Raw genomic sequence first — 55743 nt, 5'->3', positions numbered from 1 at the left:
CCGACGTGTTCGAACGGGTCGCCTCGACCTTGGCCAGGTTGGCGATCCAGTCGTTCTTCGCGACGAAGTCGAAGATCACCTTGGCATTGGCATCGGCCCGCGCCATCAGGCCGGTAAGGCCGCCGATCGACTTGGCCCAGAGCAGCGCGTCGATATAGTCCTCGACGCAGAGCATCGACGGGGTGTTGATGGTTTCGCCGGTGAAAATACCTTCGATCAGCTTGCCGCCCTTGGTCATGCGGAAGATCTTCGGCAGCGGCCAGGCCGGAACGTAGCTCTCCAGGCGCTCGACGGCGCGCGGGGAAAGGATCAGCATGCCATGGCCGCCCTCGCCGCCCAGCACTTTCTGCCAGGAGAAGGTGACGACGTCGAGCTTGGAAAAGTCCATGTCCTGCGCGAACGCCGCCGAGGTGGCGTCGCAGATCGTCAGGCCCTTGCGGTCCGCCGGGATGAAGTCGGCGTTGGGAACGCGGACTCCCGAGGTGGTGCCGTTCCAGGTGAAGACGACGTCACGGTCGAAATCGACCTGGGCCAGATCCGGAAGTTCGCCGTAAGGCGCTTCGAACTTGCGGACGTCCTTGAGCTTGAGCTGCTTGACGACGTCGGTGACCCAGCCGGCGCCGAAGCTTTCCCAGGCGAGCATGTCGATGCCGCGCTCGCCGAGCAGCGACCACATGGCCATTTCAACGGCGCCAGTGTCGGAAGCCGGAACGATGCCGATGCGGTAATCCGCCGGGACGTTCAGAATTTCGCGGGTGAGGTCGATGGCCTGCTTGAGCTTGGCCTTGCCAACCTTGGCGCGGTGCGAGCGACCGAGCGGGGCATCGGCAAGAGCGTCGAGCGACCAACCGGGGCGCTTCGAGCAAGGGCCAGAAGAAAAGTGAGCATTTGCCGGACGCGCGGCGGGGGCGACGATATCAGCCATATAGATACCCTTCCAGGTAATTAGCCTCTCGTTGGGGAGAGGTGTCCCGCCGCTGGAACTACGCCTGTCCAAATCCGCCGTCAAGAGAAATCAAATGTCGCTGGCAGAAAATCTTTTGACGCGCACGGAATTCCAAGCCCGCCGTGAAATACACCCATAACGCGAAAAAGCCGCCCGTTGATGGGGCGGCTTCCATTGCGATCCGGGACAGTATTATTTGTAGACGAGCGGCTGCGGCGGAGGCTCGTAAGCGGCGACCGGCTGGGCGCAACCGCCGAACAGGTAGCGTGCGCCGACATGGGCTTCGTGGCTGTAGAAGCCCTTGTCATAGCCCGGGCCGCCGTTCGAGTTGTAGCCGAACATGTCGCCGCCGAGCGTGTGGCGGAAGCGATAGCCGACGTCGGCCTTGACGTTGCAGGTCACGTCGATCGACGCACCGGCCATCAACTGATACGCGAAACGCCAGCTGCCGTCACCGCCGTGTTCGACGGTCGGGTCGCAACCGCTGCCGTCGTCGGCGCAGGAGGTGTTGCGCAGGTTGTCCCACTTTACGTACGAGCCGCCGATGCCGGCGCCGACATAAGGCGTGACCATGCCGTAGCTACCGATGTCGACATAAGCGTTCGCCATCAGGGTGTAGGCGCGCATGGCAGCAACGTCGGACGACGTACAAGCCGTGGAGACACCGCACGAACCGGAGGTCGAACCATCGAAATCCGACTTGAACATGTAGTCGAAGGTCAGGTCGGTGCGCAGGTAGTTGTTGACCTGGTAGCCGACACCGGCGCCGAGCGTGAAGCTGTTCTTCAGGTCAGCGTCGTCGAAGTCCACGAGGTCGGCATTGGAGCCCTGGAAGAACTCGGCGCCGCGCAGTTTGTTGAAGGAATAGCCAGCGTCGCCGCGCAGGTACCAGCCGGAGGCTTCTGCGACTTCGACTTCGGGCGCTTCGATCGGTGCGGGCTCAGGCTGGTACATGTCTGCAGAATAGGCTGCTGTGCCGGCGAGCAGGACGGCAGCCACGGCGATAAGGCTCGTCTTCATGGCAAGATACTCCAAAAATCCATCGTTGATGCACGGGCCGGACGCGGCCGATGTTCCTATCGGCATGGATAATGAAGGAGAAAGGTTAAGCCGCGCTTAACTACGTCTGTTTACCTTGTTTTGCGGGACGAATTCCACAAACGACGGACGAGTTGCTCACCCTGCGCGCGACGGTTCAGTCATCGCGGGAAATCTTACTTGCGTGGCCGATTCTCTGTATGACCATCGACCGACGAAAAGGGCCGGCGTGCAGTCCGCACGCCGGCCCTCGATCGACAATATGACCGCTTGAGGCGGTTGACGTCAGCCTGCGCGTCGCAAGTCGACCGCCCCCTGCCCTGCGGCGAAGGTCGCAGACGCGCCACCGAGCGAGAACTGGCCGAGGCGCTGGTCCATTTCGGTCGCCTCCTGGGCGAGACGATGGATCGCCGCCGTCGTCTCTTCCACCATGGCCGCGTTCTGCTGGGTCATCGCGTCGAGCTGGTTGACCGAACCGTTGATCTCGGAAAGCGTCTGGGCCTCGTCGCGGGTCGAGGTCATGATTTCGCTGATCCGACCGTTGATCGCCAGCACATGCGAGCCGATTCCCTGGAGGGCGGCACCAGCCTTTTCGACCAGCGTCACGCCATGTTCGACCTCGGTGGTCGATTTGGCGAGAAGACCGGCGATCTGCTTGGCGGCCGCTGCCGAACGCTGGGCGAGTTCGCGCACTTCCTGGGCGACCACGGCAAAGCCCTTGCCGCTTTCACCCGCACGGGCCGCTTCGACACCGGCATTGAGCGCCAGAAGATTGGTCTGGAAGGCGATCTCGTCGATCACGCCGATGATCTGGTTGATCTCCTGCGACGACCCCTGGATGGCTTCCATCGCGGCGATCGTCTCGCGCATGATGTGACCCGACTGTTCGGTGTCGTTCTTGGCATTGCGGGCGATCTTTTCGGCATCCTCGGCACGGGCGATCTGGGTCCGAACGCCGTCCGTGATGGCCTTGATCGCGCTGGCCGTCTCGGTGAGGGCTGCCGCCTGGCGCTCGGTCCGCTCGGCGAGCTGGTCGGCACCGGAACGCATTTCTTCCGCCCCTTCACGCACCGCGACGGAGTTGCCGCCGATACCCGACAGGGTATTGCCGAGCGTCAAAAGTGCCTTGTTGAAGTTCTGGCGCAGCGTTTCGAGTTCTGCCGGGAAAGGCTGGCGGATATTGAAAGCGAGATCCCCGCGGGCGAGCCGTTCGAGACCCTCGTCGAGTGCCGAGACCACCTGCTGCAGGCTCTGCGCCTCGGCCTCCCGCTCGGACATGCGCTGGCGACGCTCGACATCGGCGCGCTCGCGCTCGCTGCGCGTTTCGGCTTCGAGATCCTTCTGTTCGATCAGGCCGAGACGGAAGCGCTCCAGCGATTTCGCCATCGTCCCGATCTCGTCGCGGCGCTCCTGGTTGGCCACGGGCGTGTCCAGCTTGCCGTTGGCCACGTCGCCGGTCACAGTGGCAAGCCGTGCGAGCGGTGCAAAGAGACGCCCCGTCAGGTAGCCGGTCGCAATAGCCATGACCGTAAGCACGACCAGCGCCGTGATGGCAAGCGTCGAGGCGATATGCCATGAGCCGGCGCCCAGTTCGGCATGGGTCAGGCTCTCGACGACGAGATACTTCTCGCCCCCGTACGAAACCGGTCGCCCATAGGCCTTTGCGGTGCCGTCAGCGCGGTCGAAATCCGTCATGACCACATCCGTGCCATTAATGGCGTCCGCAGCAAAGCCGAAGGGAGCAGCCGAGATGTCCGTCAGCTTTCCGTCCGCAGAAAGGCTGATGCCGGAGCCGTCCTGTGAAAGGATTGCGACCTGCTCGCCGCTGCCCTTGGCGATGCCCTTCGACAGGATGTTGGCGACGGCACTGTCCTTGAGCTGGAACAGGAAGGCCCCCTTGAACGCACCGAACTTGACGACCGGCACGGCGAAGTAGATGTCGGGGGACGCGGGATCGCTGCCGGCGCGCAAGCCCGAGAAGCGCGTTGGAGCCACGTCTTCGACCGCCTTGCCCGCCTCTTCGACACTGCGGGCAAAGGCACGACCGAGACCGGTTTCGGCCAGCGGACCGGCCGCGACATTCTCACCGAAGGTCGCACCCTTCTTGTAGGAATAGATGACATTGCCGGTCTGATCGACGATCAGCAGATCGCGGAACTGCGTGTCCTTGAGGAAGCCGGCAACCTGCCCCTGAACGGTTTCATGGCTCGAATAGTAGAAGCCGCTCGGCCCTTCCGGCTTCAACAGCTTCTCAAGTTCGTTCGGGTTGGGGTTCTTGGTGATGAAGACGTCGCGCAGTTCCTTCCGAGCGTCGCCCGAATTCTTCACGATCGTGTTCCAGCCGCTCTTCATCGAGCTGATCGCCTGCTGCAGGCTCTCGATCTTGGCGATCGAGGTCGCCTGGTTCTCGAGCTGCGCGAGCTGTTCGTTCAGGATGTCGCCACGGAAGGTGAGCGTGGTGCTCATCGATTGATAGGCCTGATCCTCGAACACAGCGCTGGACGTCGAATAGGCGAGCACGTTGAGAAGCCCGACCGACAGGACCGTCAGCAGCAGGAAGATCCCGATAACCTTGGAGGACAGGGAGTTGAAACGACTATACATCATGGTTCCCGTTTTCCGCGCCCCACTTTGCGCGCTCTTGTCATTGGCAATGCGATAGAGGGCAGAGGAGTGCCCTCCTCGCCCATCACTACCTAAAGTCGGGATTCTTTTTTAAGCGGCAGTTAAGACGTGCGGCGATTTCTGATCACCACAGGTAAAAAACGCGAATACTGCGCCGTCATGCCATCTGCGCGCGCACCGCAGCAAAAATCTCGACGGACCGCAAACGCGCCTGGAGGTCGTGGATCGGCATCGAGACGATGAGTTCGTCGGCGCCTGTGACGCGCAGGAAATCGGAAAGCTGCTCCCCGATCTTCGCCGACGAACCAACCATCGCATATTGCAGCGTGTGTTCGACACCGTAGCGCTCGATCTCCGTCCAGATGCCGTCCATGCTGTCGACGGGGCGCGGAAACGGGCGCCGTACGTTCCGGCGCAAATTGACGAACTGCTGCTGCGATGAGGTGAAGAGATAGCGCGCCTCCGCATCCGTCTCTGCCGCCACGCCCATCACCCCTACCATGACATAGGGCTTGTCGAGCTCTGCGGAGGGCTGGAAACGTTCGCGATAGATGGAGATCGCCTCAAGGAGCGCATCCGGGGCAAAATGTGAAGCAAACGCGTAAGGCAGACCAAGTGCCGCCGCGAGATGGGCGCTGTAGAGACTGGAGCCGAGCAGCCAGATCGGCACATGGCTGCGCATGCCGGGAACCGCAAGCAGGGCCTGGTCCTCGCCGGGATCGCCAAGCAGGCGCTGCAGTTCGATGATGTCATGCGGAAAGCTCTCGGCCCCGGCCTCGAGATTGCGACGCAACGCGCGGGCCGTGCGCATGTCGGTACCCGGCGCACGGCCGAGGCCGAGATCCACCCGGCCCGGAAACAGCGCCTCCAGCGTGCCGAACTGTTCGGCGATCACCAGCGGCGAGTGGTTGGGTAGCATGATGCCGCCCGAACCGACGCGGATGCGGCTGGTCGCAGCCCCCACATGGCCGATCACCAGCGACGTCGCCGCGCTGGCGATGCCCGGCATTCCGTGATGCTCGGCGAGCCAGAAACGCTCGTATCCGCATTCCTCCGCCTTGATCGCCATCCGGCGGGACGCATCGAGGGCTTCGGAAACAGTGTGTCCCTCCGCGATGGGAGAAAGGTCGAGGATGGAAAAGGGTATCATCGCGGTGGTCCATGCTGCATCAAACGTCTTGTCCATATGTAGACAGCCGGCGTGCCGATACCAGACCGAAAATGACGATTTGGCCGGATCGTCACCACAAAGTTTTTGAACGGAGGTTTCGCGCTTCTTGATCTCATGTTTTTGTTTTGTTCACTTTTCGCTGGCAGACCGGGGGCATGTCCGGCTAGGGTGAGATCATGCGTGACACGATTCGAATTATCGGCATTGACCCGGGCCTGCGGCGCTGCGGCTGGGGCGTCATCGAGACGCTCGGCAACTCCCTGCGCTTCGTCGCCTCCGGCACGGTTACCTCCGACGGCGACATGGATCTTGCCTCCCGTCTGTGCCAGCTGCATGACGGCCTCGCCGAGGTGGTGCACGCCTACCAGCCGCACGAGGCCGCGGTCGAGCAGACCTTCGTCAACAAGGACGCTGTCGCCACGCTTAAGCTTGGTCAGGCGCGCGGCATCGCCATGCTGGTGCCGGCCCGCGCCGGCCTGCCGGTCGCCGAATACGCCCCGAACGCCGTGAAGAAATCGGTGATCGGCGTCGGCCACGGCGAGAAGCAGCAGATCCATATGATGCTGAAGATCCTGATGCCCAAGGCCGAGTTCAAGGGCAATGACGCCGCCGACGCGCTGGCGATCGCTATCTGCCACGCGCACAACCGCGGCGGCGACCGCCTGCGCAAGGTGCTGGCCTCCGCTTGATTTGTTCTTGACTTGTTCCCTCGGTAAGATATTTTCTTACTCAACGAAGGAGCAGGGCAATGCGCGTCACATCCAAGGGACAGGTCACCATCCCGCGCGATCTGCGGGAGCTTGTCGGCATCACCCCGAATAGCGAAGTCGTCTTCACGATCGAGGATGGCAGGCTGATCGTATCTCCTAAGAAGGAGGTACGTGAAAGTGTCGAACGCGAACGCCTGCAGGCCTTCCTGCACTCGCTCGACGCTCTGGAAGACACCGGTGACCAGGCAATCGACGCGGACGCCCTCATGGCCATGACCCGGGACCGCTGATCCATGACGACGCTCGTCGATACCAACGTGCTCGTGGATCTGGCCGTTCGCGATCCGGTCTGGCTTCAATGGTCTCGCAACACGCTGCTGCGCTTGGCCCAAACCCAGCCGCTCGTCATCAATCCGGTCATCTACGCCGAATTCTCGGTCCGCTATGATGATCTTGAAACGGTCGACAGACTGCTGCCGCGAGCGGATTTCCATCGGGAAAGCCTGCCATGGACGGCAGCCTTCGCAGCCGGGGTGGCGTTCAAGCGCTATCGCGCCGGCGGTGGAAAACGGGAGCGCGTCCTGCCCGACTTTCTGATCGGCGCCCATGCGGCAATTCGCGGCTACTCGATTCTCACCCGGGACACCAAAGGCTATGGCACCTATTTCCCGATGGTTCCACTCATCTCCCCCGAAACCCATCCCTGACGGACGCACCTCATGATCGGCAAGCTCAAAGGCACCATTGACGAAATCGGCGACGACTACGCGCTGATCGATGTGCATGGCGTGTGCTACGTCGCCTTCTGCTCCGCCCGCACGCTGTCGCGCCTCGGCTCGCCCGGCGAGGCCGCGGTCCTGTTCATCGAGACCTATGTCCGCGAGGACCAGCTGAAGCTCTTCGGCTTCATGACGGCGCTCGAGCGCGAGTGGTTCAACATTCTGCAGAGCGTGCAGGGCGTCGGCGCCAAGGTGGCGCTTGCCCTCCTCTCGACGCTCACGCCGTCCGAGCTCGCCAACGCGATCGCCCTGCAGGACAAGACGGCGGTTTCGCGCGCACCCGGTGTCGGCCCCAAGGTTGCGGTACGCATCATCACCGAACTGAAGAACAAGGCCCCGGCCTTTGCCGGAGAGGCAGGCGCCAATATCGGCCTCAAGCAGGAACTCGGCGAAGGCGTGGCGCCCGCCCCAGTCGCCGATGCCGTCTCCGCGCTCACCAATCTCGGCTATTCGCGCGAGCAGGCCGCCAATGCCATCGCCGCCGCCCTGAAGAACGGCGGCGAAGGCGCAGACAGCGCCAAGCTGATCCGTCTGGGGTTGAAGGAACTGTCGCGGTAGGAATTGGTGCGCAAACGAAATGCTGATATGCTTCTCGTAAGAATTCCTTGAGGAGGTAAGACATGGGTGCCTTTACCGTTATGACCTCCAAGGGTCAGATTACGATCCCGAGTGAAGTGCGTGAAGCGTTGAAACTCGAACCCGGAACACGCTTCTATGTGTCGGCGCGCAACGGTCAGGTCGTGGCAATCCCGAAGAACAGAAAGCTGTCGGAATTCGCCGGAATCCTGGGCAACCCGCCTGTCGGTATCAGCCTCACCGTCGAGGAAATGGACGAAGCTATAGCGCAACACGTGTCCGAGGATGACCAACGCATCAGGCGCGAATGGTCGGAGGCTGAGCGGTGATCGGCATCGACACCAATGTTCTGGTGCGGTTTCTCGTCGATGACGACCCCGCCCAGAACGCCTTGGCGCGCACGTTTCTTTCGGCGAGAACGGCCGAGGAACCGGCATATATCAGTGCGATCGTCATCGCAGAAACCGTCTGGATCCTGCACAACAGGCTGCAATACCCGATGTCCACCGTAGCAGAGCTTTTTCAGAATCTCCTGGCGGCGGACGGCCTCGTCATCGAATATACTGAAGAGCTCGACGCCCTGCTGAGCACCGGCCAGCCCCTGGCCGACCTAGCGGACCACCTGATCGCATGGGCTGCGAAGCGCCCAGGAGCTCCAACTACCCTGACCTTTGACAAACGCGCCGCCTCCCGCGTACCCGGCATGGAACTGCTCGCATGATTACTCCCAATCCCGTCCTGTCCCCTGAAAAGCGTGGCGAGGATCTCGACGCGACGCTCCGTCCGCAGTCGCTCGACGAATTCACCGGCCAGGCGGAAGCGCGCGCCAATCTGAAGATCTTCATCGAAGCGGCCAAGAACCGCGGCGATGCGCTCGACCACGTGCTGTTCGTCGGCCCGCCCGGCCTCGGCAAGACGACGCTCGCCCAGATCATGGCCAAGGAACTCGGGGTGAATTTCCGCTCCACGTCCGGACCGGTCATCGCCAAGGCCGGCGATCTCGCCGCCCTTCTGACAAATCTGGAAGAGCGCGACGTGCTCTTCATCGACGAAATCCACCGGCTCAACCCCGCGGTCGAGGAAATCCTCTATCCGGCGATGGAGGATTTCCAGCTCGACCTCATCATCGGCGAAGGCCCGGCCGCCCGCTCGGTCAAGATCGACCTCTCGAAGTTCACCCTGGTCGCCGCGACCACGCGTCTCGGCTTGCTGACCACGCCGTTGCGCGACCGTTTCGGCATTCCGGTGCGCCTCAACTTCTACACCGTCGAGGAACTCGAACTGATCGTGCGCCGCGGCGCCCGGCTGATGGGCCTCGGCATGACCGACGAAGGCGCCCGCGAAATCGCCCGCCGGGCGCGCGGCACGCCTCGCATCGCCGGCCGCCTCCTGCGTCGCGTCCGGGACTTCGCGGAAGTCGCCCGCGCCGAAGCCGTCACCCACGAGATCGCCGACGAGGCGCTGACCCGTCTCCTTGTCGACAACATGGGCCTCGACCAGCTCGACAAGCGCTACCTCAACATGATCGCCGTCAACTTCGGCGGCGGGCCGGTGGGCATCGAAACCATCGCCGCCGGCCTGTCCGAGCCGCGCGACGCGATCGAGGACATCATCGAGCCCTACATGATCCAGCAGGGTTTCATCCAGCGCACACCCCGTGGGCGGGTGCTGACGCAGACCGCCTGGAAGCATCTCGGCCTCCAGCCGCCCAAGGATCTGGAAGCCGCCCAGTTCCGGCTCACCCTCGAGGAGGACTGAATGATCGGCCGGCGCGGCTTCCTCAAGCTTCTCGCCGGCCTCTTTGCGGGTGGCCTCGGACCAAGCGCCTATGCCGTCGGGGTCGAGCCCATGTCGCTGCCCCGCGTCACGCGTTACGCACTCAAGCCGGCGGGGTGGCCGGAAGGCCTCCGGCTGAGGATCGTCGCGCTGGCCGATTTCCATGCCTGCGAACCCTGGATGCCGGCGAACCGCATCGCGGCGATCTGCGACCAGGCAAACGATCTCGGCGGCGACATCGTTGTCCTGCTCGGCGATTACATGACCAGCATGCGTTTCAAGACCCGCGATGTAGAGCCGGCGCGCTGGGCCGAGGCCCTGATGCGGCTGAAGGCACCGCTCGGCGTCCACGCGATCCTCGGCAATCACGACTGGCTGAACGACCCCGTGGCGCTGGCGGCGGGACACGGCCCGACGCTCGCGCACAAGGCGCTCGGCGATGTGGGCATCCCCGTCTACGACAATCTCGCCGTCCGCCTCGAAAAGGACGGGCAGCCCTTCTGGCTGGCCGGCCTCGCCGACCAGCTTCAGCCGGGACACCTCGCGCCGGACGGTTCGGGCTGGATCCCAGGGCTCGACGACCTGCCTGCCACCATCGCCCAGATCGACGATGACCACGCACCCGTCGTCCTGATGGCGCACGAACCCGATATTTTCGCCGAAGTACCCGACCGGGTGAGTCTCACGCTTTCGGGACATACCCATGGCGGACAGATCCGCATCTTCGGTTATTCGCCCCTCGTGCCGTCGCGTTTTGGCAACCGTTATGCCTATGGACACGTGGCCGAGAACAATCGTCATCTGATCGTGTCCGCCGGTTTCGGGCTGTCCAACCTGCCGGTGCGCCTGGGTGCTCCGCCCGAGATCGTCGTCGTGGAAATCGGCTAGAGCAATGCCGTCGGTCCACACCACACAGGCAGACCGGCCGGCGCAAGACGAAAGAAGGGATAGCCGATGACCGATGCTTACGACCCGACGCGCGTCTTCCGCAAACTCGCGCGCAACAATGCGCTCGCCAATCTGCGTCTGCACACCGCGGTGGCCCGCCTTCAGCCCGGCGAGTTCGAGGAAAGCCGGACGAGCTTCTTTCCCTCGATCAAGGCAACCCTCAACCACATCCTCATCGTCGACTGGTTCTATGTGGACGCCCTTGAAGGCGGCTCGCTCGGCCCCGCGGCCTGGCAAAACCCGGAACCCTATGGGGACGCGGCATCTCTCCATGCGGCGCAGGCGGCCGTCGATCGCCGGCTGCTCACCCTCTGCGAGGCGCTGAAGCCGGAAGAGCTTTCAAGCACCGTCGCCGTCCATCGCGGCAGCCGCATCCAGACGGACCGGCGCGATGACATCCTCAGCCACCTGTTCCAGCACCAGACCCATCATCGCGGCCAGGTTCACGCCATGCTTGCCGGCACGAGCGTGACACCGCCCCAGCTCGACGAGTTCATCGTCGGCGACGACGCGGCCGCCCGGGCAGCCGAGATGGCACGGTTCGGGTGGACGGAGGCGGAGTTGATGGGCTGAGTGACAAACGTCAGAGGCTGTCGGCCAGACAGTGAACGGTGCTTTCGAACAGGCTTTCGCCGCCCGGCTTCCATCCGAGGGCCCTGATCTTGTCGGTCGCCATCGCGCGAACCACCGCTTTGTCAGCGGGAGACGGCAAGGCGTGCGGACATCGGGTCGCAGCGCGCACCACATCGAGCAGATCATGACTGTCGATGACCATATCGGACACATTGAAGACTTCGCCGGACACCCGTGCAGTCTCCGTTTCGAGCATCAGCCGCGCGGCCTGGCCGACATCCCGACCATGGACCTCGGACCCCGCACGCGGCGCCACCGGAATGCCGGCGAGGTAATCCGCGACAAGGCGGTCCCACTTGTTGGGGCGCAGCGCCCCATAGACGCCCGTCAACCTGAGGCTCGCGCCGACAAATCCCGGCGCGGACATCTCGGAGAGCACCTGCTCGCCAAGCATCTTGATTTCGCCGTAGAGGCTGTCCGGACGCAAGGACGCCGTCTCGACAAGCGGCAACCCGTCGACAAGCCCGTCATAGACGGCACGACTCGACAGAAAAACTGTGCGACGGACGCCCGAACGTTTGGCAGTCTCCAAGAGGCGCGCGGTCCCGTCGAGATTGAGCCGGCGGAAGCGGGCCGGATCATCCCCCTCCCCGCCACGGTATCGGCCGGCCACATGATCGAAGGCCGCATGCACGAAGAAATAGGCGTCATCGAAGGCAGCGGTCTGGTCGAGATCAGGATCGAGAGAAAGGGGCCTGAACTCCACCGGTCGCGAGAACAGGCCCGCTTGCGGCGGATTGCGTCCGCCGACCACAACTGCGTATCCCGCTGTCAACAGATCCTCGACGACATACCGTCCGACCAGCCCGGTTCCGCCGGAGACCAGGACTTTCATGCGGCTTCCGCCCGGACCGGATTGGCGAGTGTGGCAAGGTCCGGGATGCCGTCTCCCGTGTGGAATGCGTGCCACAGGTCGATCAGCGGCCGTAGCTGCGCCGCCCGCGGATGGTCGGCTTCCCATGGCTTCTCATACTGGTAGTGCAGCACGCCGATCTGTTTCCAGTCCCAGAGCTCCGGCAGGTTGAACCAGACATATTGCAGCATGTTCATGAACACCGGCAGGCCCTGCCAGTCGGGAAAGAAGTGTTCGAGGAAGGTCTGGTCGGTCCGGCGCCAGAACACCTCCGGCTCGTCCAGCCGCTTTAGCATGGCCTGAAAGGTCGCAAGCGACGGCCTGGCGACGAAGACGCCGGAATTCAGCCGGTGGAAATCGGCAAGGCTCTCATAGACATTCGGCGCGGCCGAGAATTCCGGATAGTCGAACAGCTTGTCGACGTTCCGAAGCACCAGCGCATCAGCATCGATGAACACGCAACTGGAATAGTCGATGAGCTGCCAGAGCCGGAGCTTGCAGAAATTGTCGAGCGGCGAGTGAAAGGCGGGTTTGCGCCCCTTGGTGAAAGGCGCATTCGCATGCAGGTTGCCGCGGGCGTGGCGCTGGTTGAACCCCTCCGAGAGCGGCAGATGCTCGACCTCCACAAGGCGGCAGCCGAACGCCTTCAGCGGCGCGAGTGCATCGACGTCCACACCGCCCGTGAACAGCACCACGATATCCGCACTGCTGCCGGTCAACCGGATCGAACGGGCGAGCGCCGTTGCGCCCATGGCATAGTCGCCGTTGGTGACCAGGGTCACGAAGGCGTGGCGGGACGTCGCCGTCGTCAGGGGGGCGATCCCGCGAAGCATCTCGCTCCCCATCATCATGACACGGATTTCAGCTTCTTGCCTTCCGGGTCGCGATTGATCGTCCGGGCTATATCCTTGGTCCATGCCGAGACCGCCGGTACACGCGAACGATCGACGCGATAGGCGAACTTCTTCGCCACGTCGACGATTTCCTCGAGAAGACCGCCCTTCAGCGTCGTCGGCTCGAGCCCGAGGCCCAAGAACTTCTCGTTCTTGACGATCAGGTCGTTTTCCGGGGCTTCCTTGCGCGGATTGGGCAGCCAGGCGATCTCGGCGCCGGTCATCTTGGAGATCATTTCGGCCAGGTCACGCACCCGATGTGTCTCGGTCATCTGGTTGAAGATCTCGACCCGCGCGCCGCGCGCCGGCGGGTTGTTGAGCGCGATCTCGATGCAGCGCACCGAATCCTGGATATGGATGAAGGCACGGGTCTGCCCGCCTGTCCCATGAACCGTGAGCGGATAACCGATTGCCGCCTGGATCAGGAAGCGGTTGAGCACCGTGCCGTAGTCGCCGTCATAGTCGAAGCGGTTGACGAGCTGCGGATGCCGGCGCGTCTGTTCGGTATGCGTCCCCCAGACGATGCCCTGGTGCAGGTCGGTGATCCTGAGACCGTCGTTCTTGGCATAAAACTGGAACAGCAGCTGATCCAGGCACTTGGTCATGTGGTAGATCGAGCCGGGATTGGACGGATAGAGGATTTCCTGCGAGACGGTGTCGCCCGTGGTGGTCTCGATGCCGACCGGCAGGTATCCTTCGGGGATCGCCGCACCGACCGTCGAATAGCCATAGACGCCCATGGTGCCCAGATGCACGAGGTGCGAATCGAGATTGAGCTCGGTCAGCGCATTGAGCAGATTGTGCGTGGCGCTCACATTGTTGTTGACGGTGTAGTTCTTGTGCCGGTCGCTCTTCATCGAATAGGGCGCGGCACGCTGTTCGGCGAAATGGATGATGGCGTCGGGACGTTCTTCCGCCAGCCAGTTCTTGAGAAGCTCGTAGTCCCGTGCAAGGTCGATCAAATGGAAATGGATGCGCCTCCCGGTCTCGGCGTGCCAGATGCGGGTGCGCTCCTGGATCGAGTCCATCGGCGTCAGCGACTGGACGCCGAGTTCGGTGTCGATCCAGCGCCGCGACAGGTTGTCGAGAATATGAACGTCGTGACCGGCGTCCGAAAGATGGAGGGACGTCGGCCAGCCGACGAACCCGTCTCCGCCCATGACTGCAATCTTCATCAGAGAGTCTCCTGTGCCGGTTAGGTCGGAAATCTGATAATGCCAGTTTGTGACAGAACTACAATCGACACCGGAAACGCCGGCTCCGTCAAGATGCACAGCGTGTGCAGAACCAGGTAAGAGAATGAAAGAAATGAGAATTTCACTTTGTGGAGAACTCGGCGAACAGGGTCATCGGCTCACCCAGCGGGTCTATTATGAAGATACCGACTTCTCCGGCCTCGTCTATCATGCCCGCTATTTGCATTTCCTCGAGCGTGGCCGCACCGACTATCTGCGCTGTCTCGGCGTGGAACAGAGCGCACTCATAGGCATCGATGAGGAGGGCTTGGTTTTCGTCGTGCATCGCATGGAAATCGACTTCAAGGCACCGGCCCGTATGGATGACGTGCTCGAAATCAGCACGACGACGACCAAGGCCGGTGGTGCCAAGATGGTCCTGGAACAGGAGATCCGCCGCGACGATCAGCTCTTGATCGCCGCCAAGGTCGTGATCGCCGTGGTCAACCGGGTCGGCCGCCCCCGCCGGCTGCCCGAAGGTCTCGCCCAGCGCTTCCTCGGCTGAGGCGCCGGGGCAGTTTATCAAATGCTAACTCTCTTTTAACCATAATGATGCCTTACTGCCCCCGTGCAGATTTGTGCAACGCACGCCTTCGTTTGACCAAATTTCGGGGCAAGAAGGCAAACAGGGAGCTTGAAGCGGGATAAGGGCGTTCGGCTAGAGCACCGCACAATCCGGCAATAGAGCTATTTCACCGCCCGGTCATGCGCCGGGCGTTTGGATTTCGGGGATTTGAGAGCGATGGAAGAAGTTGGTTTGGCAGCGGCAACGCATGACGTGAGCCTCTGGGCTCTGTTCATGCAGGCAGGCTTCATCGTCAAGTTGGTCATGCTCGGCCTGCTTGCCGCATCCGTCTGGACCTGGGCGATCGTCATCGACAAGTTCATGAGCTATTCGCGGGCGCGCCGGCAGTTTGACCAGTTTGAACAGGTCTTCTGGTCCGGCCAGTCGCTCGAGGAACTCTACCGGACACTGGCCGAGCGGAACAACACAGGCCTTGCCGCCATGTTTGTCGCCGCCATGCGCGAGTGGAAGAAGAGCTTCGAACGCGGCGCCCGCTCGCCGATCGGCCTGCAGATGCGTATCGACCGCGCCATGGACGTGACGCTCGCACGTGAGTCGGAAACGCTCGAAGCCCGCCTCGCCTCGCTCGCCACCATCGGTTCGGCCGCTCCCTTCGTCGGCCTGTTCGGTACCGTCGTCGGTATCATGACCTCCTTCCAGGCGATCGCCGGCTCCAAGTCGACCAACCTCGCCGTCGTTGCCCCCGGTATCGCCGAAGCGCTGCTCGCCACCGCGATCGGCCTCGTTGCCGCTATCCCGGCCGTTATCGCCTACAACAAGTTCTCCGGCGAGGCAGGCAAGCTGACCGCCCGCATGGAAGGGTTTGCCGACGAATTCTCCGCCATCCTTTCGCGCCAGATCGATGAGAAGCTTCAGCCTCGCCAGGCGGCGCAGTAACCGCTTCGCTTACGGAGACGCATAAATGGGAATGTCAGTTGGATCGGGCGGTGGCGGCGGCGGCCGTCGTGGAAGGCGCGGCGGCAAGCGCGCGCCCGTCAGTGAGATCAACGTCACGCCGCTCGTCGACGTCATGCTCGTGCTGCTGATCATCTTCATGGTCGCGGCACCGATGATGACTGTCGGCGTGCCGATCGACCTGCCGGAAACGCAGGCCAAGGCGATGAATTCCGACACCCAGCCGATCACGATCTCGGTCAATCCCGCAGGCGAGATCTACCTGCAGGAAACGCCGATCGCGATCGACGAGGTTGTCGCCAAGCTCGAAGCCATCGCCACCACCGGTTACAACGAACGCATCTATGTGCGCGGCGACACCGCCGCCGCCTACGGCACCGTGATGAAGGTGATGGCACGCATTTCCGCGGCCGGTTTCAAGAACATCGGCCTCGTGACGCTGCAAGAACAGGACAAGTGATCGGCTAAAATGAGAGGCAGTCTCATTTCTTCGGCTGTTCTGCATGTACTGGCGCTCACCTGGGCGCTGGTCAGCATCAGTGCGCCCGAATCCTTCGACGTCGCCGACGTCGAGGCCTTGCCGGTCGACATCGTCCCGATCGAAGAGATCACCCAGATCCAGCAGGGCGACAAGACCGCGCCGGTCGCCGAGAAATCCGCTCCCGTCCCGACCAAGAAGCCGACGTCGGTTCCCGACGCCGAGAACGTCGGCGAGAACAAGGTCGACCTGAAGTCCGTCCCCAAGCCGGCCGAAAAGCCGACCAATGCCGAGTCCTCCGCAGCGCCGGAGAAGGTCGAGAAGGTCCAGCCGACCCAGGACGACCAGAGCAACGACATCAAGGACATCATCAAGGAAGAGACGGTCGCCGACACGCCGAAGCCGACCGAGGTCGCCAAGGCCGAGCCGCCGAAGCCCGAGGTGACGCCAGAGCCCAAGCCGCCGGCCGAAAGCGAGCCGAAGCCGGAAGAGGCTCAGGCCGAAGAGATCCCCCTGCCCGACAGCGTGCCGGTCCCGACGGCCAAGCCGAAGCCCGAAAAGCCGAAGCCCGCCGAAACGAAGCCCGCTGAGAGCAAGCCGACCGAGGCCGAAGCGCCGAAGTCGCCGGACAAGAAGAAGGACACCAAGACCCAGGAAACCGCGAAGTCGAAATCCACCAAGGAGAGCGATTTCAACGCGGACGAGGTTGCGGCCCTGTTGAACAAGAACGATCCGACTGCCGGCGGTGCCAAGGCCTCGCAGGACAAGGCGGCCTTCGGCGGCAAGAAGACGACCGGCGGCTCGAAGCTCAGCCAGAGCGAGATGGATGCCCTGAAGGGCGCCATTCAGAACAACTGGTCCTTCATCCCGGGCCTTGCCGGCATGGACGGCATGGTGATCACCGTTCGCTTCAAGCTCGATGAATCCGGCAACCTGATCGGCGAGCCGGAGGTGAGCGCCAGCGGCGGCGAAGCGTCCACCCAGCAAGTCATGATGGGCAGTGCCCGACGCGCGATCCTGCGCTCGGCCCCTTTCACCAATCTTCCACCCGACAAATATGACGCCTGGTCCGAGGTCGTCGTGAACTTCGACCCCAGCGAGATGATGTAAAAGCTAAAAAGGCTTGGAACTCATGATGAAACTGAACTTCTTTCGTACCCTGATGGTGGTCGTCGGCATGGCCGGCGCCTTCGCCACCCCGGCAAGCGCCGTCGTCGAGATCAACATCAACAAGGGCAATGTCGAACCCTTGCCGATCGCGATCACCGACTTCATCTCCGGCGACGGCATCGGCGCCAAGATTTCGGCCGTCGTAGAAGCCGACCTCAAGCGCTCGGGCCTGTTCGCGCCGGTCAATCGGGCCGCTTTCATCGAGAAGATCTCCAACCCGGACCAAGCACCGCGCTTCGAGGACTGGAAGGTCGTCAACGCCCAGGCGCTGGTGGTCGGCCGCATCAGCAAGGAGGCCGACGGCCGCCTGCGCGCCGAGTTCCGCCTCTGGGACACCTTCGCCGGCCAGCAGATGACCGGCCAGCAGTTCTTCACCCAGCCGGAGAACTGGCGTCGCGTGGCCCATATCATCGCCGACGCCATCTATGAGCGCATCACCGGCGAAAAGGGCTATTTCGACACCCGCGTCGTCTTCGTTTCGGAAAGCGGCCCCAAGACCGATCGCAAGCGTCAGCTGGCCATCATGGACCAGGACGGCGAGAACGTCCGCATGCTGACCGGTTCCAAGGACATCGTGCTTACGCCGCGCTTCTCGCCGAGCCGCCAGGAAGTCACCTACATGTCCTTCGAAGGCCAGCAGCCGCGCGTCTACCTGCTGCAGCTGGAAACCGGACAGCGCGAAGTCGTCGGCAATTTCCCCGGCATGACGTTTTCGCCGCGCTTCTCGCCTGATGGCCAGCGCGTCATCATGAGCCTTCAGCAGGATGGCAACGCCAACATCTACACGATGGACCTGCGTTCGCGCACCACGACCCGCCTCACCTCGACGGCGGCGATCGATACCTCGCCGTCCTACTCGCCGGACGGCAGCCGGATCGTTTTCGAATCCGACCGCGGCGGCCGCCAGCAGCTTTACGTGATGGGCGCCGACGGTTCGGGCCAGCAGCGCATTTCCTTCGGCGAAGGCTCCTACTCGACCCCCGTCTGGTCTCCGCGCGGCGACCTGATCGCCTTCACCAAGCAGTCGGGCGGCAAGTTTTCGATCGGCGTGATGAAGACCGACGGTTCGGGCGAACGCATCCTGACCACCGGCTTCCACAACGAAGGCCCGACCTGGGCGCCGAACGGCCGCGTTCTGATGTTCTTCCGCCAGTCGGCGGGTGCAGGCGGGCCGCAGCTCTACTCGATCGATCTCAGCGGCTACAACGAGCAGCTGGTCCGCACCCCGGCCTTCGCTTCCGACCCGGCCTGGTCGCCGCTGCTGGAATAGGCCGCAATCGCGCCGCTTTCTTGCCGTAAAGCGCGGCAAGGAAGCGCGTTCCGGCCGTGTTTTGACACTTCATTAACTATGTTCGTTGGACGCTGGTTAACCTCGAATGGTTAAAGTCCGGCAACCCTAACGGAAAGACATCAAGGAGACCGGCTATGAGCCGCATTCACACTCCGGCCAAGAGCCGCATGCAGCAGATCGCCAGCAACCCCGCTGTCCTCGCCCTGACGATGGCACTCGCTCTGGCAGGCTGCGCCTCGAAGAAGAACCTGCCGAACAGTGCATCGGACCTCGGCCTCGGCGCCAACGGTTCCGCCGCCACCCCGGGCTCGACCCAGGACTTCACCGTCAATGTCGGCGACCGCATCTTCTTCGACACCGACTCGACCTCGATCCGCGCCGACGCCCAGCAGACGCTCGACCGTCAGGCCCAGTGGCTCGCCAAGTACCCGAACTATGCGATCACGGTCGAAGGCCACGCCGACGAACGCGGCACCCGCGAATACAACCTGGCTCTCGGCGCCCGCCGCGCTGCAGTCACCCGCGACTACCTCGCTTCGCGTGGCGTCCCGGCAAGCCGCATGAAGACGATCTCCTACGGCAAGGAACGTCCGGTCGCCGTCTGCGACGACATCTCCTGCTGGTCGCAGAACCGTCGCGCCGTCACCGTTCTCGGCGGCGCCGGCATGTAACAGGCGTCTTCGAGCGCTGGAAATTCGAGAGGCGGTCCTTCGGGGCCGCCTTTTCGTTTTCTCCACACTTTGGCCGAACTTCGGTTGCTTTTTACCGGCAATTGGAAAAAATCTCCTGGTTGCGCCAAACCCGGCGCCGCGATTCATGAAAACAGGAAAGATGACATGAAAAGACTTGTCATGGCCGCAGTGCTCGGAGCGGCGTCTGTGGCCGGCCTGCACGGAAGTGCAAGTTCGATGCAACTGCTCGCTCCGCCCGTCGTGCCGCAGGTGCGCTCCGCCGATGCGGGCGGTGACCGGGCTCAGGTCCAGCTCGCCCAGAGCGCCGATCCGTCGATCCGCGTCCAGCAGCTCGAAGAGGAAATCCGCAACCTCAACGGCCGCATCGAGGAAATGAGCTTCCAGATCCTGCAGATGCAGGAACAGATGCGCAAGACCCAGGAAGACAACGAGTTCCGCTTCCAGGATCTCGAGAAGGGCGGCGCGAAGAAGAGCGGTGCGCTGGACAAGCCTGTCCAGAACGGCGGCCAGACGGATTCCGTCGCCGAGATCATCACCCAGGACCCGGCACCCGGCAGCGATGCCGGGACCGACCCCTCGCTCGGCCAACCCGAACAGACGCTCGGCTCGATCGAACTCGACGCGGACGGCCTGCCGCAATCCGCATCGCTGAACGATGGCGCCGTCGACAACGGCTCCACGCCCCTGCCCGGCGTCGAGACCATCACGCCCCCGCAGCAGGAGCCGGCCCAGCAGCCCGCCCAGACGGCCTCGCTCGGCTCGGAAGCGGACGCCTACCAGATCGCCTACGGTCATGTCCTTTCCGGCGACTACGGCATGGCGGAGGGCGAACTGCGCGAGTTCATCACGAGCTACCCGACGAGCGGCAAGATCGCCGACGCCAACTTCTGGCTGGGTGAAGCGCAGTATTCGCAGGGCAACTACAACGAAGCCGCCAAGACCTTCCTGAACGCCCACCAGACCTACAGCTCCTCTCCCAAGGCGCCGGAAATGCTCCTGAAGCTCGGCATGTCGCTTGCAGCCCTCGACAATACCGAAACCGCCTGCGCGACGCTGCGCGAAGTGACGAAACGTTATCCCAAGGCCTCGCGTGCCGTGGTCGCCAAGGTTGCCGGCGAACAGAAACGCCTGCGCTGCTGATTTGTCGCAGCCCGGCTCGCCCGTCGATGAGATGCGCGAATTTGCGCCCTTTGACGCCGCTGAGCGATTCCTGAGTTCCCTGCTCTGCCCAACCCGCCTCCTCGCCGCCGTCTCCGGTGGAAGCGACTCGACCGGCCTCCTGCTCGCGCTGAAACAGGCGCTCGACACCGGCAAATATTCCCACAGCCTGACAGCCGCCACGATCGACCACGCGCTACGCGCCGAATCCGCCGCAGAGGCACAGGCAGTGGCCGAGATGTGCGACCGCCTCGGCATTCCCCATCGAACGCTGGTCTGGACGGGCGAGAAGCCGGCGACTGGCCTTTCCTCTGCTGCGCGCGACGCGCGCTACCGTCTGCTCGCCGACGCAGTTGCCGCATCAGGCGCGGATGTCCTCGTCACCGGCCACACGGCCGATGACCAGCAGGAAACGATCGCCATGCGCGCTGCCCGGGCACAGAGCGACAATCTCGGCCTCGCGGGCATGGCCGAGGCCACGCTTTACGACCGGCGGTTGTGGATCCTGCGCCCGTTACTCGGCGTCTCCCGCAGCGCCATTCGCGCCTGGCTGTCCGGACAGCAGGTCGGCTGGATCGACGACCCGAGCAATACCGACCCACACTACGAGCGGGTGCGTGTTCGGCATCGCCTCGCCGCCAGCGTCGATTTCGCCCCGCACGTCGAAGGTGCGGGACGTCGCGCCCTCTCCGACGCAGCAGCAGCCCTGATCGATAGCTGCGCCACATGCCATGCCGGCGCCCTCCTCCGGCTCGCACCGGACGTGCGCAAAGCCGATCCCGCCGTGCTCCGCCATGCGCTTGCAACCCTAGTGGCGATCGCCGGTGGCCGCTCCCATCGTCCCGCGTCCGACGCGATGGACCGACTGATGACACTCACTGTCACCGATCTGCCAGGACGCATGACCCTGTCACGCGCACTGGTCGTATCGCGGACTGACGGGATCTACCTGACCCGCGAGGCCCGCGATATTTTGCCGCTGACGGTCGAACCGCACAGCGTCGGCATCTGGGACGGCCGTTTTCTGGTCACCAATCAGAACGACGAAGCCCGGGTCATTGAGGCCGGGGCCTCGCCGCCGCCGGCCGACCGGCAGATGCGGCTGACCGCCGGGCAAATACGCCACTTGGCACGTGTCCTGCCGCAGATCACGGCACCGGGATCAAAGGAGAGCGAGGCTTCGGAGGCGGCCCATCGATGCAGCGTGGAACCGGCCTTTCCGCTCTTCGACCGCTTCCTTCCCGACTTCGACCTGCAACTGGCGAATGCTGTCGCAAGGCTTTTCGGACGGAAGGCCTATATGCCCACCCCCGTTTAAGGGTTATTGACGGAAAACGCATTGTGAAGGCCGCTTTGCCTTGGCAAGGCCCCACTGCAATCCTATGTTAGTCGATAATCCAGCGGGCTTCGGTCCGCGACACATGTTCGGGGAGTTCGATGAACCCAAATTTTCGGAATTTCGCGCTGTGGGCGATCATAGCTTTGCTGTTGATCGCCTTGTTCAGCATGTTCCAGACGTCGCCGTCGCAGACCAGCTCGCGCGAAATACCGTATTCGCAGTTCCTTCGCGAAGTGGATGCCGGCCGCGTCCGTGACGTCACCGTCACCGGCAACCGCGTCCTCGGCACCTATGTCGAGAACGGCACCGCCTTCCAGACCTATTCTCCGGTGGTCGACGGCAGCCTGCTCGAAAAGCTCCAGTCGAAGAACGTGATGATCGTCGCTCGCCCCGAGACCGACGGCTCGTCCGGCTTCCTGAGCTATCTCGGCACGCTCCTGCCGATGCTCCTGATCCTCGGCGTCTGGCTGTTCTTCATGCGCCAGATGCAGGGCGGCTCGCGCGGCGCCATGGGCTTCGGCAAGTCCAAGGCCAAGCTGCTGACCGAAGCGCACGGCCGCGTCACCTTTGATGATGTGGCTGGCGTCGACGAAGCCAAGCAGGACCTTGAGGAAATCGTCGAATTCCTGCGCGACCCGCAGAAGTTCCAGCGTCTCGGCGGCAAGATCCCGCGCGGCGTGCTGCTCGTCGGCCCCCCGGGTACCGGCAAGACCTTGCTCGCCCGCTCCGTCGCCGGCGAAGCCAATGTACCCTTCTTCACCATTTCGGGTTCTGACTTCGTCGAAATGTTCGTCGGTGTCGGTGCATCCCGTGTGCGCGACATGTTCGAGCAGGCCAAGAAGAACGCGCCCTGCATCATCTTCATCGACGAAATCGACGCCGTCGGTCGCCATCGTGGCGCGGGTCTCGGCGGTGGCAATGACGAACGCGAACAGACGCTCAACCAGCTGCTGGTCGAGATGGACGGCTTCGAGGCCAATGAAGGCATCATTCTGATCGCCGCGACCAACCGTCCCGACGTTCTTGATCCGGCGCTGCTGCGTCCCGGCCGTTTCGACCGCCAGGTCGTCGTGCCCAACCCGGACATCGTCGGCCGCGAGCGCATCCTCAAGGTCCATGCCCGCAACGTTCCGCTGGCGCCGAATGTCGACCTCAAGGTTCTCGCCCGCGGTACGCCCGGTTTCTCCGGCGCGGACCTGATGAACCTCGTCAACGAAGCCGCCCTGATGGCCGCCCGCCGCAACAAGCGCGTCGTCACCATGCAGGAATTCGAAGACGCCAAGGACAAGATCATGATGGGCGCCGAACGTCGCTCGTCCGCCATGACCGAAGCCGAGAAGAAGCTGACCGCCTATCACGAGGCAGGACATGCGATCACCGCGCTCAACGTGCCGGTCGCCGACCCGCTTCACAAGGCGACCATCATCCCGCGCGGCCGCGCGCTCGGCATGGTCATGCAGCTCCCCGAGGGCGACCGCTACTCGATGAGCTACAAGTGGATGGTCTCCCGCCTCGTCATCATGATGGGCGGCCGCGTCGCCGAGGAAATCACCTTTGGCAAGGAGAACATCACCTCCGGCGCCTCCTCCGACATCGAGCAGGCCACCAAGCTTGCCCGCGCCATGGTCACGCAATGGGGCTTTTCCGACGTGCTCGGCCAGGTCGCCTATGGTGAGAACCAGCAGGAAGTTTTCCTCGGCCATTCGGTGTCGCAGTCAAAGAATGTTTCCGAATCGACCGCCCAAAAGATCGACACCGAAGTGCGCCGCCTGATCGACGAGGCCTATACCGAAGCCCGTCGCATCATCACCGAAAAGCACGACGACTTCGTCGCGCTGGCCGAAGGCCTGCTCGAATACGAGACGCTGTCCGGCGAAGAAATCAAGGCGCTGTTGCGCGGCGACAAGCCGGCCCGCGATCTCGGCGACGACAGCCCGACCAACCGCGGTTCTGCCGTCCCCTCGACTGGCTCCAAGAAGGACGCCCCGAAGGGCGGCGAGCCGGAAAGCGGCCTCGAGCCCCAGCCGCACTGATCGTCGACAGACGACACCATGAGGCCACCCCCGGAAGCGGCGGGTGGCCTTTTTCTTTGTTACTCACAAGATGTAATGGCCTTTGACGGTAATTTACGTGCCCTTGGGCACGTTTTGTGGCATGAGCACGCCAATTGAAGCCGCCTTGCCGCGTTCTGCCGCAAGGCCTTGCACATCCGCCGCGCGTCCCCGCGCCGGCCCCCGGTCATGCAGGAGCACTAATGACACGTCGCTATTTCGGTACGGACGGCATTCGCGGGCAGTCCAACAAGTTTCCCATGACGCCCGACCTCGCCATGCGGGTCGGCATTGCCGTCGGCACCATCTTCCGCCGCGGTCATCATCGTCATCGCGTCGTGATCGGCAAGGACACCCGCCTCTCCGGCTACATGCTGGAAAACGCGCTGGTCGCCGGCTTCACCGCAGCCGGCCTCGACGTCTTCCTGCTCGGCCCGATCCCGACGCCGGCCGTCGCCATGCTGACCCGGTCGCTGCGCGCCGATATCGGCGTCATGATCTCCGCCTCGCACAACCCCTTCGCCGACAACGGCATCAAGCTGTTCGGCCCGGACGGCTACAAGCTGTCGGACGAGATCGAGAAGCAGATCGAGGACCTTCTCGAACAGGACATCTACGCCCAGCTTGCCCCGGCTCACGAGATCGGTCGTGCCAAGCGCGTCGAGGGCGACATCTATCGCTACATCGAATTCGTCAAGCGCACGCTGCCCCGTGACGTCACCTTGCATGGCCTGAGGGTCGCGATCGACTGCGCCAACGGTGCCGCCTACAAGGTCGCGCCGCTGGCACTTTGGGAACTCGGCGCCGAAGTGGTGACGATCGGTAACGAGCCGAACGGCACCAACATCAACCTCGACTGCGGCTCGACCCATCCGGCGGCACTGCAGAAAAAGGTACATGAAGTGCGCGCCGATATCGGCATCGCGCTCGACGGCGACGCCGACCGCGTCATCATCGTCGACGAGAACGGCACAGTGGTCGACGGCGACCAGCTGATGGCCGTCATCGCCGAGACCTGGGCGCAGGACCAGATCCTGCGCGGCGACGGCATCGTGGCAACGGTCATGTCCAATCTCGGCCTCGAGCGCTTCCTCTCCGACAAGGGCCTGTCGCTCGCCCGCACCAAGGTCGGCGACCGTTACGTCGTCGAACACATGCGGAACCACAACTTCAACGTCGGTGGCGAGCAGTCCGGCCATATCGTGCTGTCCGACTTCGGCACGACCGGCGACGGCCTCGTCGCGGCCCTTCAGATCCTCGCCTGCGTCAAGCGGACCGGCCGCACCGTGAGCGAGATCTGCCACCGCTTCGAGCCCGTGCCGCAGCTTCTGCGCAATGTACGCTTCTCCGGCGGCAAGCCGCTCGAAGACAAGACCGTCAAGCAGGCGATCGCCGATGCCGAGAACGAACTGGCCCGAAACGGCCGCCTCGTGATCCGTCCGTCCGGAACCGAGCCGCTGATCCGCGTCATGGCGGAAGGCGACGACCGCGAGCAGGTCGAACGCATCGTCAACGAGCTGGTCAGCGTGATCGGCAGCGTGAAGAGCGCGGCGGCGTAAGCACGAATCTGGTTGTCCCTCATCCCCCTGCCGGGACCGTCTCCCCGCAAGCGGGGCGAAGGAGCAGAGCGGCAACACCATCGACCTTCTCCCCGTTCACGGGGAGAAGGTGGCGGCAGCCGGATGAGGGGCAACTTCCAACCACCATGGTCCCAGACAAAAAGGCCCGGTTGCGATCCGCAACCGGGCCTTTTCCATTGATGCGACGTAAAATCAGGCGGAAAGCTTGGCCATGACCTCGTCGGAGACTTCGAAGTTCGAATAGACGTTCTGGACGTCGTCGTCGTCTTCCAGCGTGTCGATGAGCTTCATCAGCGACGTCGCCTTTTCTTCATCGACTTCGATCGTGTTTTGCGGCTTCCAGATCGCCTTGACGGAGGTTGCTTCGCCGAGCACGGCTTCGAGGGCCTTCGACACTTCGTTCATGTCTTCGAAGGCGCAATAGATGGTGTGGCCTTCTTCATCCGACACCACGTCTTCTGCGCCGGCTTCGATCGCGGCTTCCATGACCTTGTCGGCGTCGCCGACGGAGGCTTTGTAGGTGATTTCGCCGACGTGGTCGAAGGAGAAGGAGACCGAGCCGGTTTCGCCGAGTGCGCCGCCAGCCTTCGAGAAGATCGAGCGCACGCTGGAGGCGGTGCGGTTGCGGTTGTCGGTCAGCGCCTCGACGATGATCGCCGTACCGCCCGGACCATAACCTTCGTAACGGATCGCATCATAGGTCTCGGCATCGGCACCCGATGCCTTCTTGATGGCGCGGTCGATGTTATCCTTCGGCATCGACTGCGCCTTGGCGTTCTGTACCGCAAGGCGCAGAGCAGCGTTCATGGTCGGGTCGGGCAGACCGGTCTTCGCCGCAACCGTGATTTCGCGCGCAAGCTTGGAGAACATCTTCGAACGGATGCCGTCCTGCTTGCCCTTGCGGTGCATGATGTTTTTAAACTGTGAATGGCCAGCCATGGCACCCCTGATCAGGTCTAATTGTGAGGAATGGCGCCTTATACGAGCGAAACACGACCGGTTCAAGGGGACGCACCGCATTACCGTGGCATTGAACGGGTCCCGACACTGTGCTTGCGGACACCGCCTCGAGCCATGAGCACCGGGAACATCTCCCTCCTCCGCCCGTTGATCGTCTGACGACATCAATCGAAGGAGATACACGATGGCAAGCTTCACCGAGGCCCGCGAGACCCCGGCCAAACAGCTGTGGGACGAGATCGACGACATTCATGCCGGGATGCTGGGCATCGAGGGAGCAGGCATGCATATGCAGCCGATGGCGCCCTTCGCCGACCCGACCACGAATACCATCTGGTTCTTCACCAAAACGGATTCCCATCTGGTCCAGTCGCTGCGTCCGGGCACGCGGGCCCACTTCTGCGTCATCGGCAAGAACCACGACTATCACGCCTGCCTTGGTGGCGTGCTCACCGAACGCAAGGATCCGGCAAAGATCGACGAGCACTGGAACTCCGTCGTCGAAGCCTGGTACGACGGCGGCAAGGCCGATCCGAAGCTCACCATGCTCGCCCTTCATCTCGACGACGGCGAGATCTGGGCCTCGACCGGCAATCCGCTCAAGTTCGGCTGGGAAATCGCCAAGGCCAATCTGAAGGACGAGAAACAGCCGGACGTCGGCGTCCACCGCCGCATTGCCTTTGCCTGATCGATACATTCAGTTCCTGCCAGGCGCCCGGCCCTTCGGCCGGGCGTTCGGTCAGACCCCGCTGAGAACGAGGATCAACGGCTTGCGCGGCAGGGTTCGCGCCGTCACCGTGATCGCGTCGCTGTCGGCGATCTTGAAATCGAAGCTCTGATCGAACATGCCGAGGAAAGTCTCGATCGGCGGACCTCGCCGATGCATCGGCAAAATGAGCGCCGAGCGCAACCGCTTGATCGTACGGCTCATGCTGTCGGCTCCCATGGTCAGCCCGCCGTCGACCGGGACCATCACGATGTCGAGCCGGCCGATCTCCGCGAAATGGGCATCGGTGAGCTCGTGATGCAGGTGGCCGAGGTGGCCTATACACAAGCCGGCGACCTCGAAGATGAAGATCGAATTGCCGTTGGGCTCGAAAGCGCCGCCCCAACTGCGGATATCGGTCGGGACATTGCGGATATAGGCATCGCCGACGACCAGGCGATGCTCGGCCTTCTCGCCGGGGCGCTCATCGTTCCAGCCATGCAGCACCGTGGCGATGCCGGGATCCGGCGACAACGTGTAATGGCTTGAATGCGCCTTGTTCATCGTCACGACATCAGGCAGATCTGCAGTGCGCAGCCAGCCGTTGAAGTCCGTGGCAATCGAGATGCCGCCGGGCGTCTCGATCTGGAAGGTCGAGTGGCCGAGGAAGCGGATCGTCACCTCCTCTTCGAGCGCCGCGTAGATGAGCGGCAGCGGTTCCGGCTCGAACGTCGCGAAGCGCGCTTTTGGAAGCCCTTCGGCTACCAGCTGGCACTGGCTGACCGGTGGACGCTCGTCCTCCGCGGCGACCGGCGCCGCAAGGCCTGTGATGGCGCAAAATGCAAGGAACAGTCTCAGCAGCATCAGGCCGCTCCCGTGCCTCGTTCCGACGGGCAAAGGATGCGGCAGAGAGCGGACATGGTAAAGCCGGGAGCCACGCCCCCGGCCTCACAATGGTGTTACCATGCCGCCGCGCTTTAGCCGATCGAGCGCCGCTCAAGCCGCTTGAGACCGTCGAGGACCTGGCTGGAGGCAACCTCAACGCAGCGCAGTTCATTCAGCGCACCGCGGATATCGCCGGCATTGTAGCGGCGCACCGCCTCGATGCCGTGGCTGTGGACCTTGGCGTGGGGCTCGTCGATCGCCACGAAATCGGGACTTGATCCAATCGCGGTATGGCGGCAGCCGTCGTACCACTTGCCGAGCCGGCAATTGTGATGATCCGCCAGTTCGTTCGGCTTCAATCCTTCGCGACCGATGATCATGTTGGCGAGCCTGCGCTTCCAGATGACATGGTCGGACTGGGCGAGCTTAACGACCTTGCCTGGAACATTGGCGCTGCCGAGGGTCTGGAGTCGCGAATTCAATCCGCCCTGCGCCTGCTCCATCGCCGAGATGATGCCGTCCAGCTGTGCGGTCGCCTTGCCCGAGCTGGCCGCCACCGTTCCCACGCCGCGAGCTACGTTCTGCGAGGCTTCACGCTGCTGGTTGAGCGCGGTCGAGATATGACCGGCATTGACGATGACGCTGTCGAGTTCCTTTGCCGCAGCAGTGAGCGAGTTTTGAAGCACATCAAGGGCCTGCCCACCCTGTTCGGCGGATTGGCGGCTGGACGTCATCGCATTGACCATGGCCGTCAGCCCGCTGTCGAGCTTGCTGATAATGTTGCCGATTTCGAGCGTCGCATTGGCCGTGCGGTCGGACAGCGCCTTGACCTCGGCGGCGACGACTGCAAAGCCGCGGCCCGCCTCGCCGGCACGCGCAGCTTCGACCGCGGCATTGATGGCCAGCATGTTGGTCTGCGAGGCAATCTTCTTGATGTTCGCGGCGATCGTGGAAATGCTCTTGCCGAGATCGTGGATGGCGCCGATCCGCTCACCGGTCTCGATCAGCGAACTGTTGATGGCGTTCATCCGTTCGCTGGTTTCCTGCAGCGCCTGCCCGCTCGCCTTGCAGGTCTCGCCGGCGCGCTGCGCGTTGCGGAAGATCTCGTCGCCGTGCTGGGCGACCTCGTTGACCGTCTCGGCCATTTCCTCGGCGGCGGCGGCAATACCCTGCGCCTCCTCGTCGACCTGGCGCAGGTCGTAGAGCAGGTGTGCGGACATTCCAGCCGTTTCGTTGACGCTCACCGAGATCGAAACCACGTCGTCGAGCTGCGCCGACGTCTGGCTGCGGCAGCGTTCGATCAATCCGGCGATCGCGCGCGACAGACTGTCCGTCCCCGTCGGAATACGTGTGAAATCGTCGCTGAGCGCCGCCTCGACGCAAGTCAGCAGGTCATCGGCTTCGACATCGTTCTGGTTAAAGAGGGCATGGGCGGCGGAACTCAAGGTGTACTCCCAAAAACTGTTTGTTCTTTGGGATTTAGGCACTCAACCACCACCCCATATGGGATGCTATTTATTACGGAGCGAGGTTAATTATTCTTTTAAGAATGAGTTCCAGCTAAAGAATTTGGGGTGATCTTCAGCGCCAGAACTCCGGCAGCGTCTCAGTCAAGCGCGGCCCGATGCGGACCGGCGCGATCTTTTCCGCAAGGCCGGTGCGGTCGGAAATGTCAACGCCCACGCCGCAGATGGTCGCCGGGCCGTGCGCCGCCTCGAAACGCCCTTTGGGCATCTTCGAGATGAAGCGGTTGAGCGGCTCTTCCTTCTCCATGCCGAGCGAGGAATCGTAGTCGCCGCACATGCCGGCATCCGACATGTAGGCGGTGCCGCCGTTGAGGATCTGATGGTCGGCCGTCGGCACATGGGTATGCGTTCCGACGACGAAGCTGGCGCGCCCGTCGACGAAATGGCCGAAGCATTGCTTTTCGCTGGTCGCCTCGGCGTGGAAGTCGAAGACGATGGCATCCGCCTGTTCCTTCAATGGGCAGACGGACAGGATCGCCTCGGCGGACTTGAAGGGATCGTCGAGTTCCGGATGCATGAAGACCCGGCCCATGATGTTGGCCACCAGCACGCGCGCACCGTTGCGGGCGTAATAGAGCCCGGAACCGCGACCCGGGGTCCCCGCCGGATAGTTGGCCGGACGAAGGAACTGGTCGTGGCGCTCGCAGAAGGTCACGGCTTCCTTCTGGTCCCAGACATGGTTGCCGGTCGTGACGACGTCGGCGCCCGCATTGATCGTCTCGAGATAGATGTCCTCGGTGATGCCGAAGCCGCCGGCGGCATTTTCTCCGTTGACGATGACGAAATCGAGCTTCAGGTCCGCGATCAGCCCCGGCAAACGCTCCCACACTGCAGTGCGTCCGGTCTTGCCAACCATGTCCCCGAGAAAAAGAAGTCTCATTCGCTCGTCCAGTCTCCGTCAGAATTGCCTGTAGCCGCTTTCCGTCAGGATGGCCTGCAGCCGGACGTCATGCGGTTCCGTCGGCACTTCTGCCACCTCCTGGCAGTCGAATGCAATGCCGACAAGCCTGGGTTCCCGGCCTTTTTGCATCAGCCGGGCGATCGCGCGGTCATAATGACCGGCACCGTAGCCGATCCGATGCCCGTTCCGGTCGAACGCCGACAGCGGCACCAGCAGGATCTCGGGGTCGAGCACGGCGGCCTCCGGTCCGGGGCCACGCGTTCCAAAGCCTGTGTCGACGAGTTCGACGCCGGTCGCAAGTTCACGGAAGACGATGGTCATCTTGTCGAGAACGACCGGCAGGCAGAGCCGTGCGCCTCGTGCCTTCAATCGCGCCATCAGCGGCCGGATGTCCGCCTCCGAGCGGATCGGCAGGAAACCGGAGATGATCGTACCCGGCTCGAAATCGAACGCGTCGCCACCATGCTCTGCTATGGCGAGACTGAATTCGGTGCGGGTCTCTTCGGAAATGAGGTCGCGTGCCGCCAGCCTTTCTTTGCGGAAGGTGGCCTTGAGATCTTTGATGGTCATGTCGTGTTCGGTCCCCGAAAGCCGGCGGACGATATCCGAGATGACAGCCAATTCAAAGCCGTCCGTGCGGCAGGGAGTGACGGTCCGGGCCATATCGAAGAAGCGCGGAATGTCAAAGGTCCGCCCCGTCGATGGCCCTCGAATTTCGACGTGCCATCGCGGACTTTTGCGATAACATGTGGTCGTTGAGGCCAATCCGATTTTTGAGGTGCAGATGTTTCTACTGTCGCACATGCTGAAATCATTCATCCGCAAGGGCCAACTGACGATCATCGACGCCGAAGGCAGGCGGCACGTCTTCGGACAGGGCGAGCCAGGCCCGCAGGTCACGATGCGGCTCACCGATCCCCGGCTCTACCGCAGCCTGGTCTTCAAGGCCGAACTGGTCGCCGGCGAAGCCTATATGGACGGCACCATGCGTTTCGAGGAGGGATCGTCCCTCCGCGACTTCCTGATGCTCTTCTCGATCAACCGCCTGTCGCTCGGCAAATATCCGATCCAGAAGATCCTGCGTGCGGTGAAGATGCCGTTCCGCAAGCGCCTGCAGTCGAACCGCAAGGGGGAGGCCCAGCAGCACGTCGCCCATCACTACGACCTCGGTAACGATTTCTACCGGCTCTTTCTCGACGAGAACATGCTCTACTCCTGCGCCTATTTCCGCGAGGAGAACGAGACACTCGAACAGGCCCAGCGCAACAAGCTGCGATTGCTTGCCGCCAAGCTCGACCTGAAGCCGGGCATGAAGGTGCTCGACATCGGTTGCGGCTGGGGCGACCTCGCGCTCTATCTTGCGGCGCTGGAAGACGTCGAGGTCGTCGGCGTGACCCTCTCGAAGGAACAGCATGCCCTCGCCACGAAGCGTGCGGCGGACGCCGGCCTTGCGGACCGCGTCCGCTTCGAACTCAAGGACTACCGCGACGTGACGGAAAGCTTCGACCGCATCGTCTCGGTCGGCATGTTCGAGCATGTCGGCGTGCAGCACTATGACGAATTCTTCAAGAAGCTGAACGCCCTGATGCCCGACGACGGCCTCGCCGTCATCCATTCGATCGGGCACATGAGCCCGCCCGGTATGACCAGCCCCTGGATCCGCAAGTACATCTTCCCCGGCGGATATTCGCCGGCCCTCTCGGAAGTCGTCTCCGTCACCGAGCGCAACAGCCTGTGGGTCACTGACATCGAAGTTCTGCGACTGCACTACGCCATGACGCTGGCCCACTGGTATCAGCGCTTCGACGCCAATCGCGACAAGGTCGTCGCCATGTATGACGAACGCTTCGCCCGCATGTGGGAATTCTATCTGATCAGCGCAGAGATGACCTTCCGGGCGGGAAGCCAGATGGTATTCCACCTGCAGCTTTCCCGCAAACGGGACGGCGCCCCGATCGTGCGCGACTACGTGACCGACCGGCAGCGGGCCTATATCGAGCGGGAAAGGGAACTTGGACTTGCCGTCTGAGGCATATCACTAGTCGAGCCCGCCATAGGTCTTGACCAGTTCCTCCATCGCGCCGGCCTCGACGGTCCCCATGCCCGCCAAGCCCGCCGCGACGCCCCGCCGGTCGGGCTCGCCCCGGTTCTGGCTGACTTTCCACTTACCATCGATCGCGGTGATCTCGACCTCGATGCCGACGATGCCCTTCAATTGCGCGGTGATGAACTCGTCGGGCGCGTCGCCGACGGCCCACGGGATCATCCGTTTGCTCTCATGACCGTCGGTCAGCCTGTCCACCTGCGCCCTTAACCACTGGCTGTCCTCGATCACCCGGACTGTGCCCCGCACCTGGACGATGGCATAGTTCCAGGTGGGCACGACCTTGCCGGTCTCACGCTTCGTCTCGTACCAGGACGGGGTGATGTAGTGATCGGCGCCTTGGAAGACGATCAGCGCCTCCGCGCCTTTGCCCAGCGCCCGCCATTGCGGATTGGCTTTCGCCATATGCGCCTGGAGCGTACCCAACCCCTGCTCCACCTTCGCCAGCCTAAAGGGGATTGGATTGGCGAGAAGCCCGCCCTCCCCCGAGGAGATCAGCAACCCGAGCGGATGATTGCGGATGAGGTCGTGCTGGACGTCGAGGCGCTCCTCGCGGAAATGAGGTGGCTGGTACATGAGAGGAGTCCCTTTGATTCTTCGGCTGTTTGCCATCTCGACCATCGAGAAATCCATGCGTCAATCCCGGCAGCCCTTTGCCCTTTCCCGCTTGCTGGATTAGAACGGTGACGATTGCTCATCCATGCGGTGCCCTGCCATGACGCTCAACACCATTCTCTGGTTCATACCCGCCTGCTTCGCGCTCAACATGGCCTTCGGGCCGAACAACCTGCTTGCGCTGACCAACGCGATGCGCGTCGGCATCGGCAAGGCGCTGATCGCCTCGCTCGGCCGCATCGTCGCATTCGCCATCATGATCGTGATCACCGCTCTCGGGCTGGGCGCCCTGCTGATTGCCTCGGAAGTTGCCTTCTCCGCCATCAAGTGGGCAGGCGCCGCCTATCTCGTCTGGCTCGGCATCAAGCTCCTGCGCTCGCGTGCGCCGACGATCGGAGGCATCGATGAAGTGCTACCCGTACGCAGCACGCAGAGCCTCGCCCGTCAGGAATTCTGGGTGGCGATCGGCAATCCCAAGGCGATCCTGATCTTCACCGCCTTCTTCCCGCAGTTCCTCGACCGCGGCGACTACGCGACGAGCTTCGCGGTGCTCGGCGCGATCTTCCTCGTGCTCGAACTCGCGGCCATCGCCGTCTATACCTACATCGGCAGCCATCTTGGCCGCTTCGCCGGCCGGCCGAGTGTCTTTGCCTGGATGAACAAGGCAAGCGGTGGCCTGATGATTGCGTTCGGCGCCATGCTGGCACTCGCCCGCCGCCCCGCCTGAGACGAGCGGAGCCCAAAGGGGAACCGCTGCGCCGCCATCGTGAGACAAGCCGGACCGAAACGAAAAGGGAAAGTGCGATCCACGGCAACCGGTGGATGTTTACGATCCTGGGTGCCTACAAACGTAGGTGGGCGCCATATGTCCAAGCCCACGGGCCTGGCCAGGGACAGCTCCCTTTGGATCGAGTATGGCCCCAGGGATTGTGGTTCCTGTCGTGAGGCGCAGACCGCAGTCGAGATATAGGTCCAATTTCGTCCCGGCGCCAGAGCCGGAACGCATTGCTCCCAAATTTAAGGTTGGTTCTTTGCTGCCGGTCAGCTGTCCTGCCGGGTCGCGGCCGGCCGCGCCGTCAGCTTGCGGGTAATCCCGTTCAGCCGTTCGGTCAGCTCGCCAAGCGCCGTCGTCAGCATTTCCTCGCGGCGCTGGGCGTCTTCGAGCGCGCCGTCACGGCCTGCACGGAAGGAGGAAAGCTCCGCCTCCATTGCCGCCATGCGGCGGTTCACTTCCGAAAGCTCGTCCATCACCATGATGCCGGACATGACCGTCAGCCTGAGGTCGCCGATCTCGCCGAACTGTGATTTCAGGTGGCTGACATAGCGGTCGAACTGGGTGGCAAGGTCGATCAAATGCCCTTCCTGGCCCTCTTCACAGGCCATCCGGTAGGCTTTTCCATCGATCGTGACCGTCACCTGTGCCATGAACTATCCCAGTTGCAGCCGTCTCGCCGGCTTCGCATTTCGTCGGATCCTAGCGGTCGAGGACCGCCCGGATCGTTTCCATGGCAGTCACCAGCCGCCGCGAGACCTCGCGGTTGACTTCCTCGAGTCGGTTCGCGCGGAACTCCGATTGATCCAGTTCCTGGGCGAGCCGCGCGCGATCGGCATGCACGCGCCGCACTTCGCCCTCGACCTCGCCGCTCTCGCGCTGGGCTTCAATACGCATGTCTATGGCGTTCTCAAGGCCGGCCACCGCCTGCCTGAGCGCGCCAAGCGCCGCTTCGACCGAATTTCCTGTCGGCATAGTCTTGTCCCGGCTTTCCAGAAGAGGCCGTTCGAATCGACCCAGAAGACCCGCTTTGATGAAGGCGGACAGTAAGCTTCTCGATTGCCACCCGTCAATAAATGCAAGGGGGTTCGACAATGCCATTCCTGTGGACGAGTGCCGCATCAAGGGCGCCCGAGTGAGCTGCCCGAAAAACAGACAAAAGCATGAATATCTGTACGACAAAAGGCCAGAATACCGGGCATTTGTTGACTCGTGCGATTCACCTGCTATGGATCAGCCGCTTTCAGACGGACCGTGCTGCCGTACGGTCGTCCCTCAAGACCCGGAACAAGCGGAACAGCCATGATCTCTCCCGAAAAACACAACCGGATGGCAAATGCGATCCGATTCCTCGCCATGGACGCGGTGGAAAAAGCCAATTCTGGCCACCCCGGCATGCCGATGGGCTGCGCCGACATCGCTACCGTTCTCTTCACCCGTTTCCTGAGCTTCGACCCGAAGAATCCGCTGTGGCCCGACCGCGACCGTTTCGTCCTGTCGGCCGGCCACGGCTCGATGCTCCTCTACAGCCTGCTCTATCTCACCGGCTACGAGGACATGACCATCGAGGACATCAAGGCGTTCCGCCAGATGGGCGCCAAGACCGCCGGCCACCCGGAATACGGCCACGCCTCGGGCATTGAAACGACGACCGGCCCGCTCGGCCAGGGTATTGCCAACGCCGTCGGCATGGCGATTGCCGAAAAGAAGCTCGCCAATGAGTTCGGCTCCGACCTGATGAGCCACTACACCTATGCGCTGGTCGGCGACGGCTGCCTCATGGAAGGCATCAGCCAGGAAGCGATCTCGCTTGCCGGCCACCTGAAACTGAACAAGCTGATCGTTCTCTGGGACGACAACGGCATCTCGATCGACGGCGCGATCTCGCTCGCCGACTCGACCGACCAGCATGCGCGCTTCCGCGCTTCCGGCTGGAACACGCTCAGCGTCGACGGCCATGATCCGGAAGCGATCGCCGCTGCGATCGAGACCGCGAAAAAGTCGGACAAGCCGACCATGATCGCGGCCAAGACCGTGATCGGCTTCGGCGCTCCGAACAAGGCCGGTACCCACAAGGTTCACGGTTCGCCGCTCGGCGCCGAGGAAATCGCCGCCACCCGCAAGGCGCTCGGCTGGGAAGAGGAAGCCTTCGTCGTTCCCGCCGACGTTCTCGACGCCTGGCGCCTCGCCGGCCTGCGGTCGACCAAGACCCGCAAGGACTGGGAAGCCCGTCTCGCCGCGACCGATGCGGACAAGAAGTCCGAGTTCAACCGCCGCTTCGCCGGCGACCTGCCGGGCAATTTCGACGCCGCCATCGACGCCTACAAGAAGAAGCTCGCCGAGGCCAAGCCGACGGTCGCCACCCGCAAGGCTTCCGAGGATGCGCTTGAGGTCATCAACGGCGTGCTGAGCGAGACCCTCGGCGGTTCCGCCGACCTGACCGGCTCGAACAACACCAAGACCAGCCAGACCAAGTCGATCACGCCCGACGACTTCTCCGGCCGCTACATTCACTACGGCATCCGCGAACACGGCATGGCAGCCGCCATGAACGGGATCGCGCTGCACGGCGGCCTGATCCCCTATTCCGGCGGCTTCCTGATCTTCTCGGACTATTGCCGTCCGTCGATCCGTCTCGCTGCTCTGATGGGCATCCGCGTCATCCACGTGCTGACGCATGACTCGATCGGCCTCGGTGAAGACGGCCCGACCCACCAGCCGGTCGAGCACATGGCAGCGCTCCGCGCCATCCCGAACCTGCTGATGTTCCGCCCGGCCGATGCGACCGAAACGGCGGAATGCTGGCAGATCGCGCTCGAGCAGAAGCACCGTCCTTCGGGGCTGGCGCTGACCCGCCAGAACCTGATCGCCGCCCGCACCGACTACGAAGAAAAGAACCTCTCGGCCTACGGCGCTTATGAGCTGGTTTCCGCCAGCGACGCCAAGGTCTCGATCTTCGCGTCGGGCTCGGAAGTCGAGATCGCCCTCAAGGCCCAGCAGACGCTTGCCCAGAAGGGCGTCTCCGCCCGCGTCGTCTCGGTTCCGTGCTTCGAACTGTTCGCCGAACAGCCCAAGGCCTACCGCGACGCCATCATCGGCAACGCGCCGGTCAAGATCGCGGTCGAAGCCGGCATCCGGCAGGGCTGGGACGCTTTCATCGGTTCGGACGGCGCCTTCATCGGCATGTCCTCCTTCGGCGCCTCCGGCCCCTACAAGGAACTCTACAAGCATTTCGGCATCACGGCTGAAGCCGTGGTCGCCGCCGCCGAAGCCAAGCTCGGCTGAGGGTCAAATTGTCGCAAGGGCGTTTTCGAACGCCCTTTCTTCCCATAGTCTGAAGTTCTGAATTAAAAAGCGGGAGTGAAACGCAATGACTGTAAAAGTTGCCATCAACGGCTTTGGCCGCATCGGCCGTAACGTACTGCGCGCCATCGTCGAATCCGGCCGCACCGACATCGAAGTCGTCGCCATCAACGACCTCGGCCCGGTTGAAACCAACGCGCACCTGCTGCGCTACGACTCGATCCACGGCAAGTTCCCGGCCGATGTGAAGGTCGAGGGCGACACCATCATCGTGGGCGGCGGCAAGCCGATCAAGGTCACCGCGATCAAGGACCCGGCAACGCTCCCGCACAAGGAACTCGGCGTCGACATCGCGATGGAATGCACCGGCATCTTCACGTCGCGTGACAAGGCAGCTCTCCACCTCCAGGCCGGCGCAAAGCGCGTCATCGTCTCGGCTCCGGCCGACGGCGCAGACCTGACCGTCGTCTTCGGCGTCAACCACGACAAGCTGACCAAGGACCACATGGTCATCTCCAACGCCTCCTGCACGACGAACTGCCTGGTTCCGGTCGTCAAGACGCTGGATGACGCCGTCGGCATCGACCACGGCTTCATGACCACGATCCACTCCTACACCGGTGACCAGCCGACGCTCGACACCATGCACAAGGACCTGTACCGCGCCCGCGCTGCAGCCCTGTCCATGATCCCGACCTCGACCGGCGCCGCAAAGGCTGTTGGCCTCGTCCTGCCGCATCTCAAGGGCAAGCTCGACGGCACCTCGATCCGCGTTCCCACCCCGAACGTCTCGGTCGTCGACTTCAAGTTCGTCGCCAAGAAGAACACCACCGCGCAGGAAATCAACGAAGCCATCAAGGCTGCTTCGAACGGCGCCCTGAAGGGTATCCTCGGCTACACCGAAGAGCCGCTCGTTTCGCGCGACTTCAACCACGACAGCCACTCGTCGATCTTCGCCATCGACCAGACCAAGGTTCTCGAAGGCAACTTCGTCCGCATCCTGACCTGGTACGACAACGAGTGGGGCTTCTCGAACCGCATGTCGGACACGGCAGTGGCTCTCGCCAAGCTGATCTGATCGCATAAAAATTAGCGCTCGCTTTAAAAAAGGCGGATCGGAAACCCCGGTCCGCCTTTCAAATTTTAAACTTCCGCCCTACTCTGATCACGATTGAAGACGATAGGTTTTTCATCTCGTCTTCCGGCAGTCCTGCCAGATCACTCCATCCTCGTCACCGGCCCTGGTCCGGGACGCAAAGCCTTGCCGACGCGGTCGAGCAGCGCCTGAGGTGTGACCTGTCTCGACCGGCGGAAGACGGCGCGGTCGATGAGAGGGACGAGGGGTGGACGAATTCTATGCGATGACGCTGGTGGCGACGGCCCTGGTTCTGCTGGCCGCATTCTCCAGCCTGATTGCCTTCCGCTTCGGCGCACCGCTGCTTTTGCTCTTCCTGCTGATCGGCCTCGTCGCCGGTGTCGACGGCCTCGGCATCGAGTTCTCCAACAATTCGCTCGCCTATGTGCTCGGCTCCATCGCGCTGGCGATCATCCTCTTCGATTCCGGCTACGGCACGTCGCTGCAATCCTTCAAGCTCTCGGCCATTCCCGCCCTCACCCTGGCAACCGTCGGCGTGCTGATGACCGCGACGCTCTTCGGGGCGCTTGCCTATTTCCTGCTCGACTTCAGCTACCTCGAAGGCGTGCTCCTCGGCTCGATCGTCGCCTCGACCGACGCGGCGGCCGTTTTCTTCCTGCTGCGCATCGGCGGGATCAACATCCGCGACCGGGTTCGCTCCTCGCTCGAGGTGGAATCCGGCACCAACGATCCGATGGCCATCTTCCTCACCATGGCGCTGGTGCAGGTTCTCTCCGCCGGTGAGAGCTATGGCGGCCTCGACCTCGATCTCGTGCGCCTGTTCGTCGAGCAGATGGGCATCGGCCTTGCGCTCGGCCTGATCGGCGGCGCGCTCATCGTCTTCGTGCTGAAGCGCATCGCCGTCGAGCGGGGTCTCGCGCCGATCTTCATGCTGGCCATGGCACTGCTGGTGTTCTCCTACACCGGCGCGGTCGGTGGCAGCGGCTTCCTCGCCGTCTATGTGGCCGGTATCTATGCCGGCAGCCAGAAGATCCCCGCCCGGGCGTCGATAACCCGATTCCAGGACGGCATGACCTGGCTTGCCCAGATCGTCATGTTCCTCGTGCTCGGCCTGCTCGCCACGCCGTCGCAGTTTCCGTCGATCCTGTTGCCGGCCGTGCTGCTCGGCTTCTTCCTGGTCTTCGTCGCGCGTCCCCTCGCCGTCTGGGTCTGCCTTCTGCCCTTCGACTTCACGCAGCGCGAGACCGGCTTCATCGCCTGGGTCGGCCTGCGTGGTGCCGTCTCCATCCTGCTCGCCATCCTGCCGATCCTCGGCAATCTCGAAGACGGCCAGACCTACTTCAACGTCGCCTTCATCGTCGTGATGATCTCGCTCGTGCTGCAGGGCTGGACCATCAAGCCGGTAGCCCGCAAGCTCGGCCTGATCATCCCGCCGCGCATCGGCGCGATCGACAAGCTGGAACTCGACCTGCCCGGTTCCGCCAATCACGAACTCCTCGCCTACCGCGTCGTCGCCGAAAGCCCCGTCCTTCGCGGCGAACGCATCCCGCGCTGGGCCATGCCTTCGCTGGTCATCCGCGACGGCAAGTCGATGCGCTACCAGTATGCCGGACGTCTGAGGGAGAACGATCAGGTCTATCTCTTCATCGCGCCGGGCTACTCGAAGCTGCTCGACCGCCTGTTCGCCAGCAAGGCGCCGGTGGAAGAGGACGACAGCGAATTCTTCGGCATGTTCGCGATTTCACCCGGCACCCGCGTCGACGATCTCGACCAGGCCTACGGGCCGTTGACGGTCACCGAAAGCGAGCGCGCCAAGACGATCGCCGAGCTCATCTCCCATCGCCTCGGCGGCCAGGCCGACTATGCGGACCGCGTGCGCCTCGGCACCATCGTGCTGATCGTCCGTGACCTCGACGAGACGGGACACGTCTCTTCGGTCGGCGTGTCGCTCGAGCCCGTGGCGCCCGCCACCAACTTGCCGATTTTCCTCAACATCCGGGAGCTGGCCCACGCGATCCGCGACTACCTCCGCCGCAAGCGCGCGGAGCGTACAAAAGTCGCAGCTGGTGAAAAATGACATCCCGTCGCCTTGCGCCGCTCGACGGGCGGTGTAAGGTCCGGCGCGTCAGCCCCCCATCCTGCAACAGTTAAACGACGGGTATCACCATGCCGGCTTTCAAGACTCTTGACGATCTCACCGACATTGCGGGCAAGCGCGTGCTTGTGCGCGTCGATCTCAACGTTCCGGTCGCCGACGGCAAGGTCAGCGACGCCACCCGCATCGAACGCGTCGCTCCGACGATCAAGGAATTGTCGGCCAAAGGCGCCAAGGTCATCCTGCTCGCCCATTTCGGCCGCCCCAAGGGCGAACCGGTCGCCGACCAGTCCCTGTCGCTGATTGCGCCGGCCGTCGAGGAAGTTCTCGACCAGAAGGTCGCCTTCGCCTCCGACTGCATCGGCGCTCCGGCAGCCGACGCGATCGCCGCCATGCAGAACGGCGACATCCTGCTTCTGGAAAACACCCGCTTCCACAAGGGCGAAGAAAAGAACACCCCTGAATTCGTCGCGGAACTCGCGAAGAACGGTGACATCTTCGTCAACGACGCCTTCTCGGCCGCCCACCGCGCCCACGCTTCCACCGAGGGCCTCGCCCACCACATGCCCGCCTATGCCGGCCGCACCATGCAGGCCGAGCTCGAGGCACTCGAAAAGGGTCTCGGTCAGCCTGCCCGTCCGGTCGTCGCGATCGTCGGCGGCGCCAAGGTTTCGACCAAGATCGACCTGCTCTCCAACCTCGTGAAGAAGGTCGACGCACTGGTGATCGGCGGCGGCATGGCCAACACCTTCCTCGCCGCCCAGGGGATCGATGTCGGCAAGTCGCTCTGCGAGCATGACCTCGCCGAGACCGCGAAAGAGATCCTCGCAACGGCCAAGACCGCCGGCTGCGCCATCGTCCTTCCGGAAGACGGCGTCGTCGCCCGCGAATTCAAGGCAGGCGCCGCCAACGAGACGGTCGACATCAAGGCCATTCCGTCCGATGCCATGGTGCTCGACGTCGGACCGAAGTCAGTCGCTGCGATCAACGCCTGGATCTCCAAGGCTTCAACCCTCGTCTGGAACGGTCCGCTCGGCGCCTTCGAAATCACCCCGTTCGACACCGCCACCGTCTCGGCCGCCAAGCACGCGGCGGAAGAAACCCGGGCCGGCAAGCTCGTCTCGGTCGCCGGTGGCGGAGACACGGTATCGGCGCTCAACCATGCCGGCGTGGCGGACGATTTCAGCTATGTTTCCACGGCCGGCGGCGCCTTCCTCGAATGGATGGAAGGCAAGGAACTGCCCGGCGTGGCGGTTCTCTCTTCCTCCAAATAAGCGCATGTTGGATGGCGGCGGATTTTTTGAATCTGCCGCCATTAACTTTAGCCATTATTTATTGAATTTTAAAACGATTGAAGTGATTTCAATCGTTTCAATAGGTTAGGCTGCCATTTTCCTACCATGGAAGTTCTGTTATCGGCGGTGGCATCTTGGTCTTGCGAGGCTGAAATGACGGAATGTCTCGAGGAAATCGATCCCGAGACTGGTCAAATCGGCTTTGCCACCTAGTTGCAGAAACACAGAACACACGTGAGCGCGCGACGCGCCATGTTTAGGGATAGGAGTGAGCTATGGTAGACGCGAAGATGTTGGACAAGATCAGCTCGGCGCCCGGTTTCATTGCCGCGCTGGACCAGAGCGGCGGTTCGACCCCCGGTGCATTGCGTCTCTATGGCGTTTCCGAGTCCGACTACAACGGCGACGAGGAAATGTTCCGCCTGGTGCATGCCATGCGCGTCCGCATCATGAGCGCTCCGGCTTTCTCCGGCGACAAGGTCATCGGCGCCATCCTGTTCGAGCGGACCATGGACGGCGACGTCAATGGTGAAGCCGTTCCGACCTACCTCTGGGAAAAGCGCGGCGTCGTGCCCTTCCTGAAGGTCGACAAGGGCCTCGAAGCCGAACAGAACGGCGTACAGCTGATGAAGGCCATGCCCGATCTCGACGCTCTCCTGATCCGCGGTCGCGAAAAGGGCATGTTCGGCACCAAGATGCGCTCGGTCATCGCCCATGCCGACAAGGCCGGCATTGCCGCCGTCGTGAAGCAGCAGTTCGAAGTGGCCCGTCAGATCATCGGCCAGGGCCTGATGCCGATCGTCGAGCCGGAAGTCTCCATCAAGAGCCCGACCAAGGTTGAAGCCGAAGCCATCCTGCGCGACGAGATCGCCAATGAGCTCGACAAGCTTCCCGCCGGCGAATCCGTCATGCTCAAGCTGACGATCCCGACGGTCGCCGACTTCTATGCACCTCTCGTTGCTCACAAGTCGGTTGTGCGCGTCGTCGCCCTGTCCGGCGGCTACAGCACCGTGGATGCCTGCGAAAAGCTCAGCCATAACCACGGCATGATCGCCAGCTTCTCGCGCGCCCTGGCAGAAAACCTGCGCGTCTCGATGAGCGACGCCGAATTCAACGCCAGCCTGGCCAAGACGATCGATGCGATCTACGCCGCGAGCGTGAACAAGGCTTGATCCGGTTCTGAAGGCTTGCCTTGCGGCAGAGCGGAAAACGCCGCCGTGGGCAAGATCCTAGAGAACCTGAGAGACAGCAACAGAGCCCCGCCACCGGCGGGGCTTCTTCGTTTCAGGGATGAGACACCCTTCGCCGCCGCTTGCCTTCCCGGCCGGCGAAACTATAATTGAGACCGCTGAGGACGACCTCTCCCCACAATGGGCATTTGACCGGGACGACCCGACCCTCGTGTGGGAGACAGAATATGCGTAAAACCGGCGACCGGATCCGTCACGCCATCAGTTTCGAAGTCATTGCCCTCGGGCTCGTCACGCCGCTCGGCGCCTGGGTCTACGACCTGCCGTTCACGGACATCGGCGTCGTCAGCGTGGGCAGCGCCACCATCGCAATGCTCTGGAACTACATCTACAATATCGGCTTCGACCATGCGATGCAGCGGCTCGTCGGAACCACCGCCAAGACGGTGCCGATCCGCGTCGCCCATGCAGTCCTGTTCGAAGGGGGCCTTCTCTTCGTCCTCGCCCCCTTCATCGCCTGGTATCTCCAGGTCGGGCTCTGGCACGCGGTGGTGATGGACGTGTCGTTCTCGCTCTTCTATCTGGTCTACGCCTTCGTCTTCAACTGGAGCTATGATCGCGTCTTCCCGATCCCGGAATGGCAGACCCAGGATGAGGCGGCCGGCTGACACGGGAAGAAACAGCCTGAACCCAGCGGAGAAATCATGCGCGACATCCCGTTCGTTACCGTCGACGTCTTCACCGACACCCGCTATGCCGGCAACCCGCTGGCCGTCATCCTCGACGGGCGCGACCTGACGGACGGCCAAATGCAGGAGATCGCCGCGGAATTCGGCTATTCCGAAACCACCTTCGTGCTTCCGCCACGCGATCCTGCCAATACTGCGGAGGTCCGCATCTTCACGCCGGTGACGGAAGTTCCCTTTGCCGGACATCCGAATGTCGGGACAGGCTTCGTGCTCGGCCGCCTCGGTCAGGTCTTCGACCGCCCCACGAACCCCCTCATGCGCGTCGAGGAGAAAGCCGGCCTGGTCGAGGTCGAACTGGTCGAAGCCGACGGCACTGTCACCGGCGCCTCCATCCGCGCGCCCGGCCCCCTGTTCGTCGGCAGCCGGGTTCCGCCGGCAGAACTTGCCCCCTGCGTTTCGCTCGCAGAGGCGGATATCGTGACGACCCGTCACGAGCCGGTTTTCGCCTCGGTGGGCCTGAAGTTCATCTTCGCCGAGGTGGCGGGCCTGGAAGCCCTCGGACGTGCAACACCGCGGATCGAGCCTCTCGGCACGCTCCACGACGCCTATGCCCATGAAGAGAGCGACTGCGCCATCTTCCTTTACACATGGGTCGGCGAGGATCATGTCCGCGCCCGCATGTTCGCACCGTTCGACAACGTTCCCGAAGACCCCGCGACCGGTAGCGCATCGGCGGCCCTCGGCGCCTACCTGACCACGCTGGAGACGGCAACGCCAAGCCGGCACCTGGTCGTGGAACAGGGGGTGGAGATGGGCAGGCGGAGCGTCATCCGGGTGAATGTCTCGACCCGCGGCGGCATTTTCGAACAGGTCTCCGTGGCCGGCAGCTGCGTCGAGGTCATGCGCGGCACGATAAGCCGCTAATCACCGGGGCCGGCAGGAATGCCCTAGGGGCGGATCAAAAGCGTGATCGACCAGATCACGAAGGCGACGATTGCAATCTTCCAGAAGTCGCTGCGGCGGCGCAATCCCGGCAGGCCGAGCGGCTTGATGACCTGGATCGCCATGGCGAGGATGAGGAGAAGGCCGATCACCTTGGTCATGGAAATTTCCCAGCGCGCCGATTCCGGCAATGTCACAACGCCGACACTTTTGCCCGCCAGAAGAATTTCCCGCAAGCGCCGATCTGTGTTCAGCTCTCGGTAGGAACCTTGCCCTAATCTGTGACGTTTCAGTACCCCGCTTGTCTCCACCTCCGGCCAACCCCGTTCGATAGCGAAGCCATGCGACGAAATCTTCTGCCAGTCATGGCGCTCCTGCTTGGAACCCTCTTCCTTTTCCTGGGGAACGGCCTGCATGGCCTGTTGCTGCCGGTACGAGGTTCGGCAGAGGGCTATTCGAACGAAATCCTCGGCCTTCTCGGGACGTCCTGGGCAACCGGCTTCGTTCTCGGCTGCTTCCTGGCGCCGAAACTCGTCATGCGCATCGGCCATGTACGGGCCTTCTCAAGCTTCATCTCGCTGATCGCGGTCATCGCGCTGATGACCGGCATTCTTGTCGACCAGTACTGGTGGGTCGGCCTGCGCGCGTTGACCGGCTTCTGCATCGCCGGAACCTCGATGATCATCGAGAGCTGGCTGAACGAGCGCGCCACCAACGAGAGCCGCGGCACGATCTTCTCCTTCTATATCTCCATCACCCTGATCGGCGTGGTCGGCGGACAGATGCTGGTCGGCGTAGTCGATCCCTCGACCACAATCCTCTTCATGATCTGCGGCATTCTCTATTGCCTCGCCATGCTGCCGACCACGATGTCGACGGCCGCCTCGCCGCAGCCGCTGAAATCGGTCAAGCTCGACCTCCCGAGCCTCTACCGCAACTCTCCGGTCTCCTTCGTCGGCATCCTGTTGATCGGCATTGCCAACGGCGCCTATGGCACGCTCGGCGCTGTCTTCGGTGCCCGCGCCGGCCTTTCGCCCAACATGATCGCCATCATGCTGTCGGTGACCATCTTCGTCGGCGCCCTGATGCAGTTTCCCGCCGGCAAGGCGTCTGACCGGACCGACCGCCGCTACGTACTTGCAGCCCTCTCGGCCATCGCCGCTGTCGCCGCCCTCGTGCTCGTCCTGCTGCAGCCGCACAACCATGTCGTGATGATCGTCTTCGTGACGCTCTATGGTGCAGCCGCCAACTCGCTCTACCCGATCGCCGTCGCCCACGCGAACGACTTCGCCAGCTCCGACGAGTTCGTGAAGGTGTCCGGCGGCCTTCTGCTGCTCTTCGGCATCGGCACCATCATCGGCCCGACGATCGGCGGCCCGGTCATGACCGAGCTCGGTCCCTATGCTCTCTTCGCCGTGACCGCCATCGCCCACGTGTTGCTGACCGGTTATGCCATCTACCGCAGCCGCCTGCGCGCCGCGGTTCCGGTCGGTGATCGCGAGCATGTACCGAACATTCCGGTCACCGCCTCGCCGATGAGCACGCCGGAAAGCCTGACCCTCGACCCCCGCGCGGCACCCTTGCCGCCGCATGAGGCCGACCAGCAGGCGAATCACCCGAGGGCATCAGGGGAGGCGAGACCATGATTTTCGACGAGGACAAGCCGAAGAAGCCCGTTTCGCACGAGATCGGCAGCGACCTTTCCTTCCTCTCGGCCGACGAACTTAACGCTCGGATCAGCCTCCTCGAGGCTGAGATTGCGCGACTCACTGAGGAGCGTCAGCGCAAGGAAGCGGGCAAGCGCGCGGCCGACAGCTTCTTCAAGCCCAAAGTATAGTCTCGAAAGAGTACATATCCGGCGGTTGATATCCCGGAAGATCAGAATTTTCGGCTTTGCATTTACTATCCGTTAAGCCTTTTGAGCGAATATAGCTTCATCCGGCCATGCTGGATTCAGTTCGTTTCTCCTTATGGCGATCGTCTGATTTTTCTCCCTGTTTTACCTTGAGAGCCGCTTTTGCGGCTCTTTTTTTGCGTTCGGGTCGGCCCTATATTGAAAATTGTGGGAATTAACCCTTCTTTAATAAACGGCTTGCGCATTTGGGGTATTGGTAGCATCGTACGGCCATGAAAAGCGGCAGGAACAAGTCAAGCGTCCATGTCGTTACCCAGTAAAAGTGATGCGTAATTCAGGGGTGAACCGATGTCTGAACTCGGATTGAACACTGTGAGCTTTGCCGGACGCGCCGCTGCATCGACGCAGTTCAAGGCGACCTATGCCGAGGGCATGGGCCTGGTCGAAGAAACCGCCGCCTATCTCGATGGCCCGGGCCGCGCCGCCGCCAAGGTTCTGCCCCGCATGGCATCTGTCCTCTACGCCGCGGAATCGATGCGCCTCACCACCCGTCTTATGCAGATGGCCTCCTGGCTGCTCCTGCAGCGCGCCGTCAACAACGGCGAAATGAGCCGCGACCAGGTTATCTCGGAAAAGAGCAAGGTCCGCCTCGACGGCTTCAACGTCGACCGTCAGGCCCCCGGCTGGAACGATCTGCCGGAATCCTTCCGCGACCTCGTCGAGCGTTCGCTGCGCCTCCAGAACCGCATCGCCCTTCTCGACCGCGAGATCTATCGCCCCTCCGACGCGCCGATCGTCCCGGACAACGAAAACAGCGTCCAGGCTCAGCTCGATCTGCTGCGGACCGCCTTCAACGCGAACTGATCGGCGTCTTGCGCCAGGCATCGCCAAAACAAAACGCCCGGCCTGCATCGCAGCGCCGGGCTTTTCATTGCGCAACGGGCGCCAGTTCCCGAAATGCAGGCAACAAAAAAGCCCGGTCGAAACCGGGCTTTTCCGAAAAACGTCGATCGTCGATCGATCAGAGGCCGAGGCCACCGAAACGCTTGTTGAACTTCGAAACGCGGCCGCCGCGGTCCATCAGCTGCTGGTTACCGCCGGTCCAAGCCGGATGGGACTTGGGGTCGATTTCGAGGTTCATGACGGCGCCTTCCGAACCCCAGGTAGAACGGGTTTCGTATTCGGTGCCGTCGGTCATGACCACCTTGATGGTGTGGTAGTCGGGATGGATATCAGCCTTCATTGCGATCTTCCTGCTGTGCCGGAGGGTCCAAATGCCGCAATTGCGTCATGGAGACCTATTCAATAAATCAAGCCGATGTCCGAACAGGCCACGGCTTCCCAATTCGATGCGGTGCCTATACATGAAGGGCGCAAGGATAACAAGTGCCATGGCACGAAAGCCCGCAAACCGGGCCGGAGAAGAGTAAAGTGTCCGCAGTCACCGATGTCGACCAGCCGAAACGCCGTTCCCTGAAACCCCTGGCGGGCTTGTTGCCCTACGTGATGCGCTACCGGAAACTCGTCGCCGGAGCCCTGTTTTTCCTCGGTCTTGCGGCCGCCACGACACTGGCCCTGCCGCTTGCGGTCCGCCGCATGGTCGACCACGGCTTCAGCGCTGCCGACAGCGGTTTCATCAACAACTATTTCGGCATGATGATCGTCATGGCCATCGTCCTCGCGCTCGCCAGCGCGATGCGCTACTACTACGTCATCACGATCGGCGAACGCGTCGTTTCCGACCTCCGGCGCGATGTGTTTGCGCATGTCACGCGGCTTTCGCCTGCCTTCTTCGACGTGAACCAGTCAGGCGAGATCGTCTCGCGCCTGACCGCCGACACCACTCAGATCAAGTCGGCCGTCGGGGCCACCGCCTCGCTGGCCCTGCGCAACTCGATCCTCTGTCTCGGCGCGATGGCGATGATGATCTATACGAGCCCGCGCCTTTCGGTCCTGGTGCTCGCCGCGATCCCGATCATCGTTTTCCCCCTCGTCGCCTTCGGCCGCTCCGTGAGACGCCGCTCCCGCGCCGCCCAGGACACGCTAGCTCAGGCATCGGCGTTTGCGGGGGAAACGATCGGCGCTGCCCGCACCGTCCAGGCCTTCAACGCCGAAGGCATCGCCAACCAGCGCTATGGGGACGCCGTCGAGGGCGCCTATGAGGCCGCCCGCGCCGCCATCAAGTCGCGTGCACTGCTGACCGGCGTCGCCATCACCCTCGTCTTCGGCAGCATCGTTGCGGTGCTCTGGTTCGGCGCGCAGGGCGTACTGGCCGGCACGCTGTCCGCAGGCACGCTCGGCCAGTTCCTGCTCTACTCCGTCATCGCCGCCGGCTCGATGGGCACGCTGTCCGAGGTCTGGGGCGAACTCGCCCAGGCCTCCGGTGCCGCCGAACGCCTGACCGAGCTGTTGCAGGAAGTCTCCCAGGTGTCGGCGCCGCCCCATCCGAAGGCGCTGCCGGTTCCGGCCCAGGGCGGCGTCGCCTTCTCCGACGTGCACTTCGCCTATCCCTCAAGCGCGGCAAAATCGGCGCTGAAGGGACTTTCCTTCGCCGTCCAACCCGGAGAGACCGTAGCAATCGTCGGGCCTTCCGGCGCCGGCAAGAGCACCGTCTTCTCGCTGATCCTGCGTTTCTATGACCCGTTGAAGGGGGCAGTCGCCCTCGACGGCATCGACATCCGCAACGCCGATCCGGAAAGCGTCCGCGCCCGCATCGCCATCGTGCCGCAGGACGTAACCGTCTTCGCCGCCTCCATCCACGACAACATCGCCTTCGGCTCGCCGAACGCGACCCGCCAGATGGTCGAGGCCGCCGCCGACGCCGCCCAGGCGACAGAATTCATCCAGCGTCTGGAACACGGTTTCGACACGCAGGTCGGTGAACGCGGCATCACCCTTTCCGGCGGCCAGCGCCAGCGTATCGCGATCGCCCGGGCCTTGCTGCGCAATGCTCCGCTGCTGCTGCTCGACGAGGCGACCTCCGCCCTCGACGCGGAAAGCGAAACGCTCGTTCAGAAGGCGCTTGACGGCCTGATGAAGGATCGCACCACGATCGTCATCGCCCATCGTCTCGCAACGGTTCTGAAGGCAGATCGCATCCTGGTGCTGGATGACGGTCGCATCGTCGAGGAAGGCACCCACCACAGCCTGATCCAGCAGGGCGGCCTCTATGCCAAGCTGGCGCGGCTGCAGTTCGAGACCGGCGGGCGGGACTTCACCGCTCCGGCAGCCGAGTAACTGGGGCTATTGCAGTCGGAGCCGTCAGGCTCCGACCGAACGGCCCGCGATGCGTCCGGAGAACAGGCAGCCGCCAAGGAAGGTCCCTTCCAGCGCATTGTAGCCATGCACGCCGCCGCCGCCGAAGCCGGACACCTCTCCAGCCGCATAGAGACCCGGCACCGGCTTGTTGGTGCTGTCGAGCACGCGGGCCGAGAGATCCGTATGCAGGCCGCCGAGCGTCTTGCGCGTCAGCACGTGCAGCCTGACCGCGATCAGCGGACCGGCCTTGGCGTCGAGCAGGCGGTGCGGCCGGGCCGTGCGCATCAGCTTGTCGCCGATGAAGTTCCGCGCGCCCCGGATGGCGGTCACCTGGGCATCCTTGCTGAAGCTGTTTTCGATCTCGCGATCCCGCGCCTCGATCTGGGCTCTCAGGTGATGAATGCCGATCCTGTGCTCACCGGTCAGGGTATTCATGGCCAGCACCAGGTCCTCCAGCGTGTCGCGCACTACGAAATCCTCGCCCTTGTCCATGAAAGCCTGCACGGGACCGGGCGGGTTCTTACCGAGGCGCTTCAGGAGAAGGCGGATGTTCTTGCCGGTGAGATCGGGATTCTGCTCCGATCCGGACAGGGCGAATTCCTTCTTGATGATCGCCTTGTTGAGCACGAACCAGCTATATTCGTCGCCCCGTGCCCGGATCGCCTTCAGCGTCGCCAGCGTGTCGAAACCCGGCATGGCCGGCGCCTGGAAGCGGTTGCCATCCGCGTCACACCAGAAAGAGCTTGGACCGGGCAGGATGCGGATGCCGTGGTTCGGCCAGATCGGGTCGAAGTTCCGCAGCCCCTCCGTATAGTGCCACATGCGGTCGCCATTGATGACCTCCCCGCCGGCGGCACGCGCAATCGCCAGCATCCGGCCGTCCACATATTGCGGAACGCCGGCGACCATCGACCGCGGCGCCGGTCCCAGCCGATCGACCGGCCAGCTCTTGCGCACCAGATCGTGATTGCCGCCGATGCCGCCCGAGGCGACGATGACGGCGCCGGCGGTGATCTCGAATTCCCCGATCGGTTCGCGCGACGTAGCAGCCCCGCGCGGTGCGGCATCGCTCGCCAGCACGGTTCCCCGCACGCCTGTGACAGCGCCGTTGGTGACGACAAGATCATCGACCTGATGGCGGAAGCGGAATGTCAGCCGGCCATTTTCCTCGGCCGCCCTGGCACGGCGGATGAAGGGCTCCACGACGGCCGGCCCGGTTCCCCAGGTAATATGGAAGCGCGGCACCGAATTGCCGTGTCCGCTCGCGAGCGACCCGCCGCGCTCGGCCCAGCCGACCACCGGAAACCAGCGGACACCCTGCCGGTGGAGCCAGTCGCGCTTCTCGCCGGCGGCGAATTCGAGATAGGCGTCAGCCCAATGGCGCGGCCAGTAATCCTCGATCCGATCGAACCCTGCCGAACCGTACCAGTCCTGCCGCGCCAGTTCGAAACTGTCGCGAATGCCGAGCCGGCGCTGTTCCGGACTGTCGATGAAGAAGAGACCGCCGAGAGACCAGAAGGCCTGCCCGCCGAGATTCTGGATGCCTTCCTGGTCGAGCACGCAGACCTTCAGTCCGCGATCCGCGGCCTCTGTCGCCGCCACCAGTCCCGCAAGTCCCCCGCCGATCACCAGAACATCGAATTTCATCCGCAGCCTCCCCCTCGCACTCCCACATGCTCGTCTTACTTTTACGGGCACGTAAGCTGTGAGACAACCCAGCAGTTCTGCTAGGTCTCCGGGAATGTCAACGTTCGGTGAGCTTGAGCTCGATTCGGCGATTCTGGGCTCTCGCCTCGACGCTGTCGCCCTCGGCGATCGGCTGGTATTCGCCGAAGCCGGCAGCGACCAGACGGTTGGACGGCACGCCCTTCGCAATCAGATACTTGACCACCGAGATCGCGCGGGCAGCCGAAAGCTCCCAGTTGTCGGCAAAACGACCGGCACCGGTCAGCTGGACATTGTCGGTGTGGCCGTCAACGCGCAGAACCCAGTTGATCTCCGGCGGGATCTCCTTGGCAAGGTCGAGAAGCGCGGTCGCGAGCTTTGCCATTTCCGCCTCGCCGGCCGGGTTCAACTCGTTTCCACCGGAGGGGAAGAGCACTTCGGACTGAAAGACGAAGCGGTCGCCGACGATGCGGATGTTTTCCCGGTCGGACAGGATTTCCCTGAGCCGTCCGAAGAAGTCGGACCGATAGCGGTTAAGTTCCTGGACGCGTTGGGCGAGCGCCACGTTCAGCCGGCGGCCGAGGTCGGCGATCTTGGCCTGCGAGTTCTGGTCGCGCGCCTCGGATGCCTGAAGCGCCTCCTCGACAGCGGCAATCTGGGCACGCAAGGCAGCGATCTGCTGGTTGAGCAGTTCGATCTGGCTCATCGCCCGTTCGCTCACCTGCTTTTCCGCGTCGAGTTGTTCGGTCAGCCGGCCGACCTTTTCGTTGGCCACGTCCGTCGAGCCGCTTCCGGCATCGAGCAGCTGCTGCAGGCGGCTGCGCTCGCTTTCCGAAGACGCGAGCGACGACTGAAGCGCTGCAAGCGTGTCTTCGAGATCCTGCTTTCCGCTCTTCTCCAGGGCGAGCAGCTGCGTCAGTTCGGCAATCTGGCTGTTCAGCCTGGTCAGCACCTCGTCCTTGCCGGTGATTTCCCGGCTCAGGATGAATTGCGCGAGCACGAAGACGGTGAGCAGGAACATGATGGCGAGTAGCAGCGTCGACAGGGCATCGACGAAGCCCGGCCAGTAGTCCACGCCCCGTTCGCGGCGGCGGTTGCGGCCAAGCGCCATGGCTACTTGCCCCCGCCGAACTTCTCGTTCAGGCCTTCCAGCGTCTTGCGCATGGCGCGAGCGTCTTCCTGCTGCGCCTCGATCCAGTCACGCAGCATCTGCTGTTCGTTGCGCATGTTCTTGACGAGCCCCTGTATGCCCTCGGCAAGCCCGGCGATGGCGGCGACCGAGCGATCACTGCCGCCGGTGCCGGCGCTCTCCTTGCTGGCAATCCTGGCGAGCTGGTCGACGAGACGCTTGATGTCGTCCGCCGGAATGCCGGTCAGACCATTGCCGGCAGCAATCTCCGAATCGACGTCGGTCACGGACGAGAGCCAGTTTTCCAGCTCGGTATAGAAACGGTTCTGCGCACGGCCGGCCTGCAGATCGAGGAAGCCCAGGATGAGCGAGCCGGACAGGCCGAGCAGCGAGGACGAAAACGCCGTACCCATGCCGGAGAGCGGACCGGTGAGCCCGGTCTTCAGCGCCTGCAACACATCACTGCTGTCGCCGGAGGAAGGATCGAGCGACTGGATGACCTCGCTGATCGAGGCGATGGTTCCCAGCAGGCCCCAGAAGGTGCCGAGCAGGCCGAGGAAGACGAGAAGGCCGATCAGGTAGCGTGACGTGTCGCGTGATTCGTCGAGACGGGTGGCGATCGAATCGAGGATCGAGCGCAGCGCGGTGGTCGAGATCGCCGGCGAGCGTCGACCGCCGATCAGCGCCCGCATCGGCGCGAGTAGCCGCGGCTCGCGCCCGACCTTGTCGGCATTGCCCGCCGCGCGGAACGAATTGAACCAGCGGACCTCGGGGCGAAGCGCAAGCACGTGGTTGAAGACCAGCACGATGCCGACCGCCAGAACCCCGAGAATCAGGCCATTCAGCCCCGGGTTGGTGACGAAGGCCGCATGGGCCTGCCGGTAGAGGATTGCAGCGATGAAGCCGACGATGATCAGGAAGATCAACATGGTGCTGAAGAACGGCATCGGGCTCGAGAGCTTGTGACCGTATTCTCCGGGGACGGCATCGACCGCCTCCAAATCCGCCAGCTTTACTTTCGCCATGTCGTACTCAGCCTCCGGGAATCTGTGTGCCGGAGGCTAGTGGAAAATTGCGACGAATTGAAGCTAAAAGCCGCCGGCGGTTGCGACGGCTGAAAAGGCTCAGGCCTTGGGGATCGGCCGCGCGATGACCTCGGTCAGCGCATTGCGGATATATTCGTTGCCGGCGACCACGCCTCCGGTGTGGAACATGTCCTGGCCACCATGCATGTCACTGACGAAACCACCGGCTTCCCGGATCAGCAAGAGACCTGCCGCCATGTCCCAGGCATTGAGCTCGGCTTCCCAGAAACCGTCGAGGCGACCGGCCGCGACATAGGCGAGGTCGAGTGCCGCAGCGCCCATGCGGCGGATGCCGGCCACTTCACCCATGACATGGCGCAGTTCGATGAGGAACTTGCCGTGCGCGCCGCGGCCGAGATGCGGCACGCCGCAGCCGATGACGCAATCGGAGAGAACCTTGCGCGCGGCGACACGGATGCGGCGATCGTTGAGGAAGGCACCGCCGCCCTTCTCCGCCGTGTAAAGCTCGTCGGTCGCCGGATTGAAGATGACGCCGGCGACGATCTCACCATTGCGCTCGAGCGCGATGGATACCGCGAACTGCGGAATGCCGTGCAGGAAGTTGGTCGTGCCGTCGAGCGGATCGACGATCCAGCGATGCGCGCCGTCGGTGCCCTTGATCTCTTCACTTTCCTCTCCGAGGAAGCCATAGGTCGGGCGCGCCTTCAGAAGCTCGTCGCGCACCAGCTTCTCGGCCTTGAGATCGGCCTGGGAAACGAAGTCGCTCGGTCCCTTGACGGAAACCTGCAGGTTCTGCACCTCGCCGAAGTCGCGCGACAAGGACTTGCCCGCCTTGAGGGCGGCCTGAACCATGACATTGAGGAGAGCTGAACGAGCCATTGGTGGTTTCCTTGAAATTGCAGCATGGCGCCGGGAACGGCGGCAGAAGCGGCGCGACGTGTCGCGGCGGCGGTTGGGCCGGTTCAAGACCACAAAAACAGCCGGATTTCAAGGGGCAACCACCATTCCGCCAGGCCATGAAGGTTTCAGGTTGGCCCGGCGACCACCCATCCGGCGATACCCGCGGCGACCGAAAGCAGTGTCGCGCCCCAGAGGTGAAGCGCAAAGCGCCCGTTGCCGAAGATCGTCGCATAGACCGCCTTGGCGAGCATGTTGCTCAGCACCGCGACGCCGATCGCCTTGACGGCCATCGGCACCGCGACGGTCTTGAGCATGCCCGCGACCGTCACGGTCGCCGCATCGACATCGGCGAGCGCCGAAAGCGCCGAGGCGAGAATGAGCCCTGCGTCGCCGAAGGTCACGGTTGCCGCGCGGGCGAGAAAGGCAACGACCGCAAGCAGGAGCGCCATCTTCGCGACGGCCATCAGCTCGAACGGATTGCCCGGCAGCTGCCGGTCGCCTGAGGGGTGGCCGTGCCGCGCCAGCAACAGGGCATAGAATACGAGGACCACGGTTCCCGCAGCAAGCGGGGCGAGAAGTGAGGGCAGCAGGGCCGCGGCGAGTGTGCCGACGAGAAAGGCGGTGCGCAGCAGCGAGACGGCACCGGCGCCGATCGCGCCGGCGGCGAGCGTTAGTTCGCCTTCGCCCGCCGCACTGCGCCGTGCGAAGGCGACGGTTGTGCCGGTGGACGAAACCAGGCCGCCGATCGCGCCGGCAAGCACGTCACCGCGCGTGGCGCCGAAGAGACGCACCGCGACATAACCGGCAAAGGAGATGGACGCCAGCGTGATGGCGAGAAGCACGATGCTCTTCGGCGAGACCCCGCCGAACGGCCCGACCGGCGCCTCGGGGATGATCGGCAGGAGCACGAAGGTCATCGCAAGCAGGATCACCGCCGAGCGAAGCTCGATCCATTTCAGCCGGCGAATGCCCTCGTGCAGGAATTCGCGGCTGGCAAGAATGGCGATCAGTGCCGCTCCACCGGCCGAGGCGATGGTCATGTCGCCGAGTGCGGCAAGCGCCCCGAGACCGAAGGTGAGAATCGCGGCGATCACCGAGGTCACGCTGTAGGACTGCTGGGCGATAGCCTCGCGCATCTCGAAGACGGCCATGACGGTGGCGACGGCGATCAGGAAGCCGGCCAATGCGATCCCCGGATAGCCGGAGGCGAGGCCGAAGCTCCGCTCGATCAGGCCGGCCACGCCCCCGACCATGCCGATCATGGTGAAGGTGCGGATCCCGGCAGTGCGCGCGCCTTCCGGCTCGTCGCGCTCGCGCCAGTGACGCTCGACGCCGACGGCCGCACCGATGGCGATCGCCAGGCCCAGCCGCTGAAAGAGTTCGAAACTG

The 55743-nt window shown here is 63.2% G+C and carries 55 protein-coding genes and 1 other RNA gene (2 of these 56 only partly in view); 33 read left to right on the top strand and 23 right to left on the bottom strand.

All coding sequences use genetic code 11. The annotated features are described in order from the left end of the window. The 4 genes from HHL25_RS01005 to HHL25_RS00990 form a co-directional block, all read right to left on the bottom strand. Window positions 1-925: the 5' portion of a phosphoserine transaminase gene (locus HHL25_RS01005; RefSeq protein WP_169586393.1), read on the bottom strand. The gene continues 254 nt to the left of window position 1, outside the view; the window shows 925 of its 1179 coding nt (coding positions 1-925); the start codon lies at window positions 923-925; the stop codon falls past the left edge of the window. A gap of 213 nt (window positions 926-1138) precedes the next feature. After that, window positions 1139-1966, bottom strand: a complete 828-nt coding sequence (locus HHL25_RS01000; protein WP_169586391.1) for an outer membrane protein — start codon at window positions 1964-1966, stop codon at window positions 1139-1141. A gap of 303 nt (window positions 1967-2269) precedes the next feature. Beyond that, entirely contained in the window at window positions 2270-4588 is a 2319-nt protein-coding gene (locus tag HHL25_RS00995; RefSeq protein ID WP_169589502.1) for a methyl-accepting chemotaxis protein, read from the bottom strand. A 178-nt stretch (window positions 4589-4766) separates the two neighbouring features. Next, the gene (locus tag HHL25_RS00990) at window positions 4767-5759 is read right to left on the bottom strand and encodes an LLM class flavin-dependent oxidoreductase (protein ID WP_169586389.1); all 993 of its coding nucleotides are present in this window, start codon (window positions 5757-5759) and stop codon (window positions 4767-4769) included. Between the two features lie 197 nt (window positions 5760-5956). Here HHL25_RS00990 and ruvC point away from each other — a divergent pair, with 197 nt between their 5' ends. The 9 genes from ruvC (at window position 5957) to HHL25_RS00945 (ending at window position 11142) form a co-directional block, all read left to right on the top strand. Further along, on the top strand, window positions 5957-6469 hold the full coding sequence (ruvC, locus tag HHL25_RS00985) for a crossover junction endodeoxyribonuclease RuvC (protein ID WP_169586387.1): 513 nt from the start codon (window positions 5957-5959) through the stop codon (window positions 6467-6469). Window positions 6470-6528: 59 nt separating this feature from the next. After that, window positions 6529-6780, top strand: coding sequence for an AbrB/MazE/SpoVT family DNA-binding domain-containing protein (locus HHL25_RS00980; RefSeq protein WP_169586385.1), 252 nt, complete (start codon window positions 6529-6531; stop codon window positions 6778-6780). 3 nt (window positions 6781-6783) lie between these two features. Further along, window positions 6784-7197 carry a type II toxin-antitoxin system VapC family toxin gene (locus HHL25_RS00975; RefSeq protein ID WP_169586383.1) on the top strand — a complete coding sequence of 138 codons (414 nt, stop codon included), beginning with the start codon at window positions 6784-6786 and terminating at the stop codon, window positions 7195-7197. A gap of 12 nt (window positions 7198-7209) precedes the next feature. Then, the gene (ruvA, locus tag HHL25_RS00970) at window positions 7210-7827 is read left to right on the top strand and encodes a Holliday junction branch migration protein RuvA (RefSeq protein WP_169586381.1); all 618 of its coding nucleotides are present in this window, start codon (window positions 7210-7212) and stop codon (window positions 7825-7827) included. 62 nt (window positions 7828-7889) lie between these two features. Further along, complete coding sequence (locus HHL25_RS00965; protein ID WP_169586379.1) at window positions 7890-8174, top strand: AbrB/MazE/SpoVT family DNA-binding domain-containing protein; 285 nt, start codon at window positions 7890-7892, stop codon at window positions 8172-8174. Then, window positions 8171-8566 carry a PIN domain-containing protein gene (locus HHL25_RS00960; protein ID WP_169586377.1) on the top strand — a complete coding sequence of 132 codons (396 nt, stop codon included), beginning with the start codon at window positions 8171-8173 and terminating at the stop codon, window positions 8564-8566. The genes HHL25_RS00965 and HHL25_RS00960 overlap by 4 nt, the downstream gene beginning before the upstream one ends. Further along, on the top strand, window positions 8563-9603 hold the full coding sequence (ruvB, locus tag HHL25_RS00955) for a Holliday junction branch migration DNA helicase RuvB (RefSeq protein ID WP_169586375.1): 1041 nt from the start codon (window positions 8563-8565) through the stop codon (window positions 9601-9603). The genes HHL25_RS00960 and ruvB overlap by 4 nt, the downstream gene beginning before the upstream one ends. After that, window positions 9604-10509: a metallophosphoesterase gene (locus tag HHL25_RS00950; protein ID WP_169586373.1), complete on the top strand. Its 906-nt coding sequence runs from the start codon at window positions 9604-9606 to the stop codon at window positions 10507-10509. It begins immediately after the preceding gene. A 66-nt stretch (window positions 10510-10575) separates the two neighbouring features. Continuing rightward, window positions 10576-11142 (top strand): DinB family protein, encoded by a 567-nt coding sequence (locus HHL25_RS00945; protein ID WP_169586371.1) that lies wholly within the window; start codon window positions 10576-10578, stop codon window positions 11140-11142. Between the two features lie 10 nt (window positions 11143-11152). Here the strand turns inward: HHL25_RS00945 and HHL25_RS00940 are convergent, their stop codons facing one another. Genes HHL25_RS00940 through HHL25_RS00930 form a run of 3 tightly spaced genes read right to left on the bottom strand, consistent with a single transcriptional unit; the run spans window position 11153 to window position 14123 of the window. Next, window positions 11153-12037 carry an NAD-dependent epimerase/dehydratase family protein gene (locus HHL25_RS00940; RefSeq protein ID WP_169586369.1) on the bottom strand — a complete coding sequence of 295 codons (885 nt, stop codon included), beginning with the start codon at window positions 12035-12037 and terminating at the stop codon, window positions 11153-11155. Continuing rightward, window positions 12034-12906: a glycosyltransferase gene (locus HHL25_RS00935; protein WP_169586367.1), complete on the bottom strand. Its 873-nt coding sequence runs from the start codon at window positions 12904-12906 to the stop codon at window positions 12034-12036. Before HHL25_RS00935 ends, HHL25_RS00940 begins: the two co-directional genes overlap by 4 nt. After that, window positions 12903-14123, bottom strand: a complete 1221-nt coding sequence (locus tag HHL25_RS00930; RefSeq protein WP_169586365.1) for an NAD-dependent epimerase/dehydratase family protein — start codon at window positions 14121-14123, stop codon at window positions 12903-12905. The genes HHL25_RS00935 and HHL25_RS00930 overlap by 4 nt, the downstream gene beginning before the upstream one ends. A 124-nt stretch (window positions 14124-14247) precedes the next feature. Here HHL25_RS00930 and ybgC point away from each other — a divergent pair, with 124 nt between their 5' ends. The 10 genes from ybgC (at window position 14248) to glmM (ending at window position 25401) form a co-directional block, all read left to right on the top strand. Continuing rightward, window positions 14248-14688 (top strand): tol-pal system-associated acyl-CoA thioesterase, encoded by a 441-nt coding sequence (gene ybgC, locus HHL25_RS00925; RefSeq protein ID WP_169586363.1) that lies wholly within the window; start codon window positions 14248-14250, stop codon window positions 14686-14688. Window positions 14689-14925: 237 nt separating this feature from the next. Then, window positions 14926-15645, top strand: a complete 720-nt coding sequence (tolQ, locus tag HHL25_RS00920; protein WP_169586361.1) for a protein TolQ — start codon at window positions 14926-14928, stop codon at window positions 15643-15645. A gap of 25 nt (window positions 15646-15670) precedes the next feature. Continuing rightward, on the top strand, window positions 15671-16123 hold the full coding sequence (tolR, locus tag HHL25_RS00915; RefSeq protein WP_169586359.1) for a protein TolR: 453 nt from the start codon (window positions 15671-15673) through the stop codon (window positions 16121-16123). Between the two features lie 9 nt (window positions 16124-16132). After that, complete coding sequence (locus HHL25_RS00910; RefSeq protein ID WP_169586357.1) at window positions 16133-17251, top strand: cell envelope integrity protein TolA; 1119 nt, start codon at window positions 16133-16135, stop codon at window positions 17249-17251. Window positions 17252-17273: 22 nt separating this feature from the next. After that, a complete protein-coding gene (gene tolB / locus HHL25_RS00905) occupies window positions 17274-18581 on the top strand; it encodes a Tol-Pal system beta propeller repeat protein TolB (RefSeq protein WP_169586356.1) in 1308 nt (435 codons plus the stop codon). A gap of 155 nt (window positions 18582-18736) precedes the next feature. Continuing rightward, a complete protein-coding gene (pal, locus tag HHL25_RS00900) occupies window positions 18737-19273 on the top strand; it encodes a peptidoglycan-associated lipoprotein Pal (RefSeq protein WP_169586354.1) in 537 nt (178 codons plus the stop codon). Window positions 19274-19438: 165 nt separating this feature from the next. Then, complete coding sequence (ybgF, locus tag HHL25_RS00895; protein WP_169586352.1) at window positions 19439-20434, top strand: tol-pal system protein YbgF; 996 nt, start codon at window positions 19439-19441, stop codon at window positions 20432-20434. A gap of 31 nt (window positions 20435-20465) precedes the next feature. After that, on the top strand, window positions 20466-21770 hold the full coding sequence (gene tilS / locus HHL25_RS00890; protein WP_169586350.1) for a tRNA lysidine(34) synthetase TilS: 1305 nt from the start codon (window positions 20466-20468) through the stop codon (window positions 21768-21770). A gap of 119 nt (window positions 21771-21889) precedes the next feature. Then, a complete protein-coding gene (ftsH, locus tag HHL25_RS00885; RefSeq protein WP_169586342.1) occupies window positions 21890-23824 on the top strand; it encodes an ATP-dependent zinc metalloprotease FtsH in 1935 nt (644 codons plus the stop codon). A 221-nt stretch (window positions 23825-24045) separates the two neighbouring features. Further along, a complete protein-coding gene (glmM, locus tag HHL25_RS00880; RefSeq protein ID WP_169586341.1) occupies window positions 24046-25401 on the top strand; it encodes a phosphoglucosamine mutase in 1356 nt (451 codons plus the stop codon). A gap of 213 nt (window positions 25402-25614) precedes the next feature. Here glmM and HHL25_RS00875 read toward each other — a convergent pair whose 3' ends face one another. Beyond that, entirely contained in the window at window positions 25615-26361 is a 747-nt protein-coding gene (locus tag HHL25_RS00875) for a YebC/PmpR family DNA-binding transcriptional regulator (protein ID WP_169586338.1), read from the bottom strand. A 205-nt stretch (window positions 26362-26566) separates the two neighbouring features. Between HHL25_RS00875 and HHL25_RS00870 the strand changes: the two genes are divergently transcribed. Beyond that, window positions 26567-27070, top strand: coding sequence for a pyridoxamine 5'-phosphate oxidase family protein (locus HHL25_RS00870; protein ID WP_169586336.1), 504 nt, complete (start codon window positions 26567-26569; stop codon window positions 27068-27070). A gap of 51 nt (window positions 27071-27121) precedes the next feature. Here the strand turns inward: HHL25_RS00870 and HHL25_RS00865 are convergent, their stop codons facing one another. The 4 genes from HHL25_RS00865 to HHL25_RS00850 form a co-directional block, all read right to left on the bottom strand. Beyond that, entirely contained in the window at window positions 27122-27952 is an 831-nt protein-coding gene (locus HHL25_RS00865) for an MBL fold metallo-hydrolase (RefSeq protein ID WP_169586334.1), read from the bottom strand. Between the two features lie 113 nt (window positions 27953-28065). Beyond that, on the bottom strand, window positions 28066-29418 hold the full coding sequence (locus tag HHL25_RS00860) for a methyl-accepting chemotaxis protein (RefSeq protein WP_169586332.1): 1353 nt from the start codon (window positions 29416-29418) through the stop codon (window positions 28066-28068). A 136-nt stretch (window positions 29419-29554) separates the two neighbouring features. Further along, window positions 29555-30379 carry a TIGR00282 family metallophosphoesterase gene (locus tag HHL25_RS00855; protein WP_169586330.1) on the bottom strand — a complete coding sequence of 275 codons (825 nt, stop codon included), beginning with the start codon at window positions 30377-30379 and terminating at the stop codon, window positions 29555-29557. Window positions 30380-30397: 18 nt separating this feature from the next. Beyond that, window positions 30398-30970 carry a 5-formyltetrahydrofolate cyclo-ligase gene (locus HHL25_RS00850; RefSeq protein ID WP_169586328.1) on the bottom strand — a complete coding sequence of 191 codons (573 nt, stop codon included), beginning with the start codon at window positions 30968-30970 and terminating at the stop codon, window positions 30398-30400. A gap of 214 nt (window positions 30971-31184) precedes the next feature. Here HHL25_RS00850 and HHL25_RS00845 point away from each other — a divergent pair, with 214 nt between their 5' ends. Beyond that, window positions 31185-32429, top strand: coding sequence for an SAM-dependent methyltransferase (locus HHL25_RS00845; RefSeq protein WP_169586326.1), 1245 nt, complete (start codon window positions 31185-31187; stop codon window positions 32427-32429). Between the two features lie 9 nt (window positions 32430-32438). Here HHL25_RS00845 and HHL25_RS00840 read toward each other — a convergent pair whose 3' ends face one another. Continuing rightward, on the bottom strand, window positions 32439-33080 hold the full coding sequence (locus HHL25_RS00840) for an FMN-binding negative transcriptional regulator (RefSeq protein ID WP_169586324.1): 642 nt from the start codon (window positions 33078-33080) through the stop codon (window positions 32439-32441). Window positions 33081-33219: 139 nt separating this feature from the next. Here HHL25_RS00840 and HHL25_RS00835 point away from each other — a divergent pair, with 139 nt between their 5' ends. Beyond that, entirely contained in the window at window positions 33220-33846 is a 627-nt protein-coding gene (locus HHL25_RS00835; RefSeq protein WP_169586322.1) for a LysE family translocator, read from the top strand. A gap of 72 nt (window positions 33847-33918) precedes the next feature. On the opposite strand, the gene ssrS is transcribed toward HHL25_RS00835, so the two are convergent. From ssrS to HHL25_RS00820, 3 genes are all read right to left on the bottom strand, one after another. Then, a non-coding RNA gene (gene ssrS / locus HHL25_RS00830) (6S RNA) lies at window positions 33919-34077 on the bottom strand. Window positions 34078-34160: 83 nt separating this feature from the next. After that, window positions 34161-34544, bottom strand: a complete 384-nt coding sequence (locus tag HHL25_RS00825; RefSeq protein ID WP_169586320.1) for a cell division protein ZapA — start codon at window positions 34542-34544, stop codon at window positions 34161-34163. 49 nt (window positions 34545-34593) lie between these two features. Next, complete coding sequence (locus HHL25_RS00820) at window positions 34594-34866, bottom strand: DUF4164 domain-containing protein (RefSeq protein WP_169586318.1); 273 nt, start codon at window positions 34864-34866, stop codon at window positions 34594-34596. A gap of 327 nt (window positions 34867-35193) precedes the next feature. On the opposite strand from HHL25_RS00820, the gene tkt reads away from it, so the two are divergent. The 7 genes from tkt (at window position 35194) to HHL25_RS00785 (ending at window position 44483) form a co-directional block, all read left to right on the top strand. Then, a complete protein-coding gene (tkt, locus tag HHL25_RS00815) occupies window positions 35194-37176 on the top strand; it encodes a transketolase (protein WP_169586316.1) in 1983 nt (660 codons plus the stop codon). Between the two features lie 85 nt (window positions 37177-37261). Then, on the top strand, window positions 37262-38272 hold the full coding sequence (gene gap, locus HHL25_RS00810; protein ID WP_169586314.1) for a type I glyceraldehyde-3-phosphate dehydrogenase: 1011 nt from the start codon (window positions 37262-37264) through the stop codon (window positions 38270-38272). Between the two features lie 265 nt (window positions 38273-38537). Beyond that, on the top strand, window positions 38538-40367 hold the full coding sequence (locus HHL25_RS00805) for a potassium/proton antiporter (protein WP_169586312.1): 1830 nt from the start codon (window positions 38538-38540) through the stop codon (window positions 40365-40367). Between the two features lie 89 nt (window positions 40368-40456). Continuing rightward, window positions 40457-41659, top strand: coding sequence for a phosphoglycerate kinase (locus HHL25_RS00800; RefSeq protein ID WP_169586310.1), 1203 nt, complete (start codon window positions 40457-40459; stop codon window positions 41657-41659). A 296-nt stretch (window positions 41660-41955) separates the two neighbouring features. Further along, on the top strand, window positions 41956-42852 hold the full coding sequence (locus HHL25_RS00795) for a fructose bisphosphate aldolase (protein WP_169586308.1): 897 nt from the start codon (window positions 41956-41958) through the stop codon (window positions 42850-42852). 245 nt (window positions 42853-43097) lie between these two features. Then, a complete protein-coding gene (locus HHL25_RS00790; RefSeq protein ID WP_169586307.1) occupies window positions 43098-43538 on the top strand; it encodes a PACE efflux transporter in 441 nt (146 codons plus the stop codon). A gap of 36 nt (window positions 43539-43574) precedes the next feature. Next, the gene (locus HHL25_RS00785) at window positions 43575-44483 is read left to right on the top strand and encodes a PhzF family phenazine biosynthesis protein (RefSeq protein WP_169586305.1); all 909 of its coding nucleotides are present in this window, start codon (window positions 43575-43577) and stop codon (window positions 44481-44483) included. A gap of 23 nt (window positions 44484-44506) precedes the next feature. Here HHL25_RS00785 and HHL25_RS00780 read toward each other — a convergent pair whose 3' ends face one another. Then, complete coding sequence (locus HHL25_RS00780; RefSeq protein ID WP_169586303.1) at window positions 44507-44662, bottom strand: hypothetical protein; 156 nt, start codon at window positions 44660-44662, stop codon at window positions 44507-44509. A 180-nt stretch (window positions 44663-44842) separates the two neighbouring features. Here HHL25_RS00780 and HHL25_RS00775 point away from each other — a divergent pair, with 180 nt between their 5' ends. The 3 genes from HHL25_RS00775 to rcdA all read left to right on the top strand — a co-directional run bounded on the left by HHL25_RS00775 (window position 44843) and on the right by rcdA (window position 47220). Next, entirely contained in the window at window positions 44843-46147 is a 1305-nt protein-coding gene (locus tag HHL25_RS00775) for an MFS transporter (protein ID WP_169586301.1), read from the top strand. After that, window positions 46144-46338: a DUF1192 domain-containing protein gene (locus HHL25_RS00770; protein WP_169586299.1), complete on the top strand. Its 195-nt coding sequence runs from the start codon at window positions 46144-46146 to the stop codon at window positions 46336-46338. Before HHL25_RS00775 ends, HHL25_RS00770 begins: the two co-directional genes overlap by 4 nt. Window positions 46339-46704: 366 nt before the next feature. Further along, window positions 46705-47220 (top strand): protease adaptor protein RcdA, encoded by a 516-nt coding sequence (gene rcdA / locus HHL25_RS00765; protein WP_169586297.1) that lies wholly within the window; start codon window positions 46705-46707, stop codon window positions 47218-47220. A 157-nt stretch (window positions 47221-47377) separates the two neighbouring features. Here the strand turns inward: rcdA and rpmE are convergent, their stop codons facing one another. Beyond that, complete coding sequence (rpmE, locus tag HHL25_RS00760; protein ID WP_003497640.1) at window positions 47378-47599, bottom strand: 50S ribosomal protein L31; 222 nt, start codon at window positions 47597-47599, stop codon at window positions 47378-47380. 188 nt (window positions 47600-47787) lie between these two features. Between rpmE and HHL25_RS00755 the strand changes: the two genes are divergently transcribed. After that, window positions 47788-49593, top strand: a complete 1806-nt coding sequence (locus tag HHL25_RS00755; protein WP_315853001.1) for an ABC transporter transmembrane domain-containing protein — start codon at window positions 47788-47790, stop codon at window positions 49591-49593. Window positions 49594-49617: 24 nt separating this feature from the next. Here HHL25_RS00755 and HHL25_RS00750 read toward each other — a convergent pair whose 3' ends face one another. The 5 genes from HHL25_RS00750 to HHL25_RS00730 form a co-directional block, all read right to left on the bottom strand. After that, a complete protein-coding gene (locus HHL25_RS00750; RefSeq protein WP_169586294.1) occupies window positions 49618-51261 on the bottom strand; it encodes an FAD-binding dehydrogenase in 1644 nt (547 codons plus the stop codon). A 97-nt stretch (window positions 51262-51358) separates the two neighbouring features. After that, window positions 51359-52390, bottom strand: a complete 1032-nt coding sequence (locus tag HHL25_RS00745) for a peptidoglycan -binding protein (protein ID WP_169586292.1) — start codon at window positions 52388-52390, stop codon at window positions 51359-51361. A 2-nt stretch (window positions 52391-52392) separates the two neighbouring features. Then, window positions 52393-53433: a flagellar motor protein MotA gene (locus HHL25_RS00740; RefSeq protein ID WP_169586291.1), complete on the bottom strand. Its 1041-nt coding sequence runs from the start codon at window positions 53431-53433 to the stop codon at window positions 52393-52395. A gap of 99 nt (window positions 53434-53532) precedes the next feature. After that, complete coding sequence (locus HHL25_RS00735; RefSeq protein WP_169586289.1) at window positions 53533-54333, bottom strand: inositol monophosphatase family protein; 801 nt, start codon at window positions 54331-54333, stop codon at window positions 53533-53535. 146 nt (window positions 54334-54479) lie between these two features. After that, window positions 54480-55743, bottom strand: partial view of an MgtC/SapB family protein gene (locus tag HHL25_RS00730; RefSeq protein ID WP_169586287.1) — the 3' portion only. It continues 5 nt past the right edge of the window; 1264 of the gene's 1269 nt are visible here — the last part of the coding sequence; its start codon lies off the right edge, out of view; it ends in the stop codon at window positions 54480-54482.

The organism is Rhizobium terricola (assembly GCF_012927355.1).
GTDB lineage: Bacteria > Pseudomonadota > Alphaproteobacteria > Rhizobiales > Rhizobiaceae > Allorhizobium > Allorhizobium terricola.
The sequence above is the reverse complement of the archived record's forward strand: the minus strand, read 5'-3'. Positions and strand labels throughout refer to the sequence as shown.

What these genes read in the sequence shown, in the direction of transcription:
- HHL25_RS01000 (WP_169586391.1), bottom strand. Translation starts at nt 1,966, where the DNA reads ATGAAGACGAGCCTTATCGCCGTGGCTGCCGTCCTGCTCGCCGGCACA.
- HHL25_RS00995 (WP_169589502.1), bottom strand. Translation starts at nt 4,588, where the DNA reads ATGTATAGTCGTTTCAACTCCCTGTCCTCCAAGGTTATCGGGATCTTC.
- HHL25_RS00990 (WP_169586389.1), bottom strand. Translation starts at nt 5,759, where the DNA reads ATGATACCCTTTTCCATCCTCGACCTTTCTCCCATCGCGGAGGGACAC.
- ruvC (WP_169586387.1), top strand. Translation starts at nt 5,957, where the DNA reads ATGCGTGACACGATTCGAATTATCGGCATTGACCCGGGCCTGCGGCGC.
- HHL25_RS00980 (WP_169586385.1), top strand. Translation starts at nt 6,529, where the DNA reads ATGCGCGTCACATCCAAGGGACAGGTCACCATCCCGCGCGATCTGCGG.
- HHL25_RS00975 (WP_169586383.1), top strand. Translation starts at nt 6,784, where the DNA reads ATGACGACGCTCGTCGATACCAACGTGCTCGTGGATCTGGCCGTTCGC.
- ruvA (WP_169586381.1), top strand. Translation starts at nt 7,210, where the DNA reads ATGATCGGCAAGCTCAAAGGCACCATTGACGAAATCGGCGACGACTAC.
- HHL25_RS00965 (WP_169586379.1), top strand. Translation starts at nt 7,890, where the DNA reads ATGGGTGCCTTTACCGTTATGACCTCCAAGGGTCAGATTACGATCCCG.
- ruvB (WP_169586375.1), top strand. Translation starts at nt 8,563, where the DNA reads ATGATTACTCCCAATCCCGTCCTGTCCCCTGAAAAGCGTGGCGAGGAT.
- HHL25_RS00950 (WP_169586373.1), top strand. Translation starts at nt 9,604, where the DNA reads ATGATCGGCCGGCGCGGCTTCCTCAAGCTTCTCGCCGGCCTCTTTGCG.
- HHL25_RS00945 (WP_169586371.1), top strand. Translation starts at nt 10,576, where the DNA reads ATGACCGATGCTTACGACCCGACGCGCGTCTTCCGCAAACTCGCGCGC.
- HHL25_RS00940 (WP_169586369.1), bottom strand. Translation starts at nt 12,037, where the DNA reads ATGAAAGTCCTGGTCTCCGGCGGAACCGGGCTGGTCGGACGGTATGTC.
- HHL25_RS00935 (WP_169586367.1), bottom strand. Translation starts at nt 12,906, where the DNA reads ATGATGATGGGGAGCGAGATGCTTCGCGGGATCGCCCCCCTGACGACG.
- HHL25_RS00930 (WP_169586365.1), bottom strand. Translation starts at nt 14,123, where the DNA reads ATGAAGATTGCAGTCATGGGCGGAGACGGGTTCGTCGGCTGGCCGACG.
- ybgC (WP_169586363.1), top strand. Translation starts at nt 14,248, where the DNA reads ATGAAAGAAATGAGAATTTCACTTTGTGGAGAACTCGGCGAACAGGGT.
- tolQ (WP_169586361.1), top strand. Translation starts at nt 14,926, where the DNA reads ATGGAAGAAGTTGGTTTGGCAGCGGCAACGCATGACGTGAGCCTCTGG.
- tolR (WP_169586359.1), top strand. Translation starts at nt 15,671, where the DNA reads ATGGGAATGTCAGTTGGATCGGGCGGTGGCGGCGGCGGCCGTCGTGGA.
- HHL25_RS00910 (WP_169586357.1), top strand. Translation starts at nt 16,133, where the DNA reads ATGAGAGGCAGTCTCATTTCTTCGGCTGTTCTGCATGTACTGGCGCTC.
- tolB (WP_169586356.1), top strand. Translation starts at nt 17,274, where the DNA reads ATGATGAAACTGAACTTCTTTCGTACCCTGATGGTGGTCGTCGGCATG.
- pal (WP_169586354.1), top strand. Translation starts at nt 18,737, where the DNA reads ATGAGCCGCATTCACACTCCGGCCAAGAGCCGCATGCAGCAGATCGCC.
- ybgF (WP_169586352.1), top strand. Translation starts at nt 19,439, where the DNA reads ATGAAAAGACTTGTCATGGCCGCAGTGCTCGGAGCGGCGTCTGTGGCC.
- tilS (WP_169586350.1), top strand. Translation starts at nt 20,466, where the DNA reads ATGCGCGAATTTGCGCCCTTTGACGCCGCTGAGCGATTCCTGAGTTCC.
- ftsH (WP_169586342.1), top strand. Translation starts at nt 21,890, where the DNA reads ATGAACCCAAATTTTCGGAATTTCGCGCTGTGGGCGATCATAGCTTTG.
- glmM (WP_169586341.1), top strand. Translation starts at nt 24,046, where the DNA reads ATGACACGTCGCTATTTCGGTACGGACGGCATTCGCGGGCAGTCCAAC.
- HHL25_RS00875 (WP_169586338.1), bottom strand. Translation starts at nt 26,361, where the DNA reads ATGGCTGGCCATTCACAGTTTAAAAACATCATGCACCGCAAGGGCAAG.
- HHL25_RS00870 (WP_169586336.1), top strand. Translation starts at nt 26,567, where the DNA reads ATGGCAAGCTTCACCGAGGCCCGCGAGACCCCGGCCAAACAGCTGTGG.
- HHL25_RS00865 (WP_169586334.1), bottom strand. Translation starts at nt 27,952, where the DNA reads ATGCTGCTGAGACTGTTCCTTGCATTTTGCGCCATCACAGGCCTTGCG.
- HHL25_RS00855 (WP_169586330.1), bottom strand. Translation starts at nt 30,379, where the DNA reads ATGAGACTTCTTTTTCTCGGGGACATGGTTGGCAAGACCGGACGCACT.
- HHL25_RS00850 (WP_169586328.1), bottom strand. Translation starts at nt 30,970, where the DNA reads ATGACCATCAAAGATCTCAAGGCCACCTTCCGCAAAGAAAGGCTGGCG.
- HHL25_RS00845 (WP_169586326.1), top strand. Translation starts at nt 31,185, where the DNA reads ATGTTTCTACTGTCGCACATGCTGAAATCATTCATCCGCAAGGGCCAA.
- HHL25_RS00840 (WP_169586324.1), bottom strand. Translation starts at nt 33,080, where the DNA reads ATGTACCAGCCACCTCATTTCCGCGAGGAGCGCCTCGACGTCCAGCAC.
- HHL25_RS00835 (WP_169586322.1), top strand. Translation starts at nt 33,220, where the DNA reads ATGACGCTCAACACCATTCTCTGGTTCATACCCGCCTGCTTCGCGCTC.
- HHL25_RS00825 (WP_169586320.1), bottom strand. Translation starts at nt 34,544, where the DNA reads ATGGCACAGGTGACGGTCACGATCGATGGAAAAGCCTACCGGATGGCC.
- HHL25_RS00820 (WP_169586318.1), bottom strand. Translation starts at nt 34,866, where the DNA reads ATGCCGACAGGAAATTCGGTCGAAGCGGCGCTTGGCGCGCTCAGGCAG.
- tkt (WP_169586316.1), top strand. Translation starts at nt 35,194, where the DNA reads ATGATCTCTCCCGAAAAACACAACCGGATGGCAAATGCGATCCGATTC.
- gap (WP_169586314.1), top strand. Translation starts at nt 37,262, where the DNA reads ATGACTGTAAAAGTTGCCATCAACGGCTTTGGCCGCATCGGCCGTAAC.
- HHL25_RS00800 (WP_169586310.1), top strand. Translation starts at nt 40,457, where the DNA reads ATGCCGGCTTTCAAGACTCTTGACGATCTCACCGACATTGCGGGCAAG.
- HHL25_RS00795 (WP_169586308.1), top strand. Translation starts at nt 41,956, where the DNA reads ATGGTAGACGCGAAGATGTTGGACAAGATCAGCTCGGCGCCCGGTTTC.
- HHL25_RS00790 (WP_169586307.1), top strand. Translation starts at nt 43,098, where the DNA reads ATGCGTAAAACCGGCGACCGGATCCGTCACGCCATCAGTTTCGAAGTC.
- HHL25_RS00785 (WP_169586305.1), top strand. Translation starts at nt 43,575, where the DNA reads ATGCGCGACATCCCGTTCGTTACCGTCGACGTCTTCACCGACACCCGC.
- HHL25_RS00780 (WP_169586303.1), bottom strand. Translation starts at nt 44,662, where the DNA reads ATGACCAAGGTGATCGGCCTTCTCCTCATCCTCGCCATGGCGATCCAG.
- HHL25_RS00775 (WP_169586301.1), top strand. Translation starts at nt 44,843, where the DNA reads ATGCGACGAAATCTTCTGCCAGTCATGGCGCTCCTGCTTGGAACCCTC.
- HHL25_RS00770 (WP_169586299.1), top strand. Translation starts at nt 46,144, where the DNA reads ATGATTTTCGACGAGGACAAGCCGAAGAAGCCCGTTTCGCACGAGATC.
- rcdA (WP_169586297.1), top strand. Translation starts at nt 46,705, where the DNA reads ATGTCTGAACTCGGATTGAACACTGTGAGCTTTGCCGGACGCGCCGCT.
- rpmE (WP_003497640.1), bottom strand. Translation starts at nt 47,599, where the DNA reads ATGAAGGCTGATATCCATCCCGACTACCACACCATCAAGGTGGTCATG.
- HHL25_RS00750 (WP_169586294.1), bottom strand. Translation starts at nt 51,261, where the DNA reads ATGAAATTCGATGTTCTGGTGATCGGCGGGGGACTTGCGGGACTGGTG.
- HHL25_RS00745 (WP_169586292.1), bottom strand. Translation starts at nt 52,390, where the DNA reads ATGGCGCTTGGCCGCAACCGCCGCCGCGAACGGGGCGTGGACTACTGG.
- HHL25_RS00740 (WP_169586291.1), bottom strand. Translation starts at nt 53,433, where the DNA reads ATGGCGAAAGTAAAGCTGGCGGATTTGGAGGCGGTCGATGCCGTCCCC.
- HHL25_RS00735 (WP_169586289.1), bottom strand. Translation starts at nt 54,333, where the DNA reads ATGGCTCGTTCAGCTCTCCTCAATGTCATGGTTCAGGCCGCCCTCAAG.